General features: G+C 72.1%; 52 protein-coding genes and 2 pseudogenes (2 of these 54 cut by a window edge). 27 read left to right on the top strand and 27 right to left on the bottom strand.

Annotation, left to right across the window (positions count from 1 at the left end):
* From ACFVTR_RS08340 to hutH, 3 genes are all read right to left on the bottom strand, one after another.
* Nucleotides 1-14: the 5' end (the start) of a CPBP family intramembrane glutamic endopeptidase gene (locus ACFVTR_RS08340; protein ID WP_387036385.1), read on the bottom strand. Its footprint begins 796 nt before the window's first position; 14 of the gene's 810 nt are visible here — the first part of the coding sequence; it begins with the start codon at nt 12-14; the stop codon falls past the left edge of the window.
* A 137-nt stretch (nt 15-151) separates the two neighbouring features.
* On the bottom strand, nt 152-1,579 hold the full coding sequence (locus ACFVTR_RS08335) for a peptidoglycan DD-metalloendopeptidase family protein (RefSeq protein WP_387036384.1): 1,428 nt from the start codon (nt 1,577-1,579) through the stop codon (nt 152-154).
* 291 nt (nt 1,580-1,870) lie between these two features.
* Nucleotides 1,871-3,433 (bottom strand): histidine ammonia-lyase, encoded by a 1,563-nt coding sequence (gene hutH / locus ACFVTR_RS08330; RefSeq protein WP_387036382.1) that lies wholly within the window; start codon nt 3,431-3,433, stop codon nt 1,871-1,873.
* 86 nt (nt 3,434-3,519) lie between these two features.
* Between hutH and ACFVTR_RS08325 the strand changes: the two genes are divergently transcribed.
* Together ACFVTR_RS08325 and ACFVTR_RS08320 are read left to right on the top strand one after the other, a co-directional pair.
* Nucleotides 3,520-4,296 (top strand): IclR family transcriptional regulator, encoded by a 777-nt coding sequence (locus ACFVTR_RS08325; RefSeq protein WP_387036380.1) that lies wholly within the window; start codon nt 3,520-3,522, stop codon nt 4,294-4,296.
* An 81-nt stretch (nt 4,297-4,377) separates the two neighbouring features.
* On the top strand, nt 4,378-4,806 hold the full coding sequence (locus ACFVTR_RS08320) for a cupin domain-containing protein (RefSeq protein WP_387036379.1): 429 nt from the start codon (nt 4,378-4,380) through the stop codon (nt 4,804-4,806).
* On the opposite strand, the gene ACFVTR_RS08315 is transcribed toward ACFVTR_RS08320, so the two are convergent.
* Both ACFVTR_RS08315 and ACFVTR_RS08310 read right to left on the bottom strand, forming a co-directional pair.
* The gene (locus ACFVTR_RS08315; RefSeq protein ID WP_387036378.1) at nt 4,807-5,400 is read right to left on the bottom strand and encodes an antibiotic biosynthesis monooxygenase; all 594 of its coding nucleotides are present in this window, start codon (nt 5,398-5,400) and stop codon (nt 4,807-4,809) included. It abuts the gene before it with no gap.
* 128 nt (nt 5,401-5,528) lie between these two features.
* Nucleotides 5,529-6,104 (bottom strand): helix-turn-helix domain-containing protein, encoded by a 576-nt coding sequence (locus ACFVTR_RS08310; RefSeq protein ID WP_387036376.1) that lies wholly within the window; start codon nt 6,102-6,104, stop codon nt 5,529-5,531.
* A 76-nt stretch (nt 6,105-6,180) separates the two neighbouring features.
* Here ACFVTR_RS08310 and ACFVTR_RS08305 point away from each other — a divergent pair, with 76 nt between their 5' ends.
* Nucleotides 6,181-6,897, top strand: coding sequence for an ABC transporter ATP-binding protein (locus tag ACFVTR_RS08305; RefSeq protein ID WP_387036374.1), 717 nt, complete (start codon nt 6,181-6,183; stop codon nt 6,895-6,897).
* Entirely contained in the window at nt 6,894-7,691 is a 798-nt protein-coding gene (locus tag ACFVTR_RS08300) for an ABC transporter permease (protein WP_387036372.1), read from the top strand. Before ACFVTR_RS08305 ends, ACFVTR_RS08300 begins: the two co-directional genes overlap by 4 nt.
* A 10-nt stretch (nt 7,692-7,701) precedes the next feature.
* Here the strand turns inward: ACFVTR_RS08300 and ACFVTR_RS08295 are convergent, their stop codons facing one another.
* Nucleotides 7,702-8,610 carry a LysR family transcriptional regulator gene (locus ACFVTR_RS08295; protein WP_387036370.1) on the bottom strand — a complete coding sequence of 303 codons (909 nt, stop codon included), beginning with the start codon at nt 8,608-8,610 and terminating at the stop codon, nt 7,702-7,704.
* 70 nt (nt 8,611-8,680) lie between these two features.
* On the opposite strand from ACFVTR_RS08295, the gene ACFVTR_RS08290 reads away from it, so the two are divergent.
* On the top strand, nt 8,681-9,760 hold the full coding sequence (locus tag ACFVTR_RS08290; RefSeq protein ID WP_387036368.1) for a YeiH family protein: 1,080 nt from the start codon (nt 8,681-8,683) through the stop codon (nt 9,758-9,760).
* A gap of 27 nt (nt 9,761-9,787) precedes the next feature.
* Here the strand turns inward: ACFVTR_RS08290 and ACFVTR_RS08285 are convergent, their stop codons facing one another.
* The gene (locus ACFVTR_RS08285) at nt 9,788-10,777 is read right to left on the bottom strand and encodes a YihY/virulence factor BrkB family protein (RefSeq protein WP_387036366.1); all 990 of its coding nucleotides are present in this window, start codon (nt 10,775-10,777) and stop codon (nt 9,788-9,790) included.
* Between the two features lie 181 nt (nt 10,778-10,958).
* Between ACFVTR_RS08285 and ACFVTR_RS08280 the strand changes: the two genes are divergently transcribed.
* Nucleotides 10,959-11,444 (top strand): hypothetical protein, encoded by a 486-nt coding sequence (locus ACFVTR_RS08280; RefSeq protein WP_387036364.1) that lies wholly within the window; start codon nt 10,959-10,961, stop codon nt 11,442-11,444.
* Between the two features lie 15 nt (nt 11,445-11,459).
* Here ACFVTR_RS08280 and ACFVTR_RS08275 read toward each other — a convergent pair whose 3' ends face one another.
* The 6 genes from ACFVTR_RS08275 to ACFVTR_RS08250 all read right to left on the bottom strand — a co-directional run bounded on the left by ACFVTR_RS08275 (nt 11,460) and on the right by ACFVTR_RS08250 (nt 19,586).
* Complete coding sequence (locus ACFVTR_RS08275; RefSeq protein WP_387036362.1) at nt 11,460-12,821, bottom strand: acyltransferase; 1,362 nt, start codon at nt 12,819-12,821, stop codon at nt 11,460-11,462.
* Between the two features lie 90 nt (nt 12,822-12,911).
* A complete protein-coding gene (locus tag ACFVTR_RS08270; protein WP_376944627.1) occupies nt 12,912-13,586 on the bottom strand; it encodes a response regulator in 675 nt (224 codons plus the stop codon).
* Complete coding sequence (locus ACFVTR_RS08265) at nt 13,583-14,968, bottom strand: sensor histidine kinase (RefSeq protein WP_387036359.1); 1,386 nt, start codon at nt 14,966-14,968, stop codon at nt 13,583-13,585. Before ACFVTR_RS08265 ends, ACFVTR_RS08270 begins: the two co-directional genes overlap by 4 nt.
* A gap of 80 nt (nt 14,969-15,048) precedes the next feature.
* Nucleotides 15,049-16,086, bottom strand: a complete 1,038-nt coding sequence (locus ACFVTR_RS08260; RefSeq protein WP_387036357.1) for an alpha/beta hydrolase — start codon at nt 16,084-16,086, stop codon at nt 15,049-15,051.
* An 85-nt stretch (nt 16,087-16,171) separates the two neighbouring features.
* Nucleotides 16,172-16,678: a GNAT family N-acetyltransferase gene (locus ACFVTR_RS08255; protein ID WP_387036355.1), complete on the bottom strand. Its 507-nt coding sequence runs from the start codon at nt 16,676-16,678 to the stop codon at nt 16,172-16,174.
* Between the two features lie 118 nt (nt 16,679-16,796).
* Nucleotides 16,797-19,586 (bottom strand): M14 family zinc carboxypeptidase, encoded by a 2,790-nt coding sequence (locus tag ACFVTR_RS08250; protein ID WP_387036353.1) that lies wholly within the window; start codon nt 19,584-19,586, stop codon nt 16,797-16,799.
* Nucleotides 19,587-19,974: 388 nt separating this feature from the next.
* On the opposite strand from ACFVTR_RS08250, the gene ACFVTR_RS08245 reads away from it, so the two are divergent.
* The 3 genes from ACFVTR_RS08245 (at nt 19,975) to ACFVTR_RS08235 (ending at nt 24,791) form a co-directional block, all read left to right on the top strand.
* Nucleotides 19,975-22,275 (top strand): DEAD/DEAH box helicase, encoded by a 2,301-nt coding sequence (locus ACFVTR_RS08245; protein ID WP_387036351.1) that lies wholly within the window; start codon nt 19,975-19,977, stop codon nt 22,273-22,275.
* Between the two features lie 229 nt (nt 22,276-22,504).
* The gene (locus tag ACFVTR_RS08240; RefSeq protein ID WP_387036349.1) at nt 22,505-23,245 is read left to right on the top strand and encodes a hypothetical protein; all 741 of its coding nucleotides are present in this window, start codon (nt 22,505-22,507) and stop codon (nt 23,243-23,245) included.
* A gap of 226 nt (nt 23,246-23,471) precedes the next feature.
* Nucleotides 23,472-24,791 (top strand): MFS transporter, encoded by a 1,320-nt coding sequence (locus tag ACFVTR_RS08235; protein WP_387036347.1) that lies wholly within the window; start codon nt 23,472-23,474, stop codon nt 24,789-24,791.
* Nucleotides 24,792-24,914: 123 nt separating this feature from the next.
* On the opposite strand, the gene ACFVTR_RS08230 is transcribed toward ACFVTR_RS08235, so the two are convergent.
* The 3 genes from ACFVTR_RS08230 to ACFVTR_RS08220 form a co-directional block, all read right to left on the bottom strand.
* Entirely contained in the window at nt 24,915-25,712 is a 798-nt protein-coding gene (locus ACFVTR_RS08230; protein WP_387036345.1) for an anti-sigma factor domain-containing protein, read from the bottom strand.
* Nucleotides 25,709-26,299, bottom strand: a complete 591-nt coding sequence (gene sigK / locus ACFVTR_RS08225) for an ECF RNA polymerase sigma factor SigK (RefSeq protein WP_387036343.1) — start codon at nt 26,297-26,299, stop codon at nt 25,709-25,711. Before sigK ends, ACFVTR_RS08230 begins: the two co-directional genes overlap by 4 nt.
* Nucleotides 26,300-26,364: 65 nt before the next feature.
* A complete protein-coding gene (locus tag ACFVTR_RS08220; protein ID WP_387036340.1) occupies nt 26,365-28,110 on the bottom strand; it encodes a cytochrome c biogenesis protein CcdA in 1,746 nt (581 codons plus the stop codon).
* A gap of 142 nt (nt 28,111-28,252) precedes the next feature.
* On the opposite strand from ACFVTR_RS08220, the gene ACFVTR_RS08215 reads away from it, so the two are divergent.
* The 7 genes from ACFVTR_RS08215 (at nt 28,253) to paaZ (ending at nt 35,117) form a co-directional block, all read left to right on the top strand.
* Complete coding sequence (locus ACFVTR_RS08215) at nt 28,253-28,915, top strand: fasciclin domain-containing protein (protein ID WP_387036338.1); 663 nt, start codon at nt 28,253-28,255, stop codon at nt 28,913-28,915.
* 119 nt (nt 28,916-29,034) lie between these two features.
* Complete coding sequence (locus ACFVTR_RS08210; protein WP_387036336.1) at nt 29,035-29,448, top strand: DUF4383 domain-containing protein; 414 nt, start codon at nt 29,035-29,037, stop codon at nt 29,446-29,448.
* Between the two features lie 7 nt (nt 29,449-29,455).
* On the top strand, nt 29,456-30,028 hold the full coding sequence (locus ACFVTR_RS08205) for a hypothetical protein (RefSeq protein WP_387036334.1): 573 nt from the start codon (nt 29,456-29,458) through the stop codon (nt 30,026-30,028).
* A 154-nt stretch (nt 30,029-30,182) separates the two neighbouring features.
* Nucleotides 30,183-31,379: an acetyl-CoA C-acyltransferase gene (locus ACFVTR_RS08200; RefSeq protein ID WP_387036332.1), complete on the top strand. Its 1,197-nt coding sequence runs from the start codon at nt 30,183-30,185 to the stop codon at nt 31,377-31,379.
* Complete coding sequence (locus ACFVTR_RS08195) at nt 31,379-32,128, top strand: enoyl-CoA hydratase/isomerase family protein (RefSeq protein ID WP_387036330.1); 750 nt, start codon at nt 31,379-31,381, stop codon at nt 32,126-32,128. The genes ACFVTR_RS08200 and ACFVTR_RS08195 overlap by 1 nt, the downstream gene beginning before the upstream one ends.
* Nucleotides 32,125-33,021, top strand: coding sequence for a 3-hydroxyacyl-CoA dehydrogenase family protein (locus tag ACFVTR_RS08190; RefSeq protein ID WP_387036328.1), 897 nt, complete (start codon nt 32,125-32,127; stop codon nt 33,019-33,021). Before ACFVTR_RS08195 ends, ACFVTR_RS08190 begins: the two co-directional genes overlap by 4 nt.
* Nucleotides 33,022-33,038: 17 nt before the next feature.
* Nucleotides 33,039-35,117, top strand: coding sequence for a phenylacetic acid degradation bifunctional protein PaaZ (gene paaZ / locus ACFVTR_RS08185; protein WP_387036326.1), 2,079 nt, complete (start codon nt 33,039-33,041; stop codon nt 35,115-35,117).
* Between the two features lie 267 nt (nt 35,118-35,384).
* Here the strand turns inward: paaZ and ACFVTR_RS08180 are convergent, their stop codons facing one another.
* Nucleotides 35,385-37,508, bottom strand: a complete 2,124-nt coding sequence (locus ACFVTR_RS08180) for a DEAD/DEAH box helicase (protein WP_387036324.1) — start codon at nt 37,506-37,508, stop codon at nt 35,385-35,387.
* 392 nt (nt 37,509-37,900) lie between these two features.
* Here ACFVTR_RS08180 and ACFVTR_RS08175 point away from each other — a divergent pair, with 392 nt between their 5' ends.
* Together ACFVTR_RS08175 and ACFVTR_RS08170 are read left to right on the top strand one after the other, a co-directional pair.
* Nucleotides 37,901-40,966 (top strand): DUF5979 domain-containing protein, encoded by a 3,066-nt coding sequence (locus tag ACFVTR_RS08175; protein ID WP_387036321.1) that lies wholly within the window; start codon nt 37,901-37,903, stop codon nt 40,964-40,966.
* A 152-nt stretch (nt 40,967-41,118) separates the two neighbouring features.
* A complete protein-coding gene (locus ACFVTR_RS08170; RefSeq protein WP_387036319.1) occupies nt 41,119-41,304 on the top strand; it encodes a hypothetical protein in 186 nt (61 codons plus the stop codon).
* A gap of 9 nt (nt 41,305-41,313) precedes the next feature.
* On the opposite strand, the gene ACFVTR_RS08165 is transcribed toward ACFVTR_RS08170, so the two are convergent.
* From ACFVTR_RS08165 to paaI, 3 genes are all read right to left on the bottom strand, one after another.
* A complete protein-coding gene (locus ACFVTR_RS08165) occupies nt 41,314-41,943 on the bottom strand; it encodes a TetR/AcrR family transcriptional regulator (protein WP_157422832.1) in 630 nt (209 codons plus the stop codon).
* Nucleotides 41,944-42,009: 66 nt separating this feature from the next.
* A complete protein-coding gene (paaK, locus tag ACFVTR_RS08160; RefSeq protein WP_387036605.1) occupies nt 42,010-43,269 on the bottom strand; it encodes a phenylacetate--CoA ligase PaaK in 1,260 nt (419 codons plus the stop codon).
* A 95-nt stretch (nt 43,270-43,364) separates the two neighbouring features.
* Nucleotides 43,365-43,775, bottom strand: coding sequence for a hydroxyphenylacetyl-CoA thioesterase PaaI (gene paaI, locus ACFVTR_RS08155; protein WP_387036317.1), 411 nt, complete (start codon nt 43,773-43,775; stop codon nt 43,365-43,367).
* A 148-nt stretch (nt 43,776-43,923) separates the two neighbouring features.
* On the opposite strand from paaI, the gene paaA reads away from it, so the two are divergent.
* The 7 genes from paaA (at nt 43,924) to ACFVTR_RS08120 (ending at nt 48,950) form a co-directional block, all read left to right on the top strand.
* Nucleotides 43,924-44,907 carry a 1,2-phenylacetyl-CoA epoxidase subunit PaaA gene (gene paaA / locus ACFVTR_RS08150; RefSeq protein WP_387036315.1) on the top strand — a complete coding sequence of 328 codons (984 nt, stop codon included), beginning with the start codon at nt 43,924-43,926 and terminating at the stop codon, nt 44,905-44,907.
* Nucleotides 44,907-45,212, top strand: a complete 306-nt coding sequence (gene paaB, locus ACFVTR_RS08145; RefSeq protein WP_387036603.1) for a 1,2-phenylacetyl-CoA epoxidase subunit PaaB — start codon at nt 44,907-44,909, stop codon at nt 45,210-45,212. Before paaA ends, paaB begins: the two co-directional genes overlap by 1 nt.
* Nucleotides 45,209-46,063, top strand: coding sequence for a 1,2-phenylacetyl-CoA epoxidase subunit PaaC (paaC, locus tag ACFVTR_RS08140; RefSeq protein WP_387036312.1), 855 nt, complete (start codon nt 45,209-45,211; stop codon nt 46,061-46,063). Before paaB ends, paaC begins: the two co-directional genes overlap by 4 nt.
* Nucleotides 46,057-46,557 carry a 1,2-phenylacetyl-CoA epoxidase subunit PaaD gene (gene paaD, locus ACFVTR_RS08135; protein WP_387036310.1) on the top strand — a complete coding sequence of 167 codons (501 nt, stop codon included), beginning with the start codon at nt 46,057-46,059 and terminating at the stop codon, nt 46,555-46,557. Before paaC ends, paaD begins: the two co-directional genes overlap by 7 nt.
* Entirely contained in the window at nt 46,557-47,756 is a 1,200-nt protein-coding gene (gene paaE / locus ACFVTR_RS08130) for a 1,2-phenylacetyl-CoA epoxidase subunit PaaE (RefSeq protein WP_387036308.1), read from the top strand. The genes paaD and paaE overlap by 1 nt, the downstream gene beginning before the upstream one ends.
* 15 nt (nt 47,757-47,771) lie before the next feature.
* Nucleotides 47,772-48,557 carry an enoyl-CoA hydratase/isomerase family protein gene (locus ACFVTR_RS08125; protein ID WP_387036306.1) on the top strand — a complete coding sequence of 262 codons (786 nt, stop codon included), beginning with the start codon at nt 47,772-47,774 and terminating at the stop codon, nt 48,555-48,557.
* A 117-nt stretch (nt 48,558-48,674) separates the two neighbouring features.
* A complete protein-coding gene (locus tag ACFVTR_RS08120) occupies nt 48,675-48,950 on the top strand; it encodes a hypothetical protein (protein ID WP_387036304.1) in 276 nt (91 codons plus the stop codon).
* Nucleotides 48,951-49,115: 165 nt separating this feature from the next.
* On the opposite strand, the pseudogene ACFVTR_RS08115 reads toward ACFVTR_RS08120, so the two are convergent.
* A pseudogene (locus ACFVTR_RS08115) lies at nt 49,116-49,241 on the bottom strand (hypothetical protein); the annotation flags it as partial.
* Between the two features lie 1,483 nt (nt 49,242-50,724).
* Here ACFVTR_RS08115 and ACFVTR_RS08110 point away from each other — a divergent pair.
* Together ACFVTR_RS08110 and ACFVTR_RS08105 are read left to right on the top strand one after the other, a co-directional pair.
* Nucleotides 50,725-51,204 carry a hypothetical protein gene (locus ACFVTR_RS08110; protein ID WP_387036302.1) on the top strand — a complete coding sequence of 160 codons (480 nt, stop codon included), beginning with the start codon at nt 50,725-50,727 and terminating at the stop codon, nt 51,202-51,204.
* Between the two features lie 13 nt (nt 51,205-51,217).
* A pseudogene (locus ACFVTR_RS08105) lies at nt 51,218-51,670 on the top strand (DUF6264 family protein); the annotation flags it as partial.
* A 28-nt stretch (nt 51,671-51,698) separates the two neighbouring features.
* On the opposite strand, the gene mnhG reads toward ACFVTR_RS08105, so the two are convergent.
* The 6 genes in view from mnhG to ACFVTR_RS08075 are tightly spaced (each overlapping or abutting the next) and all read right to left on the bottom strand, a layout consistent with a single transcriptional unit that may run on beyond the window.
* The gene (gene mnhG, locus ACFVTR_RS08100) at nt 51,699-52,055 is read right to left on the bottom strand and encodes a monovalent cation/H(+) antiporter subunit G (protein ID WP_387036300.1); all 357 of its coding nucleotides are present in this window, start codon (nt 52,053-52,055) and stop codon (nt 51,699-51,701) included.
* On the bottom strand, nt 52,052-52,324 hold the full coding sequence (locus tag ACFVTR_RS08095) for a monovalent cation/H+ antiporter complex subunit F (RefSeq protein WP_026378455.1): 273 nt from the start codon (nt 52,322-52,324) through the stop codon (nt 52,052-52,054). Before ACFVTR_RS08095 ends, mnhG begins: the two co-directional genes overlap by 4 nt.
* Complete coding sequence (locus tag ACFVTR_RS08090; RefSeq protein ID WP_387036298.1) at nt 52,321-52,959, bottom strand: Na+/H+ antiporter subunit E; 639 nt, start codon at nt 52,957-52,959, stop codon at nt 52,321-52,323. Before ACFVTR_RS08090 ends, ACFVTR_RS08095 begins: the two co-directional genes overlap by 4 nt.
* The gene (locus ACFVTR_RS08085) at nt 52,956-54,542 is read right to left on the bottom strand and encodes a Na+/H+ antiporter subunit D (protein WP_376943600.1); all 1,587 of its coding nucleotides are present in this window, start codon (nt 54,540-54,542) and stop codon (nt 52,956-52,958) included. Before ACFVTR_RS08085 ends, ACFVTR_RS08090 begins: the two co-directional genes overlap by 4 nt.
* Nucleotides 54,539-55,054: a sodium:proton antiporter gene (locus tag ACFVTR_RS08080; RefSeq protein ID WP_387036296.1), complete on the bottom strand. Its 516-nt coding sequence runs from the start codon at nt 55,052-55,054 to the stop codon at nt 54,539-54,541. Before ACFVTR_RS08080 ends, ACFVTR_RS08085 begins: the two co-directional genes overlap by 4 nt.
* A protein-coding gene (locus tag ACFVTR_RS08075; protein WP_387036294.1) for a Na+/H+ antiporter subunit A crosses the window boundary here: on the bottom strand, nt 55,051-55,519 show its final stretch. 2,495 nt of this gene lie beyond the right edge of the window; only the last 469 of its 2,964 coding nucleotides appear in the window; the start codon falls outside the window, past its right edge — the gene reads right to left on this strand; it ends in the stop codon at nt 55,051-55,053. Before ACFVTR_RS08075 ends, ACFVTR_RS08080 begins: the two co-directional genes overlap by 4 nt.

Raw genomic sequence — 55,519 nt, 5'->3', positions numbered from 1 at the left:
TGCGGGGATGTCATGATCCGAACGTATTGGATCGAGGAGGTCCGGCACTCGTCGACGCGAGGCGGTGGCGCGAATTCACCTGGGCACTCGGCCGCGGCACACTGCGCCGGCCTCATCGCCTGAGGCGGTCGGTGGCCCGGAGGCCTCGCCGTCAGCCGAGGTCGATGCCGCGGGCCGCCATGAACGGGATCGCGTCGATCGCCGAGCCGTCGAGCCGCACTTCGTAGTGCAGGTGGCAGCCGGTCGAGGCGCCCGTCGAGCCGACCGCTCCGATGAGCTCGCCGGCCGAGACCTTCTGGCCGGGCGCGACGAGGATGCCGCCGTCGATGAGGTGGGCGTACCCGGTCGAGACGCCCGAGCCGTGATCGATGAGGATCCAGTTGCCGTACGAGCCGTTCGCGCTGGCCTCGACGACGGTACCGGCGGTCGCGGCGAACACCGGGTTGCGGCAGCCGGTGGCGAGGTCGGTGCCGCGGTGGAAGTCGTTGACGCCCGGCAGCGGCTTGTTGGGTCGGGGGCCGAAGCCGTCGGTGAGGCTGCCGTTCTCGACGGGATTCGACCAGCCCTGGTCGCTGAGCTGCCCGGAGTCCTGCGGAAGCGTCTCGAGGAAGGCGACGCTCGTCGACGCCACGCGCGTCTTCAGCCCGGACAGGGCCGAGCGGGCCTTGTTCACCGCGCGCTCGGCGTCGGCGACCTTCTCTTCGGCGGCGTCGACGTCGATCTCGTCGACCGCGGCCCAGGCCTCCTCGGCACGGGCCTCGGCCGATTCGGCCTCGGCAGCGCGCTTCGCGGTGATCTCGAGCAGTTGGTCGGCGTCGCCGGCGATGTCGGAGATGCGCGCCACTCCGCCGAGCCCGGCGAGCAGGTCGCGCCCGGAGCCGAACGCGGCGCCCATCGAGTTGAGGGAGGCGTTGCCGCCCTTCGATGCGGCGAGGTACCCCGCTGCGGCGACTTCGGCGTCATGGCGCGCGTCGTCGGCGAGCGACTGCATGCGCTCCGCGATGTCGCGGGCGACCTCGCGCGTCGACCTCAGGGCCTCGAGTTCGGCCTCGGCGTCGCGCAGCGCTGCGACTGCTCGTTCGAGCCGCGCCCGTGCCTTCAGCAGGGGGCCGACGTTCGAGTCGGTCGTGGTCGAGATCCGAGCGAACGGACCGTCTCCGACGAGCACCACCGGCGCCCGGGGAGCCGTGGTCGGCTTCGGAGCGGGCTGCGGGGTTCCCGGCGTCGGAGTGGGCTCGGGAGTCGGCGTCGGGGTCGGCGTCGGCGTGGGAGTGGGAGTGGGAGTCGGGGTCGGCGTCGGAGTGGGCTCGGGCGTCGGGGTCGGCGTCGGGGTCGGCGTGGGCTCGGGCGTCGGAGTGGGCTCCTCCGTCGGAGTGGGTTCCTCCGTCGGGGTCGGCTCCTCGCTCGGCGTCGGCTCTTCGGCGGGCGTCTCGACCGTCACCGGATCGCTCGGCGCGGGTTCGGTGGCCGACGTGTCGCTCGTCGTCGTGTCGGTCGCCTCGACCGGTGCCGTCTCCTCGGCCACCGCCGGCGGGACCACGCTCATGCCGATCAGCACCGCGATCGCGGCGGCCGCCACCGCAGTTCCGCTCGGCCGGGCGCGACGCGCTCGGAAGGGGTCTCTCGCGGTGACTCTGAAGCGGTGCGGCATTGGTTTCCGTTCGGGTTGCCGGGCTTTCGGGCCGACGTACCTCAGTCTTGCATCCGCCTGAGCGAGGCACAACATCTCGAATCGTCGCGATCGTGCCCTCTTCGGGGGAGCCGATGCAGGCCGCAGCGGGGCCCGGACGACGACCGACGAGGGGCGGCCCGCTGCGCGAGCCGCCCCTCGAATCCTCGGAGATCGGTGCCGGAACCCGGCGACGGAACCTCAGTCGAGCGAGCCGACGTGCGCCGCCGCACGTGCGGCGACCTCGCCCGACAGCACCGCGGCGGTGATCGCCTCGATCTCGGGCGAGAGGAAGCGGTCGGGACCGGGGCCCGCGCCGAGCGACTCGGTGAGGGCGACGACGGCACCCGTCGGGGCGCCGGGCTCGAGGGGGGCGCGCAGTGCGAGTCCGCGGGCGGCCGTCATGACCTCGATCGCGAGCACGCGCGCGAGCCCGTCGACGGAACGGCGGAGCTTCCGGGCGGCGGCCCAGCCCATCGAGACGTGGTCCTCCTGCATGGCCGACGAGGGGATCGAGTCGACCGAGGCCGGCACCGCGAGGCGCTTGAGCTCCGAGACGATGCCCGCCGCGGTGTACTGGGCGATCATGAGGCCCGAGTCGACACCGACCTCGTGCGCGAGGAACGGCGGCAGGCCCTGGTTGCGAGCCCGGTCGAGGAAGCGGTCGGTGCGGCGCTCCGACATCGACGCGACATCCGCCGCGGCGATGGCGAGGAAGTCGAGCACGTAGGCGACGGGGGCGCCGTGGAAGTTGCCGTTCGACTCGACCCGGCCGTCCTTCGTGAGCACCGGGTTGTCGACGGCGCTCGCGAGCTCGGCCTCGGCGACGCCGACCGCGTGCGCGACCGTGTCGCGGGCGGCGCCGTGCACGATCGGGGCGCAGCGCAGCGAGTACGCGTCCTGCACGCGGCCGTCCTCGGGGCCCTTGTGCGAGTGGATGATCGGCGAGTCGCCGAGCAGCTTGCGGAAGTTCGAGGCCGAGATCGCCTGGCCGCGCTGCGGGCGGAGCGCCTGCAGGTCGGCGGCGAAGACGGCGTCGGTGCCCATGAGGCCCTCGACGCTCATCGAGGCGGAGATGTCGGCCGTCGTGAGCAGCAGCTGGAGGTCGGTGATGGCGAGGGCGAGCATGCCGAGCATGCCGTCGGTGCCGTTGATGAGGGCGAGGCCCTCCTTCTCGCCGAGTTGGAGCGGCGCGATGCCGGCGGCCGAGAGCGCGGCCGCGGCATCCGTGAGCTCGCCGGAGGCGTCGCGGACCTCGCCCTCGCCCATCGCGACGAGCGCGCAGTGGGCGAGCGGGGCCAGGTCGCCCGAGCAGCCGAGCGAGCCGTACTCGCGCACGACGGGCGTGATGCCCGCGTTGAGGATCGCCGCGTAGGTCTCGGCGGTCTCGCGGCGCACGCCGGTGCGGCCGGTCATAAGGGTCGAGAGGCGCAGCAGCATGAGGGCGCGCACGACCTCGCGCTCGACCTCGGCGCCCGAGCCGGCCGCGTGCGAGCGCACGAGGCTCGCCTGCAGCTGCGCGCGGCGGTCCTCCGCGATGAAGGTCGTCGCGAGCGCGCCGAAGCCCGTCGAGATGCCGTAGTGCGGGTTCGGGTCGGCGGCGAGGCCGTCGATGATCTCGCGGCTCGCGGCGACCTCGGCGAGGGCGGCGTCGTCGAGCACGACGGAGGCCCCGTGGCGGGCCACCGCGACGACGTCGTCGATGCTCAGGCCGGCGATGCCGACCGTGACGGCAGAGGGGGTCGAGGTCACGTTGCTGCTCATGTCTGATATTCCACCGCGTGGATGCCTCGCGCGGGAGGCCCGATCGACCGTGGCCGTCTGGCATCCCGGACGATAGTCTCGCGGGTATGGCGACATCGAAGGTGCCGGCGGCCGATCAGACGCTCGCGATCCTCGCGCATCTCGCCGCGCAGCGCGGGCCGGTGCCGGCCGCGACGATCGCGCAGGCGCTCGAGCTGCCGCGCTCGACCGTCTACCACCTGCTCGCCGTCATGCAGGAGCGCGGATTCGTCGTGCACCTGCCCGAGGAGCGGCGCTACGGCCTCGGCATCGCCGCCTTCGAGCTCTCGAGCGGGTTCAGCCGTCAGCAGCCGCTCGCGCGGCTCGGCGGCCCGCTCGTCGCGGGCCTCGTCGACCGCATCGGCGAGAGCGGCCACCTCGCCGTGCTGCACGGTCGCGACGTGCTCTACCTCGTCGAGGAGCGCGCCCCGCGTCGCCCCTCGCTCGTCACCGACGTCGGGGTGCGCCTGCCCGCGCACCTCACTGCGACCGGTCGCGCGATGCTCGCCGCGCTGCCGCCCGCGCAGCTGCGCGCGCTCTACCCCGACCGGGCCGCGTTCGCCTGGCGCGGGGCGCCGAGCGACGCCGGCGAGTGGCGGTACGGCCGGCTCAAGCAGGTGCTGCAGCGGGTGCGCGAGACCGGCTGGGCCGGCGAGGACGGCGAGGTCACCGAGGGCCTCGCCTCGGTCGGCGCGGTCGTGCTCGACCACGTGGGGTGGCCGGCCGCCGCGATCGCGGTCACGTATCGGGGCGACTCGGATGCCGCGGCGCACCCCGAGGAGATCGCCGCGGCCGTGCGCTCGGCGGCCGCCGAGCTCTCGCGTCGCATCGGCGCTGCGCGCTGAGGGCCGACGCTGTCGGGATCTCGACGGAGATCGTCGGTTTCCGACGAGTCGAGCGTCGGGGCACGCCGGTAGCTTGGCCCTATGACGGCATACGAGGTACTCGAGATCGGCGCGCAGGGCGACTGGCGCGCACACCACGGCGGATTCCGCCCCGACAGCTCGCGCGACGGTCGACGCGTCGTCGACCACGATCTCGCCATGCAGTACATCGGCCTCACCGCGAACGCGCTCGAACCGGGTGAGGAGGCCGGCTACTGGCACACCCACTCGCGCATCGAGGAGCTCTACGTGTTCCTCTCGGGGCGCGGGCAGATGGGCCTCGACGACGAGGTGGTCGAGGTCGGCCCCGGCACCGTCGTGCGGGTCGGCCAGGACGTCGCGCGCACCTGGCGCTGCGCGCCCGACGGCACCGAGCAGCTGCGCTGGCTCTGCATCAGGGCCGGCGGCGGCGAGCTGCCGCACCTCCCCGACGACTCGGCGCGCGTGCCCGAGCGGCCGATGCCCTGGTAGCTACGCGCGGGGCGTGAGCCAGCGGTGCAGCCTGCGGGTGACCCACGGCAGCACCCAGTAGGTCATGATCGGCGTGAGGATGAGCGTCGTCACGAGCGCCCGCAGCCAGATCGGCAGCTCGCCGAAGCCCGGCACCGGTGACACGAGGTACGAGAACGCGAGGTTCACGGGGAAGAAGCCGAGCCAGATGGTGACGGCCTGCTTCCACCGCGGCGGCGCGGGCGGGGGGGATGCCTCGGAGAGGGGTGCGCCCGTGGCATCCGCCGCAGGAATCGACCCGGTGGCCGGGTCGTCGAACCAGCCCTCGATGCCGGTGCGCCGCTTGCTGCGCTCGGAGCGCACGAACCCCTCGCCCATCGACAGCCACCACGTGCGCTCGCCCGAGCGCTCCCAGGCCTCGAGGGCCTCCTCGCTCGCGAAGCGGTAGAGCATGTGCCACACCTGCGACGACTCGCCGGCGCGCACCCAGCCCGAGCCGAGGAAGCCCGGGTACTTGTTCGCGAGGTTGACGCCCGTCTGCACCCAGGCGGTCGCCTCGGCGATGTGCGCGGGGTCGACCTCGCGGCGGATCGAGACGGTGATGGGTTCGGACATGCGTGTTCCTCGGGTTCCGGGCGCTTGTGGCGGGGGAAGCGGGTGGGGGAGGCGCCGCAGGGTGGTGCGCGCCGACTGTCGAGTGTAGTTCGAGGATGTTTCGCGTTCGTGACAGCGGGCCCGGCGGGCTACGAGGCGGAGGACGGTGCGGGCTGATCGGCGGGATCGGGCATGAGCACGGTCGAGAGCATCACCGTGCGGCGAGCGCTCGCCGGATCACCCTCGTCGTCGCCCGGGGGAGTCAGGTAGGGCGCGAGCAGTTCGCCGAGGCCCGCCTGGATGCGCGCCAGGTCGTCGGCGCCGACGTGCAGGCGCACCTGTCCGAAGCCGAGATACTCGCGGAAGCCCTGACTCGCTGAGGCGCGATCGAAGTCCTCGCCGAGGTGGGCGAGGAAGGTGAGGAACGACTGCTGCAGCTCGCGGTCGCCCATCTCACGGAGCTCCTCGTGGTCGACGTGGGCCATGCGCTCGCCGAGGGCGAATGTGCGTTCGACGGCGCCGCGGATGCGCCGCTCGTCGACGACGGCGATGAGCCCGGCGTCCACGAGGGCGGCGACATGGCGGTACAGCGTCGCCTGCGCGATGTCGGGCAGGGCGTTGCGCAGGTCGGAGGTCGTGACCCGGCGGCCGTCGCCGAGCTGCTGGATGATCCGCAGCCGGACCGGGTGCATGACGACGTCGGCGATCGGCGAGACCTTGCGCACGGAGTGCTCCTCCCATTATTCTCACGATGAGAACATTCTCAATCCCTGAATGAAGTATTCCACCGAAGGGTGTCCCATGAACTCCACCGCCATCGAGGTCGCCGGATTGTCGAAGCGCTTCGGCGACGTCGACGCCGTGCGCGAAGCGAGCTTCCGCGCCGAGCCCGGGCGCGTCACCGGATTCCTCGGTCCGAACGGCGCGGGCAAGTCGACGACGCTCGCCATGCTGCTCGGGTTGAGCCGGCCCGATGCGGGCTCGGCGCGCATCGGGGGTGCCGCCTACCGTGAGCTCGCCGACCCGAGTGGCACGGTGGGTGCCGTGCTCGACGCCGCCGGGGCGCACCCCGCGATGACCGGCCGCGGTCACCTGCGTGCGTACGCCGAGCTCGGCGGACACGCGCAGGCGCGAGTCGCCGAGGTCGCGGCGACGACGGGGATCGGCGAGTACCTCGATCGCCGTGTCCGCGGATACTCGACCGGCATGCGCCGACGCCTCGCGCTTGCGACGGCGCTGCTCGGCGACCCGTCGGTGCTGGTGCTCGACGAGCCCTCGAACGGCCTCGACCCGGCGGGCATCGTGTGGCTGCGCGAGTTCCTCCGCGCCTTCGCAGCGCACGGCGGCACCGTGCTGCTCTCGAGCCATGTGCTGACCGAACTCCAGCACGGAATCGACGACCTGGTGCTCATCGACCGGGGGCGCGTGGCCTGGTCGGGCCCGCTCGATGAGTTCACCGGCTCCGCCCCGAGCCTCGAGGCGGCGTTCCTCGCCCACACCACGGAGGTGCACTCGTGATCGCACTCGTTCGCGGCGAACTCGCCAAGCTGTTCGCGACCCGCCTGCCGTTCGCCGCCCTGCTCACGGCGCTCGGCTGCGGCTTCGGGTTCACCGCGCTGCTCGCGCTCGTCGGGCCCGGCGACTCGACCCCGCCGCTGCCCGGCATCGAGACGGCCGACGGCGTCGGCCTCGTCGTCGGCATGGGCGGCCTGCTGCTCTTCGTGCCCGCGCTCATCGGCACCGTCGCCGTGACCGGCGAGTATCGTCACCGCACGATCGGCGCCACGTTCCTGACCGTCCCGCGGCGGGGTCGGGTGCTCGTGGCGAAGGTGCTCGTCTTCGGCGGGCTCGGGCTCGCGTACGGCGCCGCCGCGGCCGCCGGAACCGCAGTGGCGCTGCTCGTCGCGGCCGCCCTGCGCGGGGTCGAGCTCGGTGTGCCCGCCTCGGCGCTCGCCCTGATGCTCGTCCAGCTCGCGCTGGCCGCCGCGGTCTACGCGGTGCTCGGCGTCGCGATCGGCGCACTCGCCCGCAACCAGCTGCTCGCGGCCGGCATCGTGCTCGGCTACTTCTACTTCCTCGAGCATGTGCTGCTGCTCATTCCCGGCGTCAACGTCATCCACCCGTTCCTCCCGGGCGGTGCGACGGCGGCGCTCACCGACTTCACCTTCCTCAGCGAGGCGATCGGCGCGCAGATCCCGGTCTCGATGCCCGCGGCGACCTCGCCCGCGGTCGGCGCCCTCGTCCTGCTCGGCTACGCCGCGGTCGCCGCGCTGGTCGCGGTCGCCGTACCGCTCCGGCGCGACGTACGGTAGCGGGCGGCGGTCAGCCGCCGAGCTGGCCGAGCATGGCGGCGGCGGGCGCCGACAGCGGCTCCCCGGCGCGCCACACGGCCCTGAGCCGCCGGCGGAGGTCGAGCCCGTCGACCGGCACCTCGACGAGCTCGCCGCGCGCGATCCACGGCCGTGCGGCGAGCTCGCTGAGCACCGCGGGGCCCGCGCCCGACGCCGCCGAGATGAGCACGGCCGCGTTGCTCGAGAGCACCATCGCCGGTGTGGCGAGCTCATGCCCCTCGGCGCCGCTCGTCGCCGGGCCGAGCGCCTCCGCGAGCGTCGAGCGGGTGCCCGATCCGGCCTCGCGGGTGACGAGCGGCGTGGCGGCGAGCTCGGCGGCGGTGACGTGGGTGCGTCTCGTCCAGGGGTGGGTGGGGGCGACGACCACCACGAGGCGATCGCGCGCGACGATGCGGCTGTGCGGCCCGCGCGGCACCGAGGGCGACTCGACGAAGCCGAGCTCGATCTCGCGGGCGGCGAGCAGCTCGAACACGTGGGTCGAGTTCTCGACGCGCACCCTGACGTCCAGCTCGGGGTGCACGTGCCGGAGCCCGGCGATCCAGGCGGGCAGCAGGTACTCGGCGACGGTGAGGCTCGCCGCGAGGTCGAGGCGAGCCTCGTGTCGTTCGCGCAGCGCCGTGGCCGTCGCGAGCAGCTCGGCGGCGCCGTCGACGAGGCGCCCGGCGAGCTCGGCGACGACGAGTCCGTCGGCGGTGAGCCGCGAACCGCGCGGGTGGCGCTCGACGAGCGTGAGCCCGAGATTGCGTTCGAGGTTCGCGATCGAGCGGCTGGCGTTGGGCTGCGCCATGCCGACGGCCCGGGCCGCGGCGCCGAGGCTGCCGTGCACGCCCACGGCGGCGAGCAGTTCGAGCACGGGGAGCTCCGGCCAGCGAATGGGCATATCTGAATGATATGCCTCGATGCCTGAACGACGGCTACTGCGCACCGCACGGTGCTGCGAGGGTGAATGGATGCTCCGCCCTGCCCCTGCCCCCACCCCCGTCCCGAAGCGCCCGCTCGCCGGACGGGTCGTCGCCCGATTCCGCGTGCTCGCCCCGGGGCTCGCGGTCGCGGCGGGCGCCGCGGGGCTCGCGCTCGCCGCGACCCTGGTCGTGCCGACGCTCAGCGCGCTGCTCACCGCGATCGTGCTCGGCGTGCTCGTGCGCAACCTCGTGCCCCTCTCGCCGCGACTCGAGCCCGGCCTCGCGTTCGCGGCGAAGCCGCTGCTCCGCCTCGGGATCGTGCTGCTGGGCCTGCAGCTCGTGCTCGGCGACATCCTCGCCCTCGGGCCCGGCATGATCGCCGTCGTGATCGCCATCGTCGCGGGCGGCATCGGCGCGACGCTCCTCATCGGCCGCTGGCTCGGCATCGGCGCGACCCAGCGACTCCTGATCGCCTGCGGGTTCTCGATCTGCGGCGCCGCCGCCGTCGCCGCCGTCGACGGGGTCGTCGACGCCGAGGAGGAGGAGGTCGTCACCGCCGTGGCCCTCGTCGTCATCTTCGGCACGCTCATGATCCCGCTCGTGCCGTTCGTCGCGGGCCTCCTCGGCCTCGACGACCGGCAGGCCGGCATGTGGGCGGGCGGGTCGATCCACGAGGTCGCGCAGGTCGTCGCCGTCGGCGGGGCGCTCGGCGGCACCGCGCTCGGCGTCGCGGTCGTCGTGAAGCTCGCCCGCGTGCTCATGCTGGCCCCCGTGATGGCCGTCATCGGCCTGCAGCGGCGCCGGGAGCTCGCGAAGGCCGAGCTCGAGACCGGTGCGGATGCCCCGGGCGGCCGTCGGGCCGCGATGCAGCCGCCGCTCGTGCCGCTCTTCGTCGTCGGCTTCGTCGTGATGGTCGCGATCCGCTCGCTCGGCATCGTGCCGCCCGCGGTCGTCGCCGGTGCGGGTGTCGTGCAGACCGTCCTGCTCGCCGCCGCGATGTTCGCGCTCGGCACGGGGGTGCGGTTCAGCATGTTCAAGCGGGTCGGGGTGCGTCCGTTCGCGCTCGCCGGCGCGTCGACCGTCGTCGTCGGCGGCATCGCGCTCGCCGGGGTCGCGCTCGTCGCCTGAGCGGAGGGCGGGCCGCGGCCCCGCGGTTCAGTCCTCGAGGCGCAGGTGGCGCGAGGCCTGCTCGTCGCGTTGGCGCTGCTCGCGATTCTTCGCGATCATGCGATCGTCGCGGAGCGGCAGCTGCACCCGCTCCTCGGCGATGATGCCCGCCCGCAATTGACGTGCGCGCTCGACCTCGGTATCGAGCACGCCGCCGAACAGCAGCGCGAGGTTCGACAGCCACACCCAGAGCAGGAACGCGATCGCCCCGCCCAGGGCGCCGTAGTTGCGCTGGTATGCGCCGATGCCGAAGGCGTACAGGCCGAACAGCGCGGTGACGATCACCCAGGCCAGCAGCGCGCCGACCGCGCCGACGCTGAACCAGCGCAGGTGGCGGCGCTTCACGTTCGGGGCGGCCCAGTAGAGGAGCGCGATGAGGGCGATGCCGATCGCCGCGAGCACTGGGATCTTGCCGAGATCCCACCAGAAGGCGACCCCCTCGTCGAGGCCGAGCACGCGGGCGAGCGCCTCGGCCACCGGCCCGGACACGACGAGCCCGATCGCCGCGAGCGTGGCGAGCACCACGACGACGGCCGAGACGGCGAGCATCGCCGGTCGCATCGCCCAGAACGGGCGACCCTCCTCGACCTCGTAGATGCGGTTCAGGCCCCGCCCGAGCGATCCGACGTAGCCCGACGTCGCCCAGAGCAGGCCGACGAGACCCGTCGCGAAGGCGAGGCCCGCATGCGAGGCATCCAGCAGCTGCTCGAGGGGCGTGCGCAGCGCGGCGGCCGTCTCGTCGCCGCCGAGCTCGCCGACGACGTCGAGGAACACGCCGACCGCGGTCTCGGCGCTGCCGAAGATGCCGATCGCGGCGAGCACCGCGAGGAGGCCGGGCAGGGTCGCGAGCACGGCGTAGAAGGTGAGGGCCGCCGCGATGTCCTGCACCTGGTTGATGCGGTACTCGTGCGCGGTGCGGGTGAGGATGACCCGCCAGTCCTCGCGCGACAGCCGCACCGGTGAGTCGTGGTCGGGCATGCGGGTCTCCGATCGGGGGCAGTGCCGAGCCTAGGGCGTGCGACCCCGGCGTGGGAGGGGGTTGCGGGCCGCGCGCGTTCGACACCGCGTCGCTCGTGGGCGAAGATATGCCGACGGCCACCGCCGCACGCGACCGACGCCCACTCGACTCGAACCCGAACGACACACCGGAGCCGCAGCCATGTACGACGCCCCACGCCCCGACCGGCCGCCGGCCTACCAGCTGAACCCGCTGCGGGTGCGCCGCGCCTCGCTGAAGGTCGCCTTCGTGCTGCTCACCGGCGGTCTGGTGCTCGCCCTCATCGCGGGGCTCTCGGGCGCAGGACTCGGCGGAACGATCACGCAGGTCGCGCTCGAGGCCGCCTGGTGGATCATGCTCGCACGGTGCCTGCGATCCGAGGAGGAGGAGCTCGATCCGTCCCGGCCATGGTGGCAGGCGACCTACCGGCCGACGGCGAGCTTCGCGATCACGGCCTACTTCGCCTTCGGCGTCACCTTCGCGACCATCAACTTCATGCCGCTCGCCGCGCACCTGCCGACCGACGACGTGCTGGGCTTCGCCATCCGCCAGATCGTGAACGTCGCGCTCGGGCTGTTCTACCTGCACTCGGCCGTGCGGCTGAAGATCCGCGAGCTGCGCCGACGGGCCGACGGCGCCGGGCGCTGACGGGCCCGCGACGGGTCAGCGCAACCGCAGGACGAGTGCGCCGCGCACCCGCCGGGCGAGCCACGGCCGCAGCCGCGGGCCGGTGAGCGCGAACCCCAGCAGGGCGAGCGCGATGCCCGCCTGCACCGGGCCGAAGCCCGCGACGAGCAGCACGACGACGCCGCCCGCGGCGCAGACCGACTCGAGCGCCGTCATCGCGCGGCCGGCGCGGTCGGCGGCTGCCGTCCCGGCAGTGCGACCGCGGAGACCACCTGATCGCTCGAACCGGGCGAACACGAGCACGACCGCCGCCACGACGACCGCGGAGACCACGAGCCAGATCGGGCGGCTCGCCCACCATCCGGCGCTGAGCGGCTCGGGCAGCGGCAGCCCGAGCACCGCGTTCGCGGCGAGCGCCGCACCGGCGAGTCCCACGAGCACGGGCATGTGCCAGAGGTACACCGTCATCGCCCGTTCGCCGAGGAACGAGATCGCGCGCGAGGCATCCCGCTCGTCGACCCAGGCGCGGATGCGCGGGCGGGCGAGCTGGAACAGCGCGAGCTGCGCGACGCCGAGCACGACGAGGCAGAGCGTCGGAGGGTTGAGGTTCACCAGCATGTCGACCGGGTACGGCCCGGCGAGCGTGATCACGGCGAGCAGCAGCAGGGATGCGCCGGCGAGGCCCCAGAGCGTGCGACGGGCGAGCCCATCGAGGGCGCCGTCGGCGAGATGGAAGCCGAGCTGGTGCACGAGCAGCCAGACGAGCAGCAGGTTGAGGTAGCCGATCGGCTCGACCCCCGTCGACAGCCGGAGCAGGTCGATCGCGACGACGCCGCCGAGGAGCGCCAGCGGAGTGAGCACCGGGGCCCGCTCGTGCAGGCGCACGAGGAACGGCACGAGCGCCGAGAGCCCGAGGTAGACCGCGAGGAACCAGAGCGGCTGCCCGATGCGGAACCCCGCGATGCCGACGATCTCGGCCGGGACGCCCGCGAGCGACAGCGCGACGAGCGAGACCGCGACGACGGCGACGAGGGCGATCGCCGGTCGGACGAGCCGTTCGATGCGGGCCCGGACGTACTCCGCGGGCGTCGCGCCGCGGGCGCGCATCGATCGCCAGTGCGTGATGCTCGAGAACCCGCCGACGATGAAGAAGAGCGGCATGATCTGCACGACCCAGCTCACCGGCCCGAACCACGCCTGGTGCTCGAGGGCGTTCTCGAGCACCGGCCCCTCGGGGCCGAGGCTCACGCCGACCATCATCGCGTGCAGCGCGAACACGACGACGAGCAGCACCACGCGGATCGCGTCGACGCTCTGGTCGCGTCGCACGCCGGTGCGTGCACGAACGGATGCCTCAGCGCGAGCCGCGAGCCGCGGGCGTTCGAGTGTCTCGGTCATGGCGAGAGGCTACGAACGCGATCACGCGGACGGCATCACCCCGTCGAGCGGTTCGGCGACGGTACCCCGGTACTGGCCGAATCGGATCCCTCAGCCGGAGGAGGGAGTGACGAGCCCCGTGTCGTACGCGAGCACCACCGCATGCACACGGTCGCGCAGGCCGAGCTTCTGCAGGATCTTCGAGACGTGCGTCTTCACCGTCTGCTCGGCGATGAAGAGCGCCGCCGCGATCTCGGAGTTCGACATGCCGCGGCCGACGAGTGTCAGCACCTCGAGCTCGCGCTCGGTGAGGTCGGCGAGGCGGTTGCCCGTGGGCTTCGGCGGCGGGCCCGATCGGGCGAAGTCCTCGATGAGGCGCCGGGTCACGCTCGGCGCGAGCAGCGCGTCGCCGCCGGCGACGACGCGCACCGCCTGCACGAGTTCGTCGGGCGTGGCATCCTTCAGCAGGAACCCGCTCGCGCCGGCCCGCAGCGCGTCGTAGACGTACTCGTCGATGTCGAAGGTCGTGAGCATCAGCACCCGCGGCACGTAGTCCGAGCTGCGGGGCGGCGTCTGCAGGGCGCGCGTCGCCTCGATGCCGTTCTGCTGCGGCATGCGCACGTCCATCAGGACGACGTCGGGCCGCAGCTCGTGCGCGAGCGAGACGGCCTCGAGCCCGTCGGCCGCCTGGCCCACGACCTCGATGCCGGGCTGCGCGCCGAGCACGGCCGCGAAACCGGCGCGGACCATCGCCTGGTCGTCGGCGATGAGCACCGTGATCGTCACCATTCGCCTCCGTCCGACCCGAGCGGAAGGGTCGCGAGTACACGGTATCCGCCACGGGGGCGGGGCCCGTGCTCGGCACGCCCGCCCAGGAGCGCCGCGCGCTCGTCGATGCCGACGAGGCCGTGCCCGCCGCCCGTGCGCTCGGCCGGCTCGGGTCCGGGGGCCGGCTCGCCCTCGGCCGGGGCGGGCGGGGGTTCGTTCTCGACGGCGACGACGAGGTCGTCGCCGAGCATCTCGACCGACACGTGCGTCGCCGCACCGGGCGCGTGGCGCACGACGTTGCTCAGCGCCTCCTGCACGATCCGGTAGGCGGCCGTGACCGCCAGTCCGCCGGCGGGAACGGCTGCGTCGACCTCGAGCGTCACCGGGACACCGGCACGCTCGACCGAGCCGACGAGGGCGGGCAGGTCTTCGAGGCCGGGCTGCGGGGCGGTCTCGGCCTCGGCCTCGGCGCTCCGCAGGACGCTCAGCAGCTGCCGCATCTCGGTCATCGCGGTGCGGGCCGAGTCGGCGATCTCGGCGAACTCGGTGCGAGCCGCGTCGCTCAACCCCTCCACCCGGTACGGCGCGCTCGTCGCCTGCACGTGGATGATCGAGAGGCCGTGCGCGACGACGTCGTGCAGCTCGCGGGCGATGCGGTTGCGCTCCTCGACGAGTACCCGTCGCTCCTGCTCGGCGGCCGAGACGGCGCGCTCGCGGAACAGCTCGCCCGCGATCACCCGCCATTGCACGACCAGGAACGAGACCGGCAGCGCGATCGCCGTGAGCGAGGCTGCCGCGATCTCGTTCGCGGTCGCCCCGGCATCGGTGAACGCGAACGGCAGCGTGACCACGACCGCCGCGAGCCAGGCGACGAACAGGCCCCGCCAGCTCATGCCCAGCAGTCCGAGCACGAACAGCAGGGCGGCCTGCCCGATGATCGTCGTCACGGGCCACGGCCACGGTGCGCCTTCGGAGCCAGAGGAGAGCAGCGCGAACACGAGGATGCCGGTCGTCGCGATGACGACGGCCGTCTTCGGGAACCGCATCGCGAGCGGCAACGGGATCGCGAGGGCGAGGCCCGTGCCGAACGCGGCGAGGAGGTGCACCTCGTAGATCGTCGCGGCGAGCGGCACCGAGACGACGAACAGCACGACGGCGAACAACGAGGTCGCCACCCAGACCCACGCGAGGAACCGGCGCTCGGGGTCGCGCGGCGTCGACCGCGCGCGCGCCAGCGTCAGCTTCGGCCACTGCCGCGCGCTGGATCGTGCGGGCCGCTCCGCGCCGGTCTGTGCGGACGGCGTGGAGGGCGCAGGAGGCGCGGGTGGGGTGGGTGGCGCGGGCGCCCGCGGCGGCTCGGTCTGGCGACCGGCCGTCGGCTCGGGCTGGATGTGGTCCATGATGCGAGTCAGCCTGTCACGACGCGCCGCCGTGCACATCCCTCCCGAGAGCGATCCGCCGGGGCGTACCTCGGTAGGGGTCAGCCGAGGTGCTCGTGGAGGAACGCGGCGACGCGAAGGCGCAGCGCCTCGTCGAGGATCCCGATCGAGTGTTCGCCGCCCGGCACGACGGCGAACTCGACGGGGACGCCCGCGCTCGCCAGTTCGTCGGCGAGCCGCTGCGACTGGCCGATCGGCACGATCTCGTCTTCGGCGTGCCCGATGAAGACGGGCGGGTCGCTCTCGTCGGCGTGGGTCGCGGGCGAGGCATCCACCGCCTGGGGGCAGGCATCGTCGTCGACCCCGGGTTCGCAGCCGAGGTATGCGGCGATGATGCTGCGCAGCCAGACGGATGCCCCGTCGGCGGCCAGCTCGTCGGCGCCGAGCCCGACGGGGCCCGAGAGTTCGACCACGGCGGCGACCCGCGATCCCTCGTCGTGCGCGCCCTCGCCCGAGGTGCCGAGGAGCGCGGCGAGGCTGCCGCCCGCCGAACCGCCGAATGCGCCGATGCGCGCCGGGTCGATGCCGAACCGCTCGAACTGCTCGGGATCGCGCAGCCACTCGACCGCGAGCGCGACGTCGTCGATCGCCGAGGGGAAGACTGCGTCGGGCACGAGGCGGTAGTTCACCGAGACGGCGACGAACCCCTCGCTCGCGAGCCAGCGGCAGACGTTGCGCCAGTCGGTGTTCGCCTTGTCGCCGCGCTGCCAGCTGCCGCCGTGGATCGAGACGACGGCGGGCAGGGTCGGCGCGGCATCGGCTGCGGCGGCTGCTTCGGCCGGGACCGCCGCGCCGCTGTCCGCTTCGGCCTCCGCATCGGTGGAGACCGCGGCGACCGGGGTCGCCGGGTGGCAGACGTCGAGCGTCAGCAGCGTGCCGTCCTCGCGGACGCCGTACTCGAGGTCGGCGTCGACGACGATCCCCTCGGGCGGGATGAAGGTGCGGATGCCGACGCGGTCGGTGCCGGCGACCTCGCTCGCCGAATCGAAGCCCGGCGGGTCGATCTCGCGCAGCTGCTGGTGGAAGCCCGAGAGCGCGAGGATGCCTGTGAGGGCGGCTGTCACAGCCGTCGCGGCCACCGCGACCCGCCTGCGGCGGGCGCCGGAGCCGCCTGTGCGTCGGGTCGAGTTCACACCGGGCTCCGGGTTCAGGGGTGGAGCGATGCTAACCCACGTGCAGCGACTTCGCCATGCAGACGCTGTACTGCTCGCCCTCGTAGGGCCCGAACAGGGGGATCACCCGGTAGCCGTGCTTCGCGTAGAGGGCCTGCGCCGGGTGGTGCAGGGTGCCCGTCTCGAGGACGATCTCCGAGAGGCCGTGCGTGACGGCGTCCGACTCGATCGACTCGAGGAGGAGCCCGGCCACCCCGAGTCCGCGTGCCGACTCGTCGACGAACATCCGTTTGAGCTCGCCCCGGCCCTCGCCGAGCGAGGGGTGCTCGACGAGTGCGGCGATGCCGACCGCGACCCCCTCCGCGGTGCGCGCCACGTGGAGGCGCACGCCGGGTTGCTCCAGCTGCGAGACGTCCAGCAGGAAGCAGGCCTCGGGCGGGTAGCCGAGCGAGTGCGAATAGCGGGTGCTGCCGTCGAGCAGCCGCTCGATGTCGGGCTGCCGGGGCGACTCGACGGCGACGGTGGCGGATGCTGCGGTGCTCGTGGGTGCGGCGGGCATGGGCCGAGCGTAGGCGGCGTGAGTTTCGTGCACGTTTCAGGTGGTCGCCCCGGCACGCGACAGCGGCCCCGCGATGCCGATCGCGGGGCCGCTGTGCGGTGATCGTGCGAGTTCGGCGTCAGCCGACGATCGCCTCGGGCGTGATGCCGTGTTCGTGGAGACGCTGCACGAGTTCGCGCAGGTAGGGGTGCTCGTCGGCGCTCAACCCGTCGGGGTTCGCGATCGTGAACACCGTCGCGCCCGCCGCGTTCGCCTTCGTCACCTCATCGGTGTACTCGGCGATGAGCGCGGTGACCTGCTTCGCCTCCTTCGGCGCCACCGTGATCGAGATCGGCCGCCATTCGCCGGCGAGATCGGCCGCGACCGGCGCCTTCCGTGCCGCCTCGCGAGCGGCGACGGCCCGGCTCGAGTCCGCCGAAGCCTCGCCCGCCGACCGGAGCAGCGCGTTCGCGACGAGCTGCATGCCCGAGTCGTTGTAGGCGCGGAACAGCGGGTTGAACGCGTAGAGCACCGCGTGGCCCGACCCGACCGGCTCGTCGACGACCGCCGCCGAGCCGCGGAGCGCATCGGCCCCGACCGAGTAGCCGTTCGTCCAGAACGTGTCGCCCGTGGGGTAGGTCACGACGTTCGTGCCCGTCGTCGTCGGCTCGAGGATCGGGTCGCCGTTGTTGAAGGCGAAGTCCTCGCCGGGGCGTCCGAGGCCGATCGCGCTCGAGGCATCCGTGTCGACGCGGAAGTGCGAGCCGACGACCTGGTAGCCGGCGGGCTTCGGTCGCTCGGTCGTGCTCGTGAGCCCGGCCGCGCGCGCCATGCGCGTTCCCTCGTTGCGGAAGCCGAGGTACACGCCGCCGCCGTCGACCCACGCTTTGAGGTTCGCCTGCCCGGCCGGGGTCAGCCCGCCCGTCGCGTTCGATCCGTCGGGCACGACGAGCACCTCGCGGTCGGTGAACGCGGCGGTGTTGTCGTTGATGTCGGCCGTCGTGACGGGCGGCAGCTCGAGGCCCCAGCGCTCGCCGAGCACGAAGCGGGTCTCGCCGTGCGAGCCCGCGGTGAGCGAGATGCCGGTGCCGCCGAACAGGCCGACATCGGGCAGGCGCAGCGCCGTGGCATCCGACGGGGCCTTCGCGTTGGTCAGGCTGATGCCCGACGCACGCGCCAGACGGTCGAGATCGACCGTGCGCATCGCATTCGGCGATACGACGACCAGGCCCTCGGCCGTGCGCTGCAGCGCGACGCCCCGGCCGAGCAGCGCGAAGGTCAGGTCGGCCGCCTTCGACGAGTCGAGCGGGTACGTGTACGACTCGCCCTTCTTCACCGTCTTCGCGATGCCGCCCGCGGTGTCGGTGACGCGCTTCGCCTTCGGCTGCACGTCCTCGCCCGTCGAGAGAGCGTTCATTCCCGCCAGCAGCGGGTTGCTCCACGACGAGACGTCGTAGAAGTACGGGAACGGCACGTACGGGTCTTCGGCCATCGTCGCCTGGATCCAGTGCTTCTGCGGCTGCGCCATCGGGATCCAGTAGGAGCCGGCGGGCACGGTCACGTCGGTCGCGTCGCGGCCGCCGAAGAGGCGCGCCGAGTCGAGCTCGAGCGGCTTCTGCACCTCGTAGACCTCGACATCCATGCGGCGCAGGCGATCGACGAGCTCGCGCACGTCGCCGAGCTGGCGGTCGGGCAGCAGGAAGTAGCTCCGCACCGTCAGGTCGGGCACCGGGAACTGCACGGTGTTCGTCGGCTGCACGACCTCGTTCGGTTCGAGCGTGCCGGCCTCGCCCTCGGCGAGCGCGGTCTTCCAGATCTCGTACCAGCTCGTCAGGATCTCGTGGCGGTTGTCCGCGGCCCAGCCGGTCGTCGCCCACTGGGTGAGGAACTGCTGCTGCACCCGGTCCTCGGTCGCCGACGCGGAGCCCTTCTCGTACGTCATGCCCGCCGCGCCGAACCCGGCTGCGGGAACCGTGTCGCCGTAGCCCATGTAGAACATGTCGTACGAGCGGTAGTTGAAGTAGCACTCGGTCGTGACCGTGTCGGTGCAGATGCCGTTGGCGTTCTCGGTGAACGTCGCGGCGTTCGCCTCGCCGATGCGGTTGATCCAGTCGACCGGCTGGTCGGCGATCTCATGGTGGATCGGGTCGGCGTTCGGCGGGAAGAAGTACTGCCTGCCGCCCATCTCGTGGGCATCGACGAACACCTGCGGAGGGAAGGCCCGCAGCAGCTCGAGCTTCGCGTCGGTCTCGACCTGCGTGCGTGCGAACCAGTCGCGGTTGAGGTCGAAGCCGAAGTCGTTCTGGCGCCGGTTCGCATTGCGGCCGTCGGGGTTCTGCGTCGGCATGATGACCGTGATCAGGTTGTCGAGCCGATTCGCCACGTCGCACGACAGTCCGGAGGACAGCTCGTAGAGCGTCTTGAGCGCGGCGTCGGCGCCCGACTTCTCGCCGCCGTGCACGTTGCCGGCGATCCAGACGATCGCGGGCAGTTCGTCGGCGTACGCGGCCGCCTTCTTGTCGTTCAGGGCCCTGGGGTCGCGCAGCTCCCTGATCTGGCGGGCGATCTTGTCGAGGGCCGGTTTCGTGACGTCGGCCGAGTTCGACACGATCGCGTAGGGCAGCTCCTCGCCGCCGTTGCTCGTCGTCACGGTGCCCGAGACGACCCGGTCGCTCGCCGCGTCGACCGCGGCGACGTACTCCTGGATCTGGTCGACGGTGACCGGTTCGGGCTGGCCGAGGCCCAGCGGCATGCCGAGCGCGTCCTGCGGCGAGGGCACGGAGTCGAGCCGGGCGTTCGGATCGGCGGAGCACTCGGCGGTGGCGGCGAATGCGGCCGCTCGGGGCTGTGCCGCGGCCGCCGTGGCTGGAACCACCGCGGCGGCGGGGATCAGCAGCGCGCTCGCGAGGAGCGCGGTCGTTCGTTTCATGCGGAGTTCGGTGTGCTTCATCGGACAGTGCCCTCCAGAGAACAGGCCGCGGGTGGCGGCAATTGCGGCGAGTCTGCCAGCGCCCCGATGCGACGGGAAGTCCTCCTTTCCACCCACCCGAGGTTCATCCGCTCCGGTTCGACCGGTCATGTGACGTGCGCTGCACGGGGGTTTCCCAGCCGCTTTCCGCTATCGTGGTGGAGTCGGTTCTGGACACCGTGCGCTGCACGGATGGGTTTGTGAGTCTGTAGGGCCGGTTTCGAGACGTTCGGTCTCGAATAGTCACCGTATGTGAACGGCCCCGGTCGACGTTGTTCCGGGTTCTCAGTGTGCTGCGCTCGCAGTGGCGCTGCCATGTACATCGAGTACAACCCAGGAAGTCACCACCATGCCCAAGAACAAGAAGCCCAAGGGCGGCCGACCCGCCGCGAACTTCGACCCGTCGTACGCGAAGGGCGGCAAGGGCCGCGGAGCCCAGAAGGCGGGCTCGCGCAGCCCCGGCCACCGCGGCTACCGCCCCGAGGAGGAGGCGCCCCGCAAGGAGCGCTGGTCGCGCGATGAGCGCGTCGCCTCCGGCCGCACTCCCCACCGCGCCGACCGTGAGGGCCGCGCGGTGAACGACCGCGACGACCGCGCCGCCCGCTCGTACGATCGCGACGACCGCGGCCCCCGCCGCGAGTACGGCGACCGACCCGCCCGCCCGCACTACCGCGAGGACCGTCCCGCGCGTTCGTTCGACCGTGACGACCGTGCTCCCCGTCGCGACCGCGACGACCGCGCTCCCCGCTCCTTCGACCGCAACGACCGCCCGGCTCGTTCCTTCGACCGGAACGACCGCAACGACCGTCCTGCTCGTTCGTACGACCGTGACGACCGTGCGCCGCGTCGTTTCGACCGCGACGAGCGTCCTGCGCGTTCGTTCGACCGCAACGACCGTCCGGCCCGGTCCTTCGATCGCAACGACCGCAACGACCGTCCTGCTCGTTCGTACGACCGTGACGACCGTGCGCCCCGTCGTTTCGACCGCGACGACCGCCCTGCGCGTTCGTTCGATCGCGACGACCGCCCTGCGCGTTCGTTCGATCGCAACGACCGCCCGGCGCGCTCGTTTGACCGCAACGACCGCAACGACCGCGCTCCCCGCTCGTTCGACCGCAACGACCGTCCTGCTCGTTCGTACGACCGTGACGACCGTGCGCCCCGTCGCTTCGACCGCGACGAGCGCCCCGCGCGTTCCTTCGACCGCAACGACCGCGGCCCCCGCCGCGAGTTCGACCGTCCGGGCTTCCAGGACTCGGGCCGTCGCCCGTCGAACTTCTACCCGGCTCGCGACGAGGCCCCCCGCTTCTCGGCGAACGACGACGTCGTGCTCGAGCGCCTCGAGGCCGAGGCCATCCAGGCCGGCGACGTCGACGGCGTGAGCTTCGCCGACCTCGGCCTCGGCGGCAACGTCGTCGCCGCCCTCGGCCAGCTCGGCGCCGTGTCGCCGTTCCCGATCCAGGCCGCGACGATCCCCGTCGTGCTCGAGGGTCGCGACGTGCTCGGCCGCGGCAAGACCGGCTCGGGCAAGACGATCGCGTTCGGCGCGCCCGCCGTCGAGCGCCTCATGCAGCTCTGGGCCGCCTCCGGCAAGGCCGGCGGCCGCCGCCAGATGGGCCGCAAGCCCCGCGCCCTCATCCTCGCGCCGACCCGCGAGCTCGCGCTGCAGATCGACCGCACGGTGCAGCCCATCGCGCAGAGCGTCGGCCTCTTCACCACGCAGATCTACGGCGGCGTGCCCCAGGGCCGTCAGGTCGGCGCGCTGCAGCGCGGCGTCGACATCGTGATCGGCACCCCCGGCCGCATCGAGGATCTCATCGAGCAGGGCCGTCTCGACCTCTCCGAGGTCGTCATCACGGTGCTCGACGAGGCCGACCACATGTGCGACCTCGGCTTCCTCGAGCCGGTGCAGCGCATCATCCGCCGCACCTCCGAGGGCGGCCAGAAGCTGCTCTTCTCGGCGACCCTCGACAAGGGCGTCGCGACGCTCGTCGACGAGTTCCTCGTCGAGCCTGCGGTGCACGAGGTCGCCGGCGAAGACCAGGCCTCCTCGACGATCGACCACCGCGTCTTCGTCATCGAGAACCGCGACAAGCGCGACATCGTCGCCGAGCTCGCGAACCGCGACGGCAAGACGCTCGTCTTCAGCCGCACCCGCGCCTTCGCCGAGGACCTCACCGATCACCTCGAGGACCGCGGCATCCGCGCCGTCGCCCTGCACGGCGACCTCAACCAGTCGCGCCGTACCCGCAACCTGCAGCAGCTCACGAGCGGCCGGGTCGACGTGCTCGTCGCGACCGACGTCGCCGCCCGTGGCATCCACGTCGACGACATCGACCTGGTCATCCAGGCCGACGCACCCGACGAGTACAAGACGTACCTGCACCGCGCCGGCCGCACCGGCCGCGCCGGCAAGCAGGGTCGCGTCGTGACGCTCATCCCGCGCAACCGCCAGCGCCGCCTGAGCGAGCTGCTCGACCGCGCAGAGATCGACGTCGACTTCGTCGACGTGCGCCTCGGCGACGACCTGCACGGCGAGCTCGCCCGCGAAGCGGTCGTCGAGAACCTCGCGGCCGAGACCATCGAGGCAGAGACCATCGAGGTCGAGCCCGCCGAGCTCGACGAGGTCGCGGAGGCGACCGCCGGCTGAGCCGCGACCGACCGAGGCGAGGGCCCGCATCCGATGGATGCGGGCCCTCGTCGTTCGCGGACGGGCGCGCACCTCATGCGTGTCTCTCGGCTGAGGCCGCCGGATCCGTCGCCCCGGAGGCGCGCCGGATCCCCTCCGTCGCGCGGCGGGCCGCGTCGATACGATGAGCGCGACGCGCGGGGTCGTCGGGTCGGCGACCGGGTTCCGGCGTGAGACCTGGAGGTCGAGCATGAGTGATCCCGGCACCCCGCAGGCTCCGGAACCGGCGCCCGAGTCCGCACCCGCCCCGACCGCCGCCCCGCCGGCGACGGTCACCCGCACGATGCTCATCTGGTTCGGCATCGGGATCGTCGTGCTTTCGTTCGTCGCGGCGTTCCTTGGGTCGGCGCTCGCCCGCTCGGCCGACAACGCGGATGCCGCTGCCACGCCGACCCCGACGGTCGACGAGGCCGCCTATGAGGAGGCCCTCGAGGAGATCCTCCCGGCGGGCTCGGCCGTGCGGGCCGGCAGCGGGGTTCCCGAGGCGGGCAAGGGCTACGACGGCGACGTCTACATCGACATCACCACCTCCGACGTCTACCTCTTCGAGGGCGGCGAATGGACGCAGGTCGGCAACATCCGCGAGTCCGCCGCCGAGAACCTCACGGGCGAACAGGGCGCGACGGGCGCGACCGGTGCGCAGGGCGACCAGGGCCAGCAGGGCGAGCAGGGCGAGCAGGGCGAGGCAGGAGCGCCGGGCACCCAGGTGCTCCTCGGCGTCGGCGCACCGGCCGCGGAGACCTGCACGGCGAACGGCGACGTCTACATCGACACCTCGACCGTGCAGTTCTACGAATGCGCCGCCGGCTCGTGGCGGCTCTTCGGCCCGCCGAGCGAGTCGACGCCCGCGCCGTCCGAGCCTCCTGCCGCGAGCGATGCGCCGACCGACGGCGAGGCGCCGTCCGACACGGAGGAGCCCGCCGCGGGCTGACGGCGGCTGACGACGGCTGACGACGGCGCCGATCGTCCCCGGGGACGACGGCGTCGAGTACGCGCAGGCCTGCCGGGTGCCATCGACGGCCTTCCGCGCGGGTCGCCGGATGCGCTACGCTCTCAATTCCCTACCGAACAATCGGTCAGGAAATATGCCGCCCCGCGACGAGTCCCGGTCGCGCCGGCCGTTTCCCCGTCCGCCCCCACAGAACAACGGAGTTCGCATGTCGACCGCTGTCACCGACCCCGCCCCGCCTCGCAGCATCACGGCCGAAGAACGCAAGGTGCTCGCCGGCACCCTCGTCGGCACCTCGATCGAGTGGTACGACTTCTTCATCTACGCGCAGGCCGCCGGCCTCGTGCTCGCACCGCTCTTCCTCGCTCCCGTCGCAGAGTCGAACCCGGGTCTGGCCCAGGTGCTCTCGTTCGCGACCATCGGCATCTCGTTCCTCTTCCGTCCGCTCGGAGCCATCGTCGCCGGGCGCCTCGGCGACAAGCTCGGCCGCAAGAAGATGCTCGTCTTCACGCTCGTCATGATGGGCATCTCGACCGCGCTCATCGGCGTGCTGCCGACGTACGCCGCGATCGGCATCGCCGCGCCGATCCTGCTCATCCTGCTTCGCATCCTGCAGGGCTTCTCGGCCGGCGGCGAATGGGGCGGCGCGGCCCTCATGGCGGTCGAGCATGCGCCGAACGCGAAGCGCGGGTTCTTCGGGGCCTTCCCGCAGATCGGCGTGCCGGTCGGCATGATCCTCGCGACCTTCACGCTCTGGGTGCTCACGAGCTCGATGTCGCCCGAGGCGTTCATGGAGTGGGGCTGGCGCATCCCGTTCCTGCTCTCGATCGTGCTGATCGCCGTCGGCTACGTGATCCGCAAGGCCGTCGAGGAGAGCCCCGTCTTCGAGGAGCTGCTGCGCCGCCGCAAGGAGGCCTCGGCTCCGCTCGGCCAGCTGTTCCGCAAGAACACCAAGCAGGTCATCCTCACCGCGGTCATCTTCATCGCGAACAACGCGGCCGGCTACCTGCTCATCGCGTACTTCGCGACCTACGCGACGACCGCGCTCGGCATGGAGCGCCCGGCGGTGCTGCTCGCCACGACGCTCGCCTCGTTCGGATGGCTCGGCTTCACCCTCTGGGGCGGTCGCGTCTCCGACCGGCTCGGCCGCGTGCGCACGTTCCAGATCGGCTACGTGTTCCTCGCCCTCTGGGCCGTGCCGATGTGGTTCCTCATCGACACCGGCGAGATCCTCTGGTACTTCGTCGCCCTGTTCGTGATGACGTTCGGGCTCGGCCTCTCGTACGGCCCGCAGGCCGCGCTCTACGCCGAGATGTTCCCGGCCAACGTGCGCTACTCGGGCGTCTCGATCGGGTACGCGCTCGGCGCGATCCTCGGTGGGGCGTTCGCCCCGATGATCGCCGAGGCGCTCATGAACCAGTTCCACGCGTCGTGGACGATCGGCGTCTACATCGCGATCGCCGCCGTCATCTCGCTCATCGGCGTCTCGCTTGTGAAAGAGACGAAGGACGTCGACCTGCTCGACTGAGACGAGTACCCCGTTCGCGGATGCCTCGGAGCGACCTCGCTCCGAGGCATCCGCCGTTTGCGGGCTCGCGAGAGACCGGGACGACGATGCGCTCGCCCACCCCCCGGTGCCTGCCCGCCCGTTTCAGGTCTCGATGACCGCGACCGGATCGGTGGTCGGCTGCTCCGAACCGCCGGCGGGTTCGATGGTGAGGCCGACCGCCACCCCCGGCGCGAACTCGCCCTCGAGCAGTCGCCAGGCCTCCTCGCCGTCGACGTCGAAGGTGCCCGCCGACACCGGGCCCGACTCGTCGATGTACCAGAGTTCGTAGGTGCGGTCGTCGCCGACATCGGGCAGGCCCTCGGCGACGATCGCGCTGCGGCCCTGCTCGGCCGACGAGACGAGGGTCACCTGCCCGCCGCCGGCGACCTCGCTCGTCTGCTGCTCGGCATCGGGCGCCGCGGCGAGCGAGGCCATCTCGCGTTGGGCGCCCCAGCCGTTCTGCCCGGCCCAGTTCGTGCCGATGACGACGCCGGCGACGAGCAGCAGGACCGCCGCGGCCGACGACAGCACGACGGCGAGTCGCCGGCGGCGCCGGCGGACGGCGAGTTCATCGACCGGCGGTGCGGGTTCGGCCGGCGCGATCGGAGCTGCGTCGTCCACGGCGGCTCCCGTCCCGTCGACTGGCCGTTCCTGCGGGGCGTCGTCGAGCCGGGCGAACAGCCCGGCCCTCACGCTCGGCGGCGGCGCGACCGGCGGCAGCGCCTCGCCGAGCGAGCTCGCGGCGGCGCGGAACGCCTCGACCTCGGCCTGCAGCTCGGGCGAGCGGGCCAGGGCGTCCTCGAACCGGGCGCGTTCGTCGTCGTCGAGCGCGCCGAGGGCGTACGCGGGCGCCAGCTCGCGCAGCTCGTCCTCGGCTCGTCCGTCGTCGTCCGGGCTCATGTCGTCACCCCCAGCAATGCGCGCAATCGGATCATCCCATCCCGCAACCGGGTCTTCACCGTACCGAGCGGCAGACCGAGGCGCTCGGCGATCTCCGATTGGGTGCATCCGCCGTAGTAGGCCAGGGCGAGGCACTCGCGCTGCGCCGCGCTGAGTTCGGCGAACGCGCCTGAGACGCGCTCGTGCTCGACGGCGATCTCGGCCGCTTCGGCGACCTCGTCGACCGGAACGTCGAGGTCGCGGAGGCCGGCCTTCAGGTCGCGATCGTGGGAGGCCTGGGCCGAGCGCACGCGGTCGACGGCGCGACGGTGGGCGAGGGTGAGGAGCCACGCCGCTGCGGCACCTCTCGCCGGGTCGAACCTGGCCGCGGTCTGCCATGCCTCGAGGAACACGTCCTGCGTCACCTCCTCGGCCTGAGCGGCATCGACGAGCACGCGTCGGACGAGCCCGAACACGCGTGCGGCGGTCTCGTCGTAGAACCGGCCGAAGGCCTCGCGGTCGCCGGACGCGGTCGCGACGAGCAGCTCGTCGAGCGTCGCCGGGTGCGACGCTGGATCCTCCCCGGAGTCGGCCACGCGATCCAGCATGCCAGAACGGCGGTGTGCGAGCCCGTCCCGACGGGACGATGCGTCGTGGGGTGCGATGGCATGGATCATCCGAACGTGAAGGAGAAGGCCTCGACCCCGGCGGGGATCTCGACGGTGAGCGAGCCGGTGCCCGAGGCATCCGATTCGCGCAGTGCATACGACCGCGGCACGCCCGAGACCTCGATCCGTTCCTCGCGATCTCCATCCCGGACGAGGACGACGCCTTCGCCGGCGAGCACCATCCGCACTTCGCGGGCGGTGTACTCCAGGCGTACGGATGCCTCGCCGGCACCGGAGGCGGGCGTGATCGACTGGGTGCCGAGCGCCCAGTCGCCCGCGAGGGCGAAGCTGTCGCGGGGCTGGTCCGCCGGCAGCGCGAAGCTCGTCGTCGCGCGGCGGTAGGCCTCGTCGCCCGCGAAGTTCACCTGCTTGGTCGTGCCGAGGTAGGTCTCGGGGGTGGTCGCCCCCGCTGCGGGGGTCTCGTCGGCGAGATCCGTCGGGGCGGGCAATGCGACGTCGGGCTGCGCGTCCGCGAGGAGTTCGCGGATCAGTCGCTCGGTGCACTCGTAGTGGCCCTCGCCGAACGCGACCTGCCGCACGGTGCCGCTCGCGTCGATCAGGTAGTGGGCGGGCCAGTAGCGGTTGCGGTAGTTCGTCCAGGTCGCGAGCGAGTTGTCGAGCGCGACCGGGTAGTCGATGCCGAACGCCTCGATGCCGGCGGCCACGTTCCGCGGCTCCTTCTCGAAGGCGTACTCGGGCGAGTGGATGCCGACGACTGAGAGCCCGGCGTCGCGGTAGGCCTCGTCCCACGCGACGACGTGGGGGATCGAGCGCTGGCAGTTGATGCAGGAGTAGGCCCAGAAGTCGACGAGCACGACGCGACCGCGAAGCGCCTCGAGGTCGACGGATGCCCCGTCGGTGTTGAACCACTGCTGGATGCCGCGGATCGACGGCGCTGTGCCGCACGACTCGAGTTCGGCCGCACCGTTCGTGCACTTCGACAGCTCCCGGTTCTCGTCGGTGACGAGGCCGCCCAGGTCGAGCGCCTCGGTCACCTCCTCCGAGTCGGCGAGCTGCTGCTGCAGCTCGGCCGTGTAGTCGGGGACGAGTCGCTGCAGGAGCTGCGGAAGGTTGACGGCGAGGCCGACGGCGAGGGCGATCATGACGACGCCGCCCGTGATGCGGATGCCGCGCTGGTGACGACGGAAGGTCGCGAGCCGCTCGGCCATGCCACGCCCCGCGAGCGCGAAGAACAGGAGCGGCGCGGCGGCGCCGACCGCGAACGAGAGGGTCAGCACGACGGTCTCGACGCCGACGCGGCCGGTCGAACCGGCGACGGTGATCGCCGCGAGCACGGGTCCCGCGCACGGCACGTACACCGCGCCGAGCGCGAAGCCGAGGCCGAACCCGCCGCGGTCGGTGCCGACCGCCTTGCGCGGGATCCACGAGAACGGGCGCTCGAGCAGCTCCTCGAAGCGCGGCACGATGAGGCCGATGCCGATGAGGGCGAGCACGACGAGGCCGGCCCAGCGCAGCACGTCCTGCGGGAGGCCCAGCAGGCCGAGCAGCAGCGATCCGACGAGGGTGACGACGCTGAAGCTCACCACGAGGCCGGCGATGACGAGGTAGGGGCGCCAGCGGCTCGGTGAGCGAGGCGCGTCGGCGGACGTGCCTCGCGCGCCGCCGGGTCCCTCGGCGCGTGCGCTCTGGGCGCCGCCGGAGAGGAGGATGACGGGCAGCACCGGCAGGATGCACGGCGAGATGCCGGTGATCAGGCCGCCGGCGAGTCCGATGAGGGCGAGAGCGAGCACGGGTACCTCGTTTCGTGGGTCGAACGTGATTCGGAGCCGTCGGTCGAACCGATTGGCGGAAGGAGTTCCAATCCGCGTCGCCACGGCCTCCGAATCCCTCCTGACGGTCCGCTCGGGGCCGCGCACTCGAAGGAGGAGATCCATGCGATCCATCCGCAGCACTCGCACAGCACTCGCCGTGTTCTCGATCACGGCCGTCGCCGCACTCGGCCTCGCCGGCTGCAGCATGGGCGGCACCGCCACCGAGTCCGAGGAGCCCGCCATGTCGGAGGAGGCGACGCCGAGCGAGGCGCCCATGGAGGCCGACCCGGCCGCCGACCTCGTCGGACCCGGCTGCGCCGGCTACGCCGAACAGGTGCCCGACGGCCCCGGCTCGGTGGTCGGCATGTCCCAGGACCCGGTCGCCGTCGCCGCCTCGAACAACCCGCTCCTGACGACCCTGGTCGCCGCGGTGTCGGGACAGCTCAACCCGGAGGTCGACCTCGTCGACACGCTGAACGGTGACGAGTTCACCGTCTTCGCGCCCGTCGACGACGCCTTCGCGAAGATCGACCCCGCCACGATCGACTCGCTGAAGACCGACGCGGCGACGCTGACGTCGATCCTCACCTACCACGTCGTGCCCGGCCAGCTCTCGCCCGACGAGGTGGTCGGAACGCAGACCACCGTGCAGGGCGGGACGGTCGAGGTCACGGGCTCGGGCGACGAGCTCATGGTGAACGACGCGGCCGTGATCTGCGGCGGCGTGCACACCGCGAACGCGACCGTCTACCTCGTCGACTCGGTGCTGATGCCGGCGATGTGAGGACCCCGGTCGCCGCTCCGGCCGTCCGCCGCCCGACCCGACGGGTGGCGATCCGGTGCGGCGACCGGTTCCGGATCCCATCCGACGCGGCATCCGCCGCCGAACTCCCAGGAGGAATCATGCGCAACTCACCGAACCGAATCGTCGCCACCGTCTTCGGCGCGGTCTACCTGCTCGTCGGCCTGCTCGGCTTCGCCGTCACCGGCGGGATGGACTTCATCTCGACCCAGGGCGGCCTGCTGCTGGGCGTCTTCGCGGTCAACCCGCTGCACAACGTGGCCCACCTGCTGATCGGCGGCGCGCTGCTCATCGCCGGACTCGTGAGCGCCCGCGCCGCGAAGACCGTCAACACCGTCGTCGGCGCGGCCTACCTGCTGCTCGGCATCGTCGGATTCTTCCTCGCGGGCACCGCGGCGAACATCCTCGCGCTGAACACCGCCGACCACTTCCTGCATCTCGCGAGCGCACTGGTGCTGATCGGCGTCGGGCTCGGCACCGAACGCGCGGGGGCGACCCGCGCCGTCACGGCGTAGGACCGTGATGTCGTCGCGGTCGCGGCTGCCCGGCCACGTGCGCGGCTGGCCGATGCTCGCCGCCCTCGGGGCCGGACTCGTGCTGACCGCGACGGCCGCGGGGGCCGTCGCGAGCGCGAGCGGCGCCGCCGGTGATGCAGGGGGAACCGGCATCGGCGGTGCCGCGGCGGGGGCCGTCCTGGCCGGGTGCGGTCTCGCCGCACTCGGCTGGGCCGTGCTCGCGCTGCGCGAGGGGCGCGCGACGGCGCCGCATGCGACCCTCGCCACGGCGATGGGGGTGCTCGCGGCCTCGGGCGCGCTGCTCGCCACGGGGTCGGCCGCTCCGCTCGGCGTCGCCGTGCTGCCGCTCCTCGCCGCAGATCTCTTCATCGTGGTCGTCGCGATCGGCGCCGCGGGCGAGGTGCGTCGGGCTCATCGAGGTGCTCGCAGCAGCGCGCCCGAACGGAGCACGCTCTTGGGGCTCGTCGTGGGCGCGACCCTCGTCGCGGCGCTCGCGACGCCCGCACTCGCCGGCACCGCGGCGGGTGAGCTCGCGGTCCCGCATGGCGAGCTGCACGATCCGGGGCACCGGCACCCGTGAGCTCCCGGCTCCGACCGCCGAGTGGCGGACGGGGCATCCGTTTGCCATAATTACTACCTGAACGGTCGGTCAGGAATTCCGACCGTGCGGATGCCGCGAACCCCTGCCTACGCTGGGAGCAGCGTTCTCGAAGACAGTGCGGTCAGGAGTGAACATGGCAGAGGCCTATCTCGTCGGCGGGGTGCGCACCCCGGTCGGCCGTTACGGCGGCGCGCTCGCGGGCGTGCGACCCGACGACCTCGCGGCGCTCGTCGTCGGCGAGGCCGTGCGGCGCGCAGGACTCGACGTCGCCGGAGAACTCGGCGCGATCGACGAGGTCATCCTCGGCGCAGCGAACCAGGCCGGCGAGGACAACCGCAACGTCGCGCGCATGGCCGTGCTGCTCGCGGGGCTGCCCGACGAGGTGCCCGGGATCACCGTGAACCGCCTCTGCGCATCGGGCATGTCGGCCATCACCATGGCCGCGCAAGCGGTGCGCGCCGGCGACGCCGACCTCGTCCTCGCGGGCGGCGTCGAGTCGATGACCCGTGCGCCCTGGGTGCAGCAGAAGCCCGATCGGGCGTTCGCCAAGCCCGGTGCGCAGTACGACACCTCGATCGGCTGGCGGTTCCCGAACCCGAAGCTCCTCGCCCGCGACAAGGCCACCTTCTCGATGCCCGAGACGGCCGAGGAGGTCGCCCGCGTCGACGGCATCACCCGCGAGGACGCCGACGCCTTCGCGCTGCGCTCCCAGCAGCGGGCGGTCGCCGCCATCGCCGCCGGACGATTCGAGGCCGAGATCGTCGGCGTGCCGACGCATCGCGGCGAGGTGCTCGTCGACGAGGGCCCGCGCCCCGAGACCACCCTCGAGGTGCTCGCCGGGCTCCGGCCGGTCGTCGCGGGCGGTTCGGTGGTGACCGCCGGCAACTCGAGCGCCCTGAACGACGGTGCGAGCGCCATCTTCGTCGCGAGCGCCGCGGCGGTCGAACGCTACGGGCTCACGCCGCGCGCGCGCATCGTCGTCGGCACCTCGGCCGGGCTCGCTCCCGAGATCATGGGCCTCGGGCCCGTCCCTGCGACCGAGAAGGCGCTCGAGCGGGCCGGGCTCGACCTCGACCAGATCGGCTCGGTCGAGCTCAACGAGGCGTTCGCAACGCAGTCGCTCGCCTCGATGCGACGCCTCGGGCTCGACCCCGAGCGGGTGAACGCCGACGGGGGTGCGATCGCCCTGGGGCATCCGCTCGGCTCGTCGGGCTCGCGCCTCGTCGTCACCCTGCTCGGTCGCATGGAGCGCGAGGGCTCGCGCTACGGCCTCGCCACCATGTGCGTCGGCGTCGGCCAGGGCAGCGCCCTCATCGTGGAGCGCGTCTGATGCGGGCGGATGCCACGGGGCCGCTCCTCGTCGAACGGCACGACGACCGCGTCGTCGCCACGCTCAACCGGCCCGACAAGCGCAACGCGATCGACCAGTCGACGATCGACGCCCTGCACGTGCTCTGCGCCGAGCTCGAGGCGATCCCGCGCACGCTCATCCTCACCGGCGCCGGGGGAGTCTTCGCCTCGGGCGCCGACATCGCCCAGCTCCGCGACCGCCGCGCCGACGACGCCCGCGCCGGCATCAACGCGAACGCCTTCGTGCGCATCGCGCTGCTGCCGATGCCCGTGATCGCCGCGCTCGACGGCTACGCGCTCGGGGGCGGCGCCGAACTCGCGTACGCCGCCGACCTCCGCATCGCGACGCCCTCGCTGAAGATCGGCAACCCCGAGACCGGCCTCGGCATCATCGCCGCCGCCGGCGCGAGCTGGCGCCTCAAGGAGATCGTCGGCGACGCCCGGGCGATCGAGCTGCTGCTCACCGGGCGCACGATCGGGGCCGACGAGGCGCAGGAGATCGGGCTCGTGAGCGAGGTGCACCCCGCCGACGAGCTGCTGCCCGCAGCCCACGCGATCGCGGACCGCATCGCCCGCAACGACCGGGCCGCGACGATGGCGACCAAGCGCGTGTTCCGCGCGCCGCGCGAGGCGCACCCCGCGGTCGACCTCGAGGAGCAGGCCGTGCTCTTCGAGAGCCCCGAGAAGATGCGCCGCATGACCGAGTTCCTCGAGAGGAAGCAGAAGTGAGCGACGTGCACGAACAGGGTTCCGCGACGGCGACTGCGACCGGCGCGCCCGCCGCGGTCGGCGTGCTCGGCGGCGGCCGGATGGGCGCGGGGATCGCGCACGCGTTCCTGCTCGCAGGCTCGCGGGTCACGATCGTCGAGCGCGACGCCGACGCCGCCGCGGCGGCCGCCCAGCGCGTGCTCGACTCGGTCGAGGCCTCGGTCGCGCGCGGCACCGCCGACGAGGATGCGGCGGCCTACGCCGCCCGCTTCGCCACGAGCACCGACGTCGCCGACTTCGCGAGCTGCGGGCTCGTCGTCGAGGCCGTGCCCGAGGATCTCGAGCTCAAGATCGACGCCCTCACCCGCGTCGAGCGCGTGCTCGCCCCCGAGGCGGCGCTCGCGTCGAACACCTCGTCGATCTCGATCGACCAGCTGGCCGCCCTGCTCGACCGGCCGGCGCGCTTCGTCGGCATGCACTTCTTCAACCCCGTACCGGCGTCGACCCTCGTCGAGATCGTGCGCGGCGAGGCATCCGACCCGGCGCTCGTCGACGAGGCGCGCGGCTGGGTGCGCGCGATCGGCAAGACCCCCATCGTCGTCGCGGATGCCCCGGGCTTCGCCTCGTCGCGCCTCGGCGTGATGCTCGGGCTCGAGGCCATTCGCATGCTCGAGGAGGGCGTCGCGTCCGCCGAAGACATCGACGCGGCGATGACCCTCGGCTACAAGCACCCCGTCGGTCCGCTGAAGCTGACCGACCTCGTCGGCCTCGACGTGCGGCTCGGCATCGCCGAGTACCTCGCGCAGACGCTCGGCGACCGATTCGAACCGCCCGCCCTGCTGCGACGTATGGTCGCCGAGGGCAAGCTCGGCCGCAAGAGCGGCGAGGGCTTCTACCAGTGGGATGCCTCGTGAGGCATGAAGGGAACACGATGACCGAGATGCTGCCGAGCTACGTCAACGGCGAGTGGTGGACGCCCGAGGCGTCCGCTGCGGCCACCGCGACCGAGGTGCGCGACGCCTCGACCGGCGAGGTCGTCGTGCGCGTCTCGACGGAGGGGCTCGACCTCGGCGCCGCGCTCGAGTTCGCGCGCACCGTGGGCCAGGCGTCGCTCGGCGCGCTCACCTTCCACCAGCGGGCCGTGCTGCTCAAGCAGATGGCCCTCGTGCTCACCGAGCGCAAGGCTGAGCTGTACGCGCTGTCGAGCCGCACCGGTGCCACGAAGTCGGACTCGTGGGTCGACATCGACGGCGGCATCGGCGTGCTCTTCACCTTCTCGGGCAAGGGGCGCCGCGAGATGCCGAACGCGAAGGTCTACCTCGACGGCGCCGTCGAGAACCTCTCGAAGGACGGCTCATTCCTCGGCCGGCATATCTACACCAGCCTGCCCGGTGTCGCCGTGCAGATCAACGCCTTCAACTTCCCCGTGTGGGGCTCGCTCGAGAAGTTCGCGCCCGCGTTCCTCGCCGGCATGCCCACGGTCGTGAAGCCCGCGACCCCGACCGGCTACCTCGCCGAGCACATGGTGCGCATCCTCGTCGAGTCGGGCCTGCTGCCCGAGGGCTCGCTGCAGCTCGTCTCCGGCAGCGTGCCGACGCTCTTCGACCACCTGCGGCTCGGCGACCTCGTCGCGTTCACGGGTTCGGCGTCGACGGCCGAGCGCCTGCGCGCCCACGACGCCGTGCAGACCGGCGGGGTGCGCTTCACGAGCGAGACCGACTCGATCAACGCGTCGATCCTCGGCACCGACGCCGTCGCCGGCACCCCCGAGTTCGACGCGTACGTCAAGCAGCTCGTCGTCGAGATGACGACGAAGGCGGGGCAGAAGTGCACGGCGATCCGCCGCGCGATCGTGCCCGAGGCTTCCGTCGACGCCGTCATCGACGCGGTGCGCGCCCGCATCGCCGAGCGCGTCGTCGTCGGCGACCCGCGCGCCGAGGGCGTCACCATGGGCCCGCTCGCCTCGACCGCCCAGCGCGACGAGGTGCTGCGCCAGGTCGGCCGGCTCACCGCCGCGGGCGGCGAGCTCGTCATCGGGTCGACGGATGCCCCGGAGGTCGCCCTCGCCGACGGCTCGACCGGCACGGCGCCCGACGGCGCGTTCGTCGCGCCGATGCTGCTGCGCTTCGCCGATGCGCAGAGCCCCGCGCTGCACGAGGTCGAGGCCTTCGGCCCCGTCTCGTCGATCGTCGGCTACGGCTCGCTCGCCGAGGCCTCGGCGCTCGTCGCCCGCGGCGGCGGCTCGCTCGTCACGAGCGTCGCGACGTACGACCCCGCGGTCGCCGTGGAGCTGGCCTCGGGGATCGCCGCGTACAACGGCCGGGTGCTCTTCCTCGACCGCGACGACGCCCGCACGTCGACCGGTCATGGCTCGCCGCTGCCGAACCTCGTGCACGGCGGCCCCGGCCGAGCCGGCGGCGGCGAGGAGCTCGGCGGCATCCGTGCGGTGCTGCACCACATGCAGCGCACCGCCGTGCAGGGTTCGCCCGAGATGCTCACGGCGCTCACCGGCGTCTGGCACCAGGGCGCGGCCTCGCAGGCCGACGGCGTGCACCCCTTCCGCAAGTCGCTCGCCGAACTGCGGCTCGGCGACCAGGTCGTGAGCGGCTCGCGCACGGTCACGCTCGAGGACATCGAGACCTTCGCGAACTTCACGGGCGACACCTTCTACGCCCACATGGACGAGGAGGCCGCGGCGGCCAACCCGTTCTTCCCGGGCCGGGTGGCGCACGGCTACCTGCTCGTCTCGTGGGCGGCGGGTCTCTTCGTCGACGCGGCGCCGGGCCCGGTGCTCGCGAACTACGGCCTCGAGAATCTGCGCTTCGTGACGCCGGTCTCGCCGGGCGATGCGATCCGCGTCGAGCTCACCGCCAAGCAGATCACGCCCCGCGAGACCGACGAGTACGGCGAGGTGCGGTGGGACGCGGTGCTGCGCAACCAGAACGACGAGCTGGTGGCGTCGTACGACGTGCTCACGCTCGTCGCGAAGGAGCAGGCGCCCGCAGCATGACGTGCGACGTGGCGGCGGCAGCGACGATGTCGCCGCCCGCCGCCCGCCGCCCGCCGCCCGCCGCCCGCCGCCCGCCGCGTTCGCGCTCAGGGGATTTCCCGTTCGAGGGAGCGGTACCGAAGTACCGAAGTACCGGGGCGCGGGGGTGCGGGAACCCGCGACCGGCGGTCGTGGACGCCGCGCGGGACCGTCTGGTGAGAGCGGACGTCATGTCGTGCGCGTTCGAGCCAGCCGTGATCGGAAGCCGGCCAGGAGCGCGCTCCGGGCTCAGCCGCGCAGGGCGAGCGAGAACGGCAGCACCTCGGCGGCGCCGGCGAGGCGCAGCTCGCGGGCGGCGATCGTGAGGGTCCACCGGCTGTCGGCGAGGTCGTCGACGAGCAGCACCGGCCCGGCCGGCACGTCGAGGCCGGCGGCCGAGAACCGCCCCCAGACGCCGGCGAGGCGGAACGCGCTGTTGCCGCCGGGCTGCCCGCTCGGCCCGCCGTCGACGGGCTCGAGCGCGCCGAGGTAGGGGAGCCGACCGATCTCGGCGAGGCCGCGGGCGAGTGAGTCGACGAGCAGGGGCTTCGAACGCGACGGCATCGCGACGACCGCGACCGGCCGTTCGGCCCAGCCCCAGTCGGCGAGCACCCGCACGCAGGCAGCGAGGAGCTGCGGCGACAACGGCGCATCGGGGGCGCCCGCAGCGAAGACCTCGCGGAGGGTGCCGCCCCAGCCGAGGTCGGTGAGCCGGGCGAGCGCTCGCCCTTCGCCGGCCTGCTCGGCGGGGGAGATGCGGCCCTTCACGGGCACGCCGAGCCGGTCGGCTCCGGTCGGCCATGCGCGCCGGGGTTCGATCGGCACGCCGACCCGGTCGAGGGCCTTCGCCGCGGTCGCCGAGGCCTCGGCGCCGATCGTGGTCGGATACCAGATGCCCGCGCAGTTGTCGCAGCGCCCGCAGGGCGCCGCCGTCGCATCGTCGAGCGAGCGCTGCAGGAACTCCATGCGGCAGCCGTCGGTGGTCTCGTACTCGATCATGTGCTGCTGCTCGGCGAGGCGTTCGGCGGCGATGCGGCGATAGCGCTCCTCGTCGTAGACCCAGGGCTCGCCGGTCGCGACCCAGCCGCCCTGCACGCGCCGCACCGCTCCGTCGACGTCGAGCACCTTCAGCAGCAGCTCGAGCGGAGTACGGCGGATGTCGACCATCGCCTCGAGTGCGGGCGTCGAGACCGGGGCGTCGGAGAGCGCGGCGATCACCCGTTCGGCGCGTTCGCGGTCGGGCATCGAGGCGGTCGCGAAGTAGTGCCAGATCTCGCGGTCCTCGACGCCGGGCAGCAGCAGCACGTCGGCCGATTCGGTCGCGCGCCCCGCACGGCCCACCTGCTGGTAGTACGCGACCGGCGACGACGGCGCCCCGAGGTGCAGCACGAAGCCGAGGTCGGGCTTGTCGAAGCCCATGCCGAGCGCGCTCGTCGCCACCAGCGCCTTGACCTCGTTGCGCTTCAGCATGCCCTCGGACTCGGCCCGCTCGTCGGGGTCGGTCTGCCCGGTGTACGCCCGCACCTCGTGCCCGCGCTCGCGCAGCAGGCGGGCGGTGTCGTTCGCCGCCGCCACCGTCAGCGTGTAGATGATGCCCGAGCCGGGCAGCTCGTCGAGGTGACCGACGAGCCACGCGAGCCGGCTCGCCGAGTCGGGCAGTCGCAGCACGCCGAGCCGCAGCGAGGTGCGCGCGAGTGGCCCGCGAATGGTGACGACGTCGCCGGCGCCGTCCGGCGAACCGGATGCCTCGCCGCCGAGCTGTTCGGCGACGTCGGCCACGACCCGGCTGTTCGCCGTCGCGGTGGTGGCGAGCACGGGCACCTCGGCCGGCATCTGCGCAATGAGCTCGCGCAGGCGCCGGTAGTCGGGGCGGAAGTCGTGCCCCCAGTCGCTGATGCAGTGCGCCTCGTCGACGACGAGCATGCCGATGCGCCGCACGAGGGCGGGCAACTGCTCGTCGCGGAACGCGGGGTTGTTGAGCCGTTCGGGCGAGACGAGCAGCACGTCGACCTCGTCGCGGTCGAGCCGGGCGAGCACCTCGCCCCACTCGTGCGGGTTGGTCGAGTTGATGGCCACGGCCCGCACGCCGGCCCGCTCGGCAGCTGCGATCTGGTCGCGCATGAGCGCGAGCAGCGGCGACACGAGCACCGTGGGCCCGCCGCCCCGGCGGCGCAGCAGCAGGGTCGCGACGAAGTACACGGCCGACTTGCCCCAGCCGGTGCGCTGCACGACGAGGGCGCGGCGCCGGCCCTCGACGAGCGCCTCGATCGCCTCGAACTGCCCGTCGTGGAACTCGGCGTCGTCGCGCCCGACGAGCTCGCGCAGCGCCTCGAGTGCTGCGGTTCGGGTGTCGGTCTCGGCCGGCGACGTCATGCCCTCCAGCCTGCCCGATGCCGCCGACAGCGCGGGTCCAGATCAGGCCGGGCGGCACTCGACGCCGACTGCTCACAGAGGATTCTCAGGGGCATCCGTCGTCTCGCCGCGTCATGAAGCGACCGCCCCGCCGTCTCCTCCATGACGGCGACGACCGCCGTCCGTCCTCACCCGAGGGGACCGTCTGCGGCCGCGCACCCGAAGCCCGGCCGCCGCCGCACGCGTGCGTGTTCCGCGCGCGTGCCGTCCGTCGCGCCTTCCCGGGTCGCGGGATCGTCGCCCGTCGACGCATCCCGTTTCCGGACGCCCGTAACGGAAGGAATGGCCTGTTGACGACCGTCAAGAGTGGAACACCCCCCAATCGCCTCGCTCGCGCACGGACGGCGGTCGCGATGCTCGTCGCGATCCTGCTCGGTATCGCGGCGAACGTGCTCGCCGTCGGCTTCGCGGCGAACGCGGCCGAGGGCTCGCCGATCTCGATCGACGACGTCGCCTTCGTGCACAGCGAGTTCGACGACGGCAGCAGCCAGGAGCTCACGGTGAAGTGGAGCGTGCCGGGCGAAGCGATGAATCCCGTCAGCGTCAGCATGGACCTGCCCGACGGCCTCACCGGCCACGAGGACCGCTTCGCCATGCTCGATCCGGACGGCGAGCCCGCGGGCGAGTGCCTCGTCACCACGTCGAAGATCACCTGCACGGTCGACCCCGACTACGTCGACGGCCACGAGCTCGAGATGAGCGGCGAGTTCACCTTCCGCGCGCAGGTGTGGCTCGAGAACCTCGAGACCGAGGAGCACGTCTTCGAGTTTGGCGACGTCGAGGCGCCCGCCACGGTGCATCCCAACCCCTCGCGCTGCGTCGAGAACTGCGAGTTCGGCGGATGGGGTGCCTGGAAGAGCGGCAGCTACCACAACCTCTCCGACACGATCACCTGGTGGGTCACCCTGCCGACCCCGGCCGACGGCATCCCCGCAGGCCGCCACATCAGCGTCACCGACGCGATCGACGAGACCGTCTTCGAGATCATCGGCGACCCCCAGGTGTACGAGGCCCTTTCGCTCGCCGACGACTCGCTCGGCCGGCAGAACCCGGTCTTCCGGGGCAAGCCCGCCGGTGAGGTCACCGTCTCGGGCGACCGCCGGCGCGTCGACTTCACCTCCGTCGCCGGCCTCGGCGCCGCCGCGCCTGCGGGCGAGCAGGGCATCTCGGGCTCCGTCTACCAGGTCGTCTGGAACGTGCGCGTGCTCGACGAAGGCAAGGCGAAGACCTACTCGAACACCGCGAGCTACGAGATCGAGGGCACCACGCCCGGCACGACGACCGGCACCGCCACCCGCTACTCGGGCTCGGGCACCGTCGTCGGCCGCAACTTCGCCAAGTTCGAGCTGACCAAGGAGCTCGCCGGCGACACGACGCTGACGCCGCGGTTCACGGTGAACTACACGGCCACGCTCGAGGGCGAGGTCACCGAGCAGCGCACCATCGAGCTACGCGCCGGCGAGTCGTTCATGAGCGACGAGCTCTTCAAGGGCACCACGATCACCCTCGACGAGATCACGCCCGTCGAGCCGGCGAACGTCACCTGGGCCGACCCGGTGTTCGTGCTTCCCGACGGCACGGAGTCCGAGCGGCTCGAGCTGACGTTCTCGTCGGCGAACGGCAACCTCGGCAAGGTGACCGAGATCCGCCTCCAGAACCGGGCGACCCTCGACACGGGCTCGCTCGGCGCCCGCAAGGCGGTCGTCAACGCCGACGCCATGCGGATCCCGGAGGACACGACCTTCACGCTGGGCTACCGCTGGGCCGCCGACCTCGCGAAGGGTATCCCCGCCGGCGGCGGTTCGGTGCAGCTGCCGCTCGACGGCGAGCGCGTCGAGATCACCGGGCTGCCGATCGGTGCGGTCGTGACGTTCGACGAGCCGGCCCCCGCGGCGATCCCCGGCGCGAGCTGGCAGGCGCCGGTGATCGAGCCCGCCCAGGTCACGGTCGGTGCGGAGAGCGACGACGTCGAGGTGTCGGTGACGAACACGCTCAGCCGCGACCTCGGATCGTTCGAGATCGTCAAGCGCCTCGACGGCGACGCCGCGGGCCTCGTCGACGACCCCGTCTTCACCGTGAAGTGGTCGTACCCGGCCGACGTCGAGAAGGGCATCTACGAGGGCGCGGAGGGCGCCGTCGAGGTGACCGCGGGCGGCGAGGCCGCGCGCGTCGACGGCCTGCCGGCGGGCGCCGCCGTGACGCTCGAAGAGGTGCTCGAGGAGGTCGAGGGCGGCACCTGGCAGGAGCCCGTGTTCAGCGAGAAGACCTTCACGGTCGTGAAGGACAACCGCATCACGATCGACCTCGACAACGAGCTGACGCTCGACTCGGGGTACTTCTCGGCCGCCAAGGTGCTCGACGGCACGGGCACCTCGCTCGTGCCCGCGACCGACACCTTCACCGTCCGCTACGAGTACGACGCCGGCATCGGCTTCGAGGCCGGCGAGGGCGAACTCGCCGTCTCGGCCGACGGCTCGGTGGCCACGAGCGGGCCGCTGCCGTACGGCGCCGTGCTGCGCCTGAGCGAGGCGGAGCCCGCCCCCGTCGTCGGCGGCACCTGGACGGGGCTCGGCGGCTTCTCGCCCGAGACGGTCACGATCGGCGACGGCACGACGGTGGTCGTCACGGTGACCAACACGATCACGCGCGACGTCGGTTCCTTCACCCTGCAGAAGCGCGTCGAGGGCAGCGGTGCGCACCTCGCGGTGCCCGGCGACGAGTACACCTTCACGTACGAGTACCCCGCCGGCCCGGGCTTCGAGGCCCTCGAACCGACCGAGATCGTCCTGCCCGGCGACGGCAGCACGGTGACGGTCGACGACGTGCCCGCGGGCGCCGTGGTGACGCTCCGCGAGCTCGACCCCGGCGCGGTCACCGGCGGCACCTGGACGACGCCCCGATTCGAGGCGTCGAACACCTTCGTCGTCGCGAAGGACGAGCAGCTCGACGTCGTGGCGGTGAACACGCTCGAACTGAATTCGGGCGCGTTCTCGGTGCGCAAGGACGTCGCCGGCTCGGGCGCGGGCGAGCTGCCGGTCGACGCGCAGTTCACCGTGCACTACGAGTACCCCTCCGGCCCCGGCTTCGAGGGCGGCTCGGGCGTGCTCGTCGTGCGCGCCGACGGTGAGGCCGCGACGAGCGAGCCGATCCCCTTCGGCGCGGTCGTCTCCCTGACCGAGGCCGCTCCGGCCGAGGTCGACGGCGCGAGCTGGACGGGCGCCGAGTTCAGCGACGACACGGTCGTGATCGGTGACGGCACCGTCGTCGAGGTCGTGCTCACGAACACGCTCGAGCTGCCCGCCGCGAAGCGGATCGCCTCGACGGGCGTCGAGGGCCTCGTGCCCGCGCTCGCCGGCGGCGCCCTGGCGATGCTCGGCGGCGCCCTGCTGTTCGTCGTGGCGCGTCGCCGCCGCGCGTAGCGGCACAGGCCGAGCGGGCCGCGCATCCTCCGGGTGCGCGGCCCGCTCCGTCTCGGGCTCAGCGCTGCGTTCGCGAAGTTAAGGCGATCGCCGGATGCCTGGCCCCCACCTCAGAGCGGAGGCTCGAAGTCGACCGAGCAGGAGGAGTCGACATGTTGATCTCGGAGAGCACCTTCCCCCACCTCCGCGCCGCCGAGGAGGCGCGGCTCGCGCACGAGCTCGAGCGCCGCCGCGTTGCGGCCGAACGGCAGGCCGAACCGGCGCCCGCCGAGCCGCGGCGGCACCGCCCCCGTCGTGCACGTCGCACCGCCGCCGAGGGTGGGTGGGCGACGGCCTGATGCCGAGCCTCAGCCGAGCAGTTCCTGGACCCGGTTCGAGGCGGGCATTCGCAGCCCGTCGAGCGCGATCGCGATGACGTCGTCGGCGAGCTTGTCGGCGTCTTCGCGGCCGCCCGGCCGGTACCACTCGACGATCGAGTTGATCATGCCGAAGACGAGCCGCGCGACGACGCTCGCGTCGAGGTCGCTGCGCAGCGTGCCCTCGGCCTGCGCCTCTTCGACGAGGGCCGTGATCGCCCGGTCGAAGGCACGGCGACGGGCGAGGGCGCGGCGTTCGACCTCAGTGTTGCCGCGCACGCGCAGCAGCAGCGTGACGGTCGGCAGCTTCGCGACGAGCACGTGCACCGCACCCCGGAGTGCGAGGTCGAGGCGATCGGCCGGGCGGCCGCCCGAGGCATCCGCGTCGTGGAGCACCCCCTCGAGCGCGCTCAGCGCGTCATCGAGGGCGCGCTCGAGGATCTCGTCCTTCGAGGCGAAGTGATGGTAGATCGCCGACTTCGAGAGGCCGAGCCGGTCGGCGAGCACGCCCATCGAGGTCGCGTCGTAGCCGTACTGGTTGAAGGCGGCGACGGCGACGTCGAGGATGCCCTGCTGGTCGTAGCCCGGGCGGCCCCGTCGGAGTGATCCGTTCTCGCTCATCGCCCCAAGTCTCTCACTCGCCGGTTGCGGTGCCCCGCTGCGCCGCTCGGCGCGCGGCGACCGACCTCACTGACCCCGCAGGTCGTAGACCCGCTTGTACTTGCCCTCGCTGCGCGGCAGCGCGCCGGGCTCCTCGAGCCGCACCTCGACGGTCGAGCCGATGAGCACCTTGATGCGCTTCGCGAGCACCTCGGTCGCCGCCTCGCACACCTCGCGCGAGAGGTCGGGGTGGCGCTCGATGCGCACGGTCATGGCGTCCATGCGGCCCTCGCGGGTGAGCTCGAGGATGAAGTGCGGGGTGAGCTGCTCGATGCCGAGCACGATCTCCTCGATCTGCGTCGGGAAGAGGTTGACCCCGCGCAGGATGATCATGTCGTCGTTGCGGCCGGTGATCTTCTCGATGCGGCGCATCGCGGGGCGGGCGGTGCCGGGCAGCAGGCGCGTGAGGTCGCGCGTGCGGTAGCGGATGACCGGGAACGCCTCCTTCGTGAGCGAGGTGAAGACGAGCTCGCCCATCTCGCCGTCGCCGAGCACGGCACCCGTGTCGCCATCGATGATCTCGGGGAGGAAGTGGTCCTCCCAGATGTGGGGGCCGTCCTTCGTCTCGATGCACTCGTTGCCGACGCCGGGGCCCATGACCTCGCTGAGCCCGTAGATGTCGAGGGCGTCGATGCCGAGCCGCTGCTCGAGCTCGTGGCGCATCTCGTTCGTCCACGGCTCGGCGCCGAGCACCGCCGTCTTGAGCGAGGTCGAGCGCGGGTCGATGCCGGCCGCGACCATGGCGTCGGCGATCGTGAGCAGGTAGCTCGGTGTGCAGAGGATCGCGTCGGGCTCGAAGTCGACGATGAGCTGCACCTGGCGGGCCGTCTGGCCGCCTGACATCGGGATGACGGTGGCGCCGAGCTTCTCGATGCCGGCGTGCGCACCGAGGCCGCCGGTGAACAGACCGTAGCCGTAGGCGTTGTGCACCTTCATGCCGGGGCGCACCCCGCTCGCGCGGAGCGAGCGGGCGACGAGGGTGGCCCAGCGGTCGAGGTCGCCCTTCGTGTAGCCGACGACGGTGGGCCGCCCGGTGGTGCCGCTCGAGGCGTGGATGCGCGCGACCTCGGCCATCGGCACGGCGAACATGCCGAACGGGTAGGTCTGCCGCAGGTCCTCCTTGGTGGTGAAGGGCAGCTTCGCGACGTCGGCGAGGGTCTGGATGTCGCGGGGGTGCACCCCCGCCGCGTCGAACTTCGCCGTGTAGAGGGGCACGTTCGCGTAGGCGTGCGCGACGGTCTGCTGCAGCCGCTCGAGCTGCAAAGCCTCGAGTTCGGCGCGGGTCATCCGCTCCTCGGGGTCGAGCTCGTCGGGGCGAGGGGGCACGAGGCCCGAGACGGTGGGGGAGGTGGTCGTCGTCGACACGTGGGACTCCGTGCTGGTCAGAGGGTGCGGTTGGTGGAGATGGAACGGCCGCGGAACTCGGCGACCGCGTCGCCGTGCTCGTCGACGACCGAGACGTCGTAGAGTCCGGTGCGGCCCGACCGGGTGCGGCGGACGGCGGTCGCGGTGAGGGTCTGCCCCGCGACGGTGGACTTCAGGAAGGTGATGTCGGCGCCCGCGGCGACGGTGACGTTCTCGTCCTCGTTGCAGGCGATCGCGAAGGCGGTGTCGGCGAGGGTGAAGACGAGTCCGCCGTGGGTGATGCCGAAGCCGTTGGTCATGTCGTCGCGCACCTGCATCGAGACGACGGCGTGGCCCGGGTCGTCGTGTTCGACGACCATGCCGAGCGCCGCTGAGGCGAGGTCGCGCTGCATCATCGCGCGGTTCGGGGCGGTCGCGGCATCCGTCATGTTCGACTCCTCTTCGAGTTCGCGCGTCGTTGCTGCGACGCTGACGATGACTATATACTAACTGAACGATCGGTTAGTAATGGCGGATGCCACGTGGCGCCGTCATTCGCGAAACACCCCGATCCCCACGAAGACACAGGAGTCGATGATGACCGCAGCTGCCGAGCTCAGCCTCGCCGGCGCCGAGCCCCAGGACGAGGCGGGCCAGGCCCTCTTCGACGAGCTCATCGCGAAGGACTCGCGCATCGAGCCCCGCGACTGGATGCCCGAGGCCTACCGCAAGACCCTCATCCGCCAGATCAGCCAGCACGCGCACTCCGAGATCATCGGCATGCAGCCCGAGTCGAACTGGATCACGCGCGCGCCGAGCCTCAAGCGCAAGGCCATCCTCATGGCCAAGGTGCAGGACGAAGCGGGCCACGGGCTCTACCTCTACTCGGCCGCGCAGACGCTCGGGATCACGCGCGACGAGATGATGGACCAGCTCCTCGAGGGCCGCGCGCGCTACTCGTCGATCTTCAACTACACGACCCCGACCTGGGCCGACATGGGCGCGATCGGCTGGCTCGTCGACGGGGCCGCGATCTGCAACCAGGTGCCGCTCTGCCGTGCCTCGTACGGCCCCTACGGCCGCGCCATGGTGCGCATCTGCAAGGAGGAGTCGTTCCACCAGCGGCAGGGCTTCGAGATCCTGCTCGAGCTCATGCAGGGCACCCCCGAGCAGCGGCAGATGGCCCAGGACTCGGTGAACCGCTGGTACTGGCCGTCGCTGCAGATGTTCGGCCCGCCCGACGACCAGTCGCCGAACTCGGCGCAGTCGATGGCGTGGAACATCAAGCGCTTCTCGAACGACGAGCTGCGCCAGCGCTTCGTCGGCATGCTCGTGCCGCAGGCCGAGGTGCTCGGCGTCACCCTGCCCGACCCGAACCTCGCCTGGAACGAGGAGACGCAGGCCTACGACATGAGCGAGATCGACTGGACCGAGTTCAACGAGGTGCTCGCCGGACGCGGCCCCGCCAACGCCGAGCGACTGCGCCGCCGTCGCGAGGCCCACGAAGAAGGAGCCTGGGTGCGCGACGCCGCCGCCGAATACGCCCGCAAGCAGTCGCTCAAGCAGAAGGCGGTGGCATGATGTCGACCCCCGGTGAGATCGGAACCGAGCCCTGGCCCCTGTGGGAGGTCTTCGTGCGCGCCAACCGCGGCCTCAGCCACGTCCACGTCGGCTCGCTGCACGCGCCCGACGCCGACATGGCCGTGCGCAACGCCCGCGACCTCTACACGCGCCGCAACGAGGGCGTCTCGATCTGGGTCGTGCCGGCCGACGCCGTCACCACGAGTGACCCCGACGCGAAGGGCGCGTTCTTCGAGAGCCCGGCCGGCAAGAACTACCGGCACGCGGTGTACTACACGAAGAGCGAAGGGGTGAAGCACCTGTGAGCGACGCCGACCTCGACCCGCACGGCGACGTCTCGGTCGACCGCCTCGCGCTCGCCGACGAGCTCGCCGGTGCGAGCGCCGGTGCGGGTGCGATCGCCTCCGAGGATGCCGCGGAGTACGCCCTGCGGCTCGGCGACGACGCGCTCGTGCTCGCCCAGCAGCTCGGTATGTGGATCACCCGCGCGCCCGAGCTCGAGGAGGACATCGCCCTCGGCAACATCGGCCTCGACCTCATCGGGCACGCCCGCTCGCTGCTGCACTACGCCGGCACGGCCACGGGTCGCAGTGAGGACGAGCTCGCCTACTGGCGCGACGAGCCCGAGTGGCGCAACGCCTGGCTCTTCGAGCAGCCGAACGGCGACTTCGCGTGCACGATCGCGCGTCAGCTCGTGGCATCCCTCTACCTCTTCGAGCTCTACGGCGCGCTCGCCGGCTCGACCGACCCGACCCTCGCGGCGATCGCCGCGAAGTCGGTGAAGGAGGTCGACTACCACCGCGACCACGCGACCCAGTGGGTGCTGCGCCTCGCGGGCGGCACCGAGGAGTCGCGCCGCCGCATGATCCGCGCCGTCGACGTCACCTGGCCGTACGTCGACGAGCTGTTCGCCGACGACGAGCTGACCGAGCGGCTCGCGGCCGACGGCGTCGCCGTGCTGCCCTCGACGCTGCGACCCGCGTTCGAGTCGGCCGTCGACGAGATCTTCGCCGAGGCCGCGCTCGAGCGGCCCTCCGGCCGCACCGCGTACACCGCCTCCGGCGGCGGCCGCCGGGGCTCGCACACCGAGCACCTCGGGCCGCTCCTCGCGGAGATGCAGGTGCTCGCCCGCCAGCACCCGGGGGCATCGTGGTGACCGCGACCGTCGAGCGCACCGCGTGGCAGGTCGCGGCGACCGTGACCGACCCCGAGATCCCCGTGCTGACCATCGAAGACCTGGGCGTGCTGCGCACGGTCGAGGTCGCTGACGACGGCGCGGTGCACGTCGAGCTCACCCCCACCTACAGCGGATGCCCCGCGATGGACGCCATGCGCGACGACGTCGTGCTCGCGCTCACCCACGCCGGGTACGACGAGGTGCAGGTCGACCTCGTGCTCGCCCCCGCGTGGACCACCGACTGGATGACCGACGCCGGCAAGGAGAAGCTGCGCCGCTACGGCATCCAGGCGCCCACCGGGCTCGCCGCCGCGCGCGGCGCGGGTCCCGTGCGCGTGCAGCTCGCGGTGAAGTGCCCCCGCTGCGACTCGCTCGACACCCGCGAGATCGCCCGCTTCGGTTCGACCTCGTGCAAGGCGCTCTACGAGTGCCGCGCCTGCCTCGAGCCCTTCGACTACTTCAAGGTGATCTGATGGCGGCGAGAAACCTGGGCTCGACCGAGACGGCAGCCGAGGCGTTCCTCAACGCGACCGTCGGCGGCGAGGCTGCGACCACCGAAGCGGCGACGAAGCGCCGGCGCGCACGATTCCACTCGCTCGAGGTCGCCGAGGTGCGCCCGCTCACGAGCGACGCCGTCGAGGTGACCTTCACCGTGCCGGTCGAGTTGGCCGATGAGTACAGCTACCTGCCCGGGCAGTACGTCGCCCTCCGCAAGGAGCTCGACGGGCACGAGCGCCGCCGCAGCTACTCGATCTGCCGCCCGCCCCGGGTCGCCGACGACGGCACCGGCCTCATCTCGGTCGGCATCAAGCGCGACCTCGGCGGCATCTTCTCGAGCTGGGCGAACAGCGAGCTGCAGGCGGGCGACACGCTCGACGTGATGAGCCCGCAGGGCACCTTCACCTCGACGCTCGACGCCCTCGACGGCAAGCACGTCGTCGCGATCGCGGCGGGCTCGGGCATCACCCCGCTCATGGCGCTCGCCCAGACGGTGCTGGCCCGCTCCGAGACCTCCGAGTTCGAGCTCGTCTACACGAACCGCTCGACGCTCGACGTGATGTTCCTCGAGGAGCTCGCCGAGCTGAAGGACCGCTACCCTTCGCGACTCGCGCTGCACCACGTGCTCTCGCGCGAGCAGCGCACGGCGCCCATCCTGTCGGGCCGCATCGACGCCGAGAAGCTGGAGACGATGCTCGACGTGCTCATCCGGCCCGAGACGGTCGACGAGTGGTTCCTCTGCGGGCCGTTCGAGCTCGTGCAGCTCGCCCGCGACACCCTCGAGGCGCGCGGCGTGCCCGCGGCGCACGTGCGCTACGAGCTGTTCACGACCGACGCCGACCGGGTCGAGCCGCGCCACGGGCGGCCGGTCGAGGTGAAGCAGGGCGAGGACACGGTCGCGATCGAGTTCACCCTCGACGGGCAGTCCTCGACCGTCGAGAGCCCGGTGTCGGCGAACGAGTCGATCCTGAACGCGGCACTGCGGGTGCGTCCCGACGTGCCCTTCGCGTGCGCCGGCGGCGTCTGCGGCACTTGCCGTGCGCGGGTCGTCGAGGGCAGTGTGAACATGACCGAGAACTACGCGCTCGAACCCGACGAACTCGAGCGCGGCTACGTGCTCACCTGCCAGTCGCACCCGAAGTCCGAGCGCGTCGTGGTCGACTACGACGTCTGAGTGAGAGGAACCCGCATGATCGAACTCACCGTGGCCGACGGCGTCGCCGAGGTCGTGCTGAACGCGCCCGAGAAGCTCAACTCGCTCGACGAGGCGGCACTCGCCGAACTCTCGTCGGTGTACGCCGAGGTCGAGCGGCTCGCCGGCAGCGGCGAGGTGCGGGCGCTCGTGCTGCGCGGCGAGGGACGCGCGTTCTGCGCGGGCCGCGACATCTCGGGCGTCGACCCCCGTGAGGACGACGTGCAGGGCTACCTCGGCGGCATCGTCGAGCCGCTCCTGCAGCGCATGGCCGAACTCCCCGTGCCGACGTTCGCCATCGCGCACGGTGCGTGCCTCGGCGTCGGACTCGGCCTCCTCATCGCGAGCGACATCGTCTACGTCGCCGACACCGCGAAGATTGGCTCGCCGTTCGCGAACCTCGGCGCAACGCTCGACTCGGGCGGCCACGCCCTCTTCGTCGAGCGGCTCGGCGCGCACCGCACGATGGACCTCATCGTCAGCGGCCGGCTCATGACGGGTGCCGAGGCGGTCTCGGCGGGCCTGTTCTCGCAGGTCTTCGGCGCCGACGAGGTGCTGGATGCCACCCGCTCCGCGGCGGCCCGGGCGGCGCAGGGAGCGACGCAGGCGTTCGTCGCCTCGAAGCGGCTCGTGGCCTCGCTCCGCGACGAACGCCTCGGCCTCTGGGCCTCGATGGCCGAGGAGAACCGCGCGCAGGCCGCGCTCTGCGACACCGCCGACTACCGCGAGGGCTTCGCGGCCTTCCAGGAGAAGCGCAAGCCCGAGTTCACCGGGCGGGGCTGAGCCCGGGGACCGCGACGAAGCGCGCGATCGCCCCGACGATCACGGGCTGTGGATGACTCGTCGTCGTGCCGCTCGCACCGGCTAGGCTGGCGCGACGTACGTCGAGCTGGGGGGACCGTGGCTGATCTCACGATCGAGCAATCGGCGCTGATCGAGTTGACCGGCGACCTCGAACGCGCGGCCGAGCTCATCGAACACCGTCGGGCGGTCGCCGACTGCGACGGTGCGGCGTTCGGATCCGCGCTCGTCGAGTCGGCCGTCGCTGAGACGGTCTCGCTGCTCGAGGTGCGTCGTGCGGTCGTCGAACGCACGCTGCTCGACCTCGCGGCGCATCCCGCCCGCGTGCTCGACGACTTCGCCGACCTCGACGCGGCGATCGCGGGCGGCGTCTGATGGCGTGGAGCTGGCAGGATCCGGGTGCGGGCGCACCCGAGCGGATCCGCGAGGCCGCGGGCGTTCGAACCGACGCTGCGAGCGATGCCCGCGAGTCCCGGCTGCACCTCACCTCGGCTGAAGGCGTCGCCGACGATGCATGGGCTGGTGCCGCCAAGCGGGCATTCACCACTCGGGTCGTTGCCGCAGCACCGGAGCTGCGGCTCCTCGCAGAGGGGTGGAGCGAACAGGGGAGAGTCCTCGACGGCTATGCCGAAGCGCTCGCCGTGCTGCGCGAGCGGCAGGCCTCGATCGAACGGGAGCGGATCGGCAACGATGACGAGATCGGCCGGCTCTACGTCGAGCTCGCCCAGGCCTCCTCGGATGAGGCCCTCATGCTGAAGGATCCGGTGCTGTACGCCGGCTGGGAGCGCAACCGCGACGACGTCCGGTGGCGTCTCGACCGCGCGGAGGATCGGCATGCCGAGCTCGCGGCGAAGTGGAACCGACTCGTGATCGATCGTGAGGATCTCGACCGCGCGACGGTCGCGGCGCTGACCGCGAGGGAGATCGTCGGCGGACTCTGGGGCTTCGGCGGGACCGCCGCGGCACCGAGGGGCCGAGCACTGCTCGACCGGCTGGCCCGACTGTCGGAGACCGAGCTCAAGATCCTCTTCGAGCGCCACCCCGAACTGCTCGCCGAAGCGGAGCGGAACGATCCCGCGACGGTCGCCGACTGGTGGGGCTCGCTCGATGACGGTCAGCGGACCGCCCTCTTCGCCGGTGCGTCCGTGTTCGTGGGCGCGCTCAACGGGCTGCCCATCCTCGTCCGGGTGGCGGCCAACCGGAGGAACGCCGCGACCATCCTCGACGAGTCGCGACAGCGGCTGGCCGCGTTGGACGAACGGCGCGAGCTGCGCGGGAGAGTGCCGCACGGCGGGCGCAACGAGGAGCGGACGCTGCTGGAGCAGCAGATCGCCTACCTCGAGCAGGTCGTCGCCGGGGACATCCAGCTCTACCTCTACCAGCCGGAGAACGACCGCATCATCGAGATGCTCGGCGACCCGACCACCGCGAGGCGGGTAATGTCGTTCATGCCCGGGACGAATGCCAGCCTCGAGCTGATGTACGCCGGCCTCGTCGACCCGAGCGACCCGTATCGATCCGGATCCCAGCAGGAGTTCGCCGCGTGGCAGGTCGCGAACAGCGGAGGCGACCTTCTCGGGTTCGTGTTCAAGGACGGCACCTTCCCGCAGCTCGAGGGGCTGGCGTGGAACGGCCCGCAGCTGAACGGCGCCGCCGACACGATCGGCGCGAACTACGCCGCGTTCCATCAGGGCCTCGATGCGACCGGGGTCGGCGATCTGCCGGTGGTCAGCATCGAGCACAGCTTCGGCTCCGCGCCCGCGGGCGAAGCCGAGGCGGTGGTCGCGTTCGACACCAGGGTGCTCCTGGCTCCGATCGGGATGAAGGCAGGTTGGGAGGCGAACCCCGAGACGGAGTACTTCGTCTACGCCGCAGAGGACGACATCAACAAGCTGTTCTACGGGGTCCACGTGCCGGTGCCGGTGCTCGACGGACTCGGCTACGGCGTCGCTCCCGACTCGGGTGGAGCCCTCGAGATCCGTGACAGCGGGATCGTCGGCGAGAATGAACTCGGGAAGGTGCTCAGCGGTGGACTCGTGGGCGGCATCTGGGCCGGCGCCGACTCGGTCGCCCATCACAACCAGATCATCTCGTCGGCGAACAACGGTCGGGTCCTCTACGGTGTCGCCGATCACCTGAACGGAGCAAGATGACGAAGGTCCGCCGCACTCGATGGGCGCTCATCCTTTCGGTGCTCACGGTCGTCGTCACCGCGGGCTGCGCGCAGCTCCCGCCGTACGAGACGGCGAGAGACGAGGCGCGCGACGACATGCAGGCCGTGGTCGACCTCCTGCCGGACGGCGCCGTCGAGCGGTTGGAGGATCCGATTCCGAGGGGATTCGTCTCCTGCGGCGACGCCAGGCAGTACACCGGCCGTTGGCTCGTCTACCTCACCGATCCGGCGGGCATCGAGGCCATCGCCCATGACCTGCGCAACGATGTCGGCGCCGCGGGGTTCGTCGAGGACGAGACGCTCGACAACCGTGACGACCGATTCGCGACTCGTCGCGGGGGAGACGACTCCGCCCCGCTCGTCGGTGTGAGCGTCGATGAGGATCTCGACGGGACCAGCTACCTCGAGGTGATGGGGTTCGCCCGGTGCAGCCAAGCCCCCGACGAGGCGGAGTGAGCGCCGATCCGATGTCGGGACCGAGCACTCCCGCATGACCGAGCCCACTGAGCGGATCGGGCCGACGCGCGCGGGCGAGCCGATCGACGGGGGTCGCTTCTCGGTGCCCGCGAAAGCGGGCGTCGATTCGACGTCGAGCCGGAATCGACCGCCGAACGTCGCCGACCTGGTCGTGACCATCGTGCTGCTCGTGCCCTTGGGAATTCTCACCCTCGTCGGCATGCTGTTCGGCCTGCTCATGCTCGGGGCGGCCTCGTGCTACTCGTCGTGCAACCCGGGTCTCGTCGCCGTCGGTGCGCTGTTCGGTGCCGTCGTCCCGATCGTCGTCGGCGTGCTCGGCTTCGTCTTCGCGGTGCGGCGGCTGCGCACGCGGCAGACCGCGTTCTGGGTGCCGCTCGTCGCCCTCACCGGCATCGTGTTCGTCTTCCTGCTCGGCCAGGGCATCGCCGCGGCCGGGGTCGGATAGATCTCGAGCGGTTCGCCGCGGTCGCCCGTCAACCGGCCGGGTGCTCGTCGTGCTCGGCGATGTCGCGCGCGAGGTCGTCCTCGATGAGCAGGTCGCGACGCACGTGATCGGTGCGGTAGGCCGAGCGACCGAGCATGTGGGCGGTCATCGGCTGGGTGAGCAGCTGGAACGTCATGATCACGATGACGGTCGAGATGACGCCCCACGTCGGCGCGCGCAGCGCGATCGCGAGCAGCACGGTCGCAAGGCCCAGCACCTGCGGCTTCGTCGCGGCGTGCAGCCGAGTCAGCACATCGGGGAACCGCACGATGCCGATGCCCGCCGCCATCGACAGGAACGCGCTCACGAGGATGAGCAGACCGACGACGATCTCGGTGGCGCTCACGAGGCATCCTGTTTCGCCATGAAGCGTGCGATGGAGATCGAGCCGACGACCGCGAACATCGCGAGCACGAGCAGCACGACGAGCGTGTCGGTGTGCCGGTTGATCGCCATCTCGGCGCCGAGCGCGCACATCGCGATCGCGAGCAGCACGTCGGTCGCGAGGGCTCGGTCGAGGATCGACGGCCCCTTGATGATGCGCACGACCGCGGCGATCGCGCCGATGCCGAACATGAGGCCGGCGAGGATCGAGACGAGGGTGAGGAAGGTCACGGGGTGCCTCCGTTCTGGTCGGATGGCCCGTGGTGCATGTCGGCGTGGCTCGCCGTGCGCTCGCCCGCGCGACGCGCCCGACGCTCGGCCCGCACCACCTCGGCCTGCTCGTGCGTGCCGATCGCGAGCACGATGCGCTCCTCGGTGCCGAGCACCTGGCGGTGGGTGCGGTCGATGTCGGTCTGCGTGCGCGTCCCGAGCGCGTGCAGGTAGAGCAGGCCGCGCTCGCGGTCGATGTCGACGACGACGGTGCCCGGCACGACCGAGATCGCCTCGGCCGTGAGGGTCGTCACGAGGTCGGAGCGGGTGTGCAGCTGCACGACGATGATCGAGTTCATCGGCTTCCACCACGGCCAGATCGAGAACGCCGCCACCTGGAGCGAGGCGAAGACCACGTCGACCATCATGCGCAGCCCGAGCAGCAGGCCGCGCCACGGGTTGAAGCGGCCGCTGAGCAGCACGGGCGGCAGGTACAGGGCGCGGGTCACCGCGATCGCGAGCACCAGTCCGGTGACGATGCTGAGCGCGTCGATGTGGTCCCAGAGCAGCAGCCAGAGCACGAGCAGGGCGACGAGGAGCGGCAGCTGCCGCCAGACCGAGCGCCACCGCGAGACCGGTTCGGACGTGTGGGTCATCGCACCCCCTCGGGGAAGACGATCGAGACGTACACCGACGGGTCGCTGAGCCCCTCGGCCGCGCGCCCCGCGAGGTCGAACAGGGGGCCTGCGAACACGGTGAGGCACACGGTCACCGCGACGAGCGAGGCGGTCGCGACGACCATGAGCACCGGGGTGGTGCGGGTCGCCGTGACGGTCGCGCCCTCAGGGGCCTCGAGCACCGAGCCGAGCAGCACCGACTCGTAGCCCTCGAGCTCGTCGCGCCCGCGCCAGAACGCCATGTTCCAGAAGCGGGTGAGCGCGTAGAGGGTGATGAGCGAGGTCGCGGCGCCTGCCGCGATGACGACCCAGATGAGCCAGGCGGGGCCCGACGAGGCATCCGCCCCGGTGCCCTGGGCGCCCGCGAGGAAGAGGCCCGCCTTGCCGAGGAACCCCGAGAACGGCGGGATGCCGCCGAGGTTCATCGCCGGGATGAAGAAGAGCACCGCGAGCAGCGGCGAGGCCTTGAGCAGGCCCGCCAGGCGTGTGATCGACGTCGCCCCGCCGAAGCGCTCGATGAGTCCGGTGGTGAGGAACAGCGCGGTCTGCACCGTGATGTGGTGCACGACGTAGTAGATCGTGGCCGTCAGCCCGATCACGCTCGAGAGGCCGATGCCGAAGATCATGTACCCGATGTGGCTCACGAGGGTGAACGAGAGCAGTCGCTTGATGTCGGCCTGGGTCAGCGCGCCGAGGATGCCGATGAGCATCGTCAGCCCGCCGATCACGAGCAGCAGGGTCGAGACGTCGCTCTCGACGAAGAGCACCGTCTCGGTGCGGATGATCGCGTAGACGCCGACCTTCGTGAGCAGGCCCGCGAACACCGCCGTCACGGGGGCGGGCGCCGTCGGGTACGAGTCGGGCAGCCAGAACGACAGCGGGAACACGGCCGCTTTGATGCCGAACGCCATGAGCAGCAGCAGGTGCAGGATGAGCTGCACGTCTTGCGGCAGCTCGGCGAGCCGCACCGAGAGCTGGGCGATGTTGGCCGTGCCCGTCGCGCCGTAGATGAGCGCGATCGCCGAGAGGAAGAACAGCGAGGAGACGAGGCTCGTGATGATGTAGGTGACGCCCGAGCGGATGCGCTCGCCCGTGCCGCCGAGGGTCAGCAGCACGTAGCTCGCCGCGAGCAGGATCTCGAAGCCGACGTAGAGGTTGAACAGGTCGCCCGCGATGAAGGCGTTGAACACGCCCGCCGACAGGATCAGGTAGCTCGGGTGGAAGATCGAGACCGGCGTCTCGCGATGCTGGTCGGCGATGCCCTGGCCGACCGAGTACACGAGCACGACGAGCAGCATGATGGCCGAGATCACGAGCATGATCGCCGACAGCCGGTCGACGACGAGCGTGATGCCCCACGGGGCGTCCCACGCGCCGAGGTAGACGACGGCGGGCCCGGTCGTGTCGACCGCGACGAGCAGCACCGCCGCGATGACGGTGACCGCGGCGAGCACGGTGACGCCGACCGCCATCTGCGCGCGCCGGTGGCGACCGAGGATGAGCGCGGTCGCGGCGCCGAGGAGCGGCAGGAGCACGACGAGGGGGACGAGCACGGCGGTCATCGGCGGGCCTCCTCGTCGTCGGCGTCACGGGTGGATGCCTCGCGCTCGAGTTCGTCGTCGAGCTCGTCGAACTCCTCGTCGCTCGCGTCGATGAGGGACTGGATCGCCTCGTCGTCGGCGGCGGAGGAGCGGATGAGGTCGGCGGTCTCCTCGGCGTCCTCGGCGAGCTCCGCCTCGTCGTCGACGAGGTCGCCCTTCGCCCCGAGCTTCGCGAGCCACCAGGAGCGGTAGATCAGCGCGAGCATGAACGCCGTGATGCCGAGGTTGATGACGATCGCGGTGAGCACGAACGCCTGGGGGAGCGGGTCGGAGATCTCGCCCTCGTCGACGCCCTCGCCGAGGATCGGCGCGAGTCCGGGGGTGCCGCTCATCAGGTACATCAGGATGTTCACCGCGTTGCCGACGAGCAGGAACCCGATGAGCACGCGGGTGAGGCTGCGCTCGAGCATCACCGAGATGCCGGCGCCGAAGAGCACGGCCATGAGGATGACGAGGGTGAGCGATGCGGTCATGCCGGGGCCCCCTCGCGGTCGGCTGCGGTGGGGTCGGCGGCCTCGGGGTCGCCCTCGGTCTCCTCCTGGTGGCGGTCGACCTCGGCACCGAGCGAGCGGAGGATGTCGAGCACGAGGCCCACGACGACGAGGTACACGCCGATGTCGAAGAGCGTCGAGGTGCCGATCGAGAGGTGCCCGAGCACCGGGACGTCGGTCTCGAACCAGGTCGACTCGAAGGCGGTGAGGCCGAACAGCAGCGAGGACGCTGCGGTGCCCGCGGCGAGCAGGAGCCCAGTGCCGAGCAGGCGCCCGGCGTCGACCGGGGCGGCCTCGCCCAGTTCGTACCGACCGCCGGCGAGGTAGCGGGCCACCAGGGCGAGCCCCGCGAGCAGGCCGCCGGCGAAGCCGCCGCCCGGCGCGTTGTGCCCGACGAAGAGCAGGAACACCGACACGATGATCGCCGGGTGGAAGAGGAGGCGCACG

Origin of the sequence: Agromyces sp. NPDC058126 (assembly GCF_042884595.1) — a bacterium.
Taxonomy (GTDB): Bacteria; Actinomycetota; Actinomycetes; order Actinomycetales; family Microbacteriaceae; genus Agromyces.
Note: the sequence above shows the minus strand (reverse complement) of the source record. Positions and strands in the feature narration are given on the sequence as shown.

Excerpts from the sequence above, each read along its gene's own strand:
- ACFVTR_RS08165 (WP_157422832.1), bottom strand. The coding sequence starts at position 41,943 with ATGAGCGAGAACGGATCACTCCGACGGGGCCGCCCGGGCTACGACCAG.
- ACFVTR_RS08175 (WP_387036321.1), top strand. The coding sequence starts at position 37,901 with ATGCTCGTCGCGATCCTGCTCGGTATCGCGGCGAACGTGCTCGCCGTC.
- sigK (WP_387036343.1), bottom strand. The coding sequence starts at position 26,299 with ATGCTGGATCGCGTGGCCGACTCCGGGGAGGATCCAGCGTCGCACCCG.
- ACFVTR_RS08250 (WP_387036353.1), bottom strand. The coding sequence starts at position 19,586 with ATGAAACGAACGACCGCGCTCCTCGCGAGCGCGCTGCTGATCCCCGCC.
- ACFVTR_RS08315 (WP_387036378.1), bottom strand. The coding sequence starts at position 5,400 with ATGTCCGAACCCATCACCGTCTCGATCCGCCGCGAGGTCGACCCCGCG.
- ACFVTR_RS08180 (WP_387036324.1), bottom strand. The coding sequence starts at position 37,508 with ATGACGTCGCCGGCCGAGACCGACACCCGAACCGCAGCACTCGAGGCG.
- ACFVTR_RS08255 (WP_387036355.1), bottom strand. The coding sequence starts at position 16,678 with ATGCCCGCCGCACCCACGAGCACCGCAGCATCCGCCACCGTCGCCGTC.
- ACFVTR_RS08215 (WP_387036338.1), top strand. The coding sequence starts at position 28,253 with ATGCGATCCATCCGCAGCACTCGCACAGCACTCGCCGTGTTCTCGATC.
- ACFVTR_RS08235 (WP_387036347.1), top strand. The coding sequence starts at position 23,472 with ATGTCGACCGCTGTCACCGACCCCGCCCCGCCTCGCAGCATCACGGCC.
- ACFVTR_RS08205 (WP_387036334.1), top strand. The coding sequence starts at position 29,456 with ATGTCGTCGCGGTCGCGGCTGCCCGGCCACGTGCGCGGCTGGCCGATG.
- ACFVTR_RS08305 (WP_387036374.1), top strand. The coding sequence starts at position 6,181 with ATGAACTCCACCGCCATCGAGGTCGCCGGATTGTCGAAGCGCTTCGGC.
- ACFVTR_RS08280 (WP_387036364.1), top strand. The coding sequence starts at position 10,959 with ATGTACGACGCCCCACGCCCCGACCGGCCGCCGGCCTACCAGCTGAAC.
- ACFVTR_RS08320 (WP_387036379.1), top strand. The coding sequence starts at position 4,378 with ATGACGGCATACGAGGTACTCGAGATCGGCGCGCAGGGCGACTGGCGC.
- ACFVTR_RS08240 (WP_387036349.1), top strand. The coding sequence starts at position 22,505 with ATGAGTGATCCCGGCACCCCGCAGGCTCCGGAACCGGCGCCCGAGTCC.
- ACFVTR_RS08245 (WP_387036351.1), top strand. The coding sequence starts at position 19,975 with ATGCCCAAGAACAAGAAGCCCAAGGGCGGCCGACCCGCCGCGAACTTC.
- ACFVTR_RS08195 (WP_387036330.1), top strand. The coding sequence starts at position 31,379 with ATGCGGGCGGATGCCACGGGGCCGCTCCTCGTCGAACGGCACGACGAC.
- ACFVTR_RS08125 (WP_387036306.1), top strand. The coding sequence starts at position 47,772 with ATGATCGAACTCACCGTGGCCGACGGCGTCGCCGAGGTCGTGCTGAAC.
- paaI (WP_387036317.1), bottom strand. The coding sequence starts at position 43,775 with ATGACGGATGCCGCGACCGCCCCGAACCGCGCGATGATGCAGCGCGAC.
- paaZ (WP_387036326.1), top strand. The coding sequence starts at position 33,039 with ATGACCGAGATGCTGCCGAGCTACGTCAACGGCGAGTGGTGGACGCCC.
- ACFVTR_RS08295 (WP_387036370.1), bottom strand. The coding sequence starts at position 8,610 with ATGCCCATTCGCTGGCCGGAGCTCCCCGTGCTCGAACTGCTCGCCGCC.
- paaB (WP_387036603.1), top strand. The coding sequence starts at position 44,907 with ATGTCGACCCCCGGTGAGATCGGAACCGAGCCCTGGCCCCTGTGGGAG.
- ACFVTR_RS08110 (WP_387036302.1), top strand. The coding sequence starts at position 50,725 with ATGACGAAGGTCCGCCGCACTCGATGGGCGCTCATCCTTTCGGTGCTC.
- ACFVTR_RS08325 (WP_387036380.1), top strand. The coding sequence starts at position 3,520 with ATGGCGACATCGAAGGTGCCGGCGGCCGATCAGACGCTCGCGATCCTC.
- ACFVTR_RS08290 (WP_387036368.1), top strand. The coding sequence starts at position 8,681 with ATGCTCCGCCCTGCCCCTGCCCCCACCCCCGTCCCGAAGCGCCCGCTC.
- hutH (WP_387036382.1), bottom strand. The coding sequence starts at position 3,433 with ATGAGCAGCAACGTGACCTCGACCCCCTCTGCCGTCACGGTCGGCATC.
- ACFVTR_RS08080 (WP_387036296.1), bottom strand. The coding sequence starts at position 55,054 with ATGACCGCATCGCTCACCCTCGTCATCCTCATGGCCGTGCTCTTCGGC.
- ACFVTR_RS08170 (WP_387036319.1), top strand. The coding sequence starts at position 41,119 with ATGTTGATCTCGGAGAGCACCTTCCCCCACCTCCGCGCCGCCGAGGAG.
- ACFVTR_RS08265 (WP_387036359.1), bottom strand. The coding sequence starts at position 14,968 with ATGGACCACATCCAGCCCGAGCCGACGGCCGGTCGCCAGACCGAGCCG.
- ACFVTR_RS08200 (WP_387036332.1), top strand. The coding sequence starts at position 30,183 with ATGGCAGAGGCCTATCTCGTCGGCGGGGTGCGCACCCCGGTCGGCCGT.
- ACFVTR_RS08210 (WP_387036336.1), top strand. The coding sequence starts at position 29,035 with ATGCGCAACTCACCGAACCGAATCGTCGCCACCGTCTTCGGCGCGGTC.
- ACFVTR_RS08230 (WP_387036345.1), bottom strand. The coding sequence starts at position 25,712 with ATGAGCCCGGACGACGACGGACGAGCCGAGGACGAGCTGCGCGAGCTG.
- ACFVTR_RS08285 (WP_387036366.1), bottom strand. The coding sequence starts at position 10,777 with ATGCCCGACCACGACTCACCGGTGCGGCTGTCGCGCGAGGACTGGCGG.
- ACFVTR_RS08275 (WP_387036362.1), bottom strand. The coding sequence starts at position 12,821 with ATGACCGAGACACTCGAACGCCCGCGGCTCGCGGCTCGCGCTGAGGCA.
- ACFVTR_RS08090 (WP_387036298.1), bottom strand. The coding sequence starts at position 52,959 with ATGACCCACACGTCCGAACCGGTCTCGCGGTGGCGCTCGGTCTGGCGG.
- ACFVTR_RS08085 (WP_376943600.1), bottom strand. The coding sequence starts at position 54,542 with ATGACCGCCGTGCTCGTCCCCCTCGTCGTGCTCCTGCCGCTCCTCGGC.
- paaE (WP_387036308.1), top strand. The coding sequence starts at position 46,557 with ATGGCGGCGAGAAACCTGGGCTCGACCGAGACGGCAGCCGAGGCGTTC.
- paaA (WP_387036315.1), top strand. The coding sequence starts at position 43,924 with ATGACCGCAGCTGCCGAGCTCAGCCTCGCCGGCGCCGAGCCCCAGGAC.
- paaK (WP_387036605.1), bottom strand. The coding sequence starts at position 43,269 with ATGACCCGCGCCGAACTCGAGGCTTTGCAGCTCGAGCGGCTGCAGCAG.